Raw genomic sequence first — 56,391 nt, 5'->3', positions numbered from 1 at the left:
CCGGCGAGAATCAACGGGCGCTTGGCACCGGCCAGCCAGTCGGTCATGCGGCTGATCGCGCTTGGCGAAGCACCGGCGCGGTCGATGTTCACCGGCACGCTGGCGAGCAAGTCATCGGCCTCTTCGACCAACACGTCCAACGGGATTTCGATGTGTACCGGACGCGGACGGCCAGCCTGGAACAGCGCGAAGGCACGGGCCAACACGCCCGGCAATTCAGCTGCCGACATCAAGGTGTGGGAGAACGCTGCCACGCCGCCGACCAGTGCGCTCTGGTTTGGTAGTTCATGCAGCTTGCCGCGACCGCCGCCCAATTGGCTGCGCGATTGCACGCTGGAGATCACCAGCATCGGGATCGAGTCGGCGTAAGCCTGGCCCATGGCGGTGGTGATGTTGGTCATGCCAGGGCCGGTGATGATGAAGCACACACCCGGTTTGCCGCTGGTGCGCGCATAACCGTCGGCCATGAAACCGGCGCCCTGTTCGTGACGCGGAGTGACGTGGTTGATGCTCGAACGGGCCAGCCCGCGATACAGCTCCACGGTATGCACCCCGGGAATGCCGAACACCTGCTCGACCCCGTAATCTTCGAGTAACTTGACCAATACTTCGCCGCACGTCGCCATGTCTTTGCCCTTTTTGTTCGTTTGAGACGCCGGGCCTGCGCAGTGTTTATGATGGGTTGGCAGGTCCAGGGATGGCCTCATTGGAACGGGCGACACGTAGCCGCAACAATGGATAAAAAGTCATACTAGCCATGTCCTCACGTCATACCTTGGATCCCAATGAAACGATTGCCTCCCCTGCCGGCGCTGCACACTTTTCTGATCACCGCGCAGTGCTGCAACTTCACCCGGGCCGCCGAACAATTGCACATCACCCAAGGCGCGGTGAGCCGGCAGATCGCCGGGCTGGAAGATCATCTGGGTTATGAGCTGTTCATTCGCCAGGCGCGGGGCTTGAGCCTGACCGCCGAAGGACGGGAATGGCTGCCACGGGTGCAGCAGATTTTCGGCCTGATCGACGAGGCGGTGGAGCAGATCGGCGAGAAGCGCGAAACCCTGCAACTGAAAGCCCCGACCTGCGTGATGCGCTGGCTGTTGCCACGCCTGTTGCAGTGGCAAAAGGAACGCCCGGATGTACCGGTGGAATTGACGACCACGGTGAAACACGGCGTGGATTTTCATCGCGAGCAGTTCGATGCGGCGGTGATGTATGGCGCGCCGCCGAACAGCTCACTGGCCTCCCGGCATCTGTTCGATGAGCAACTGACGCCCGTGTGTTCCCGACCGATGCTTGAAGGGCCGATGGCTTTGCAGACACCGGCCGATCTGCAGCAACACTTGTTGCTGCACCCCACCCGCGATGAACGGGACTGGAATGCCTGGCTGAAGGTTGCGGATATTCGGCTGAGCAATGTCGGCAAAGGTCAGCATTTCGAAACCCTGGACCTGGCGATGTCGATGGCGTCTCAGGGAACGGGGGTTGCGATTGGCGATTGGTCGTTGATCGGCGATGACCTGAGTGCCGGACGGCTGGTCATGCCCTTTGACTTGAAGGTGAAAACAGGGTTGGCGTATTACTTGGTGTTCCCCGAAAAACCGGAGCCTTCGCCGAAGTTGCGCGAATTGATGGGGTGGTTGGTGGAGCAGGCTCAATCGCGTTGAGCCCTTCGCGGGCAAGCCCGCTCCCACAGGAATCCACTGTCCTGTGGGAGCGGGCTTGCCCGCGATAAAGGCCGTACAGTCGACATCAATGTTGAATGTAAGTCCGCCTTCGCGAGCAGGCTCGCTCCCACAAGTGATCAGTGAACTCAATACCCGACAGTAAACCGCTGGCGGGAATGCTTCTGCGTTTCCACTTCATCGATCAGCGCAATCGCAAAGTCAGCAAAGGTAATCCAGCTACGGCCTTCGGCACTCACCAGCAAGTCATCCTTGCCGACCCGAAACGTGCTGGTGCGCTCACCTTCGACAAACTCTGCCGACGGCGACAGGAAGGTCCAGTCCAGGTCCTTTTCCTGACGCAAAGTATTCAGGAACGCGGCACCGGCGCTGGCCTCGGCCTTGTATTCCTCCGGGAAACCTTCGCTGTCGATCACCCGAGAGCCATTCGGCAGCAACAGCGAACCGGCACCGCCGACCACCAGCAGACGCTTGACCCCGGCCTTCTTCACCGGCTCGATAATCGCGCTGGCAGGGATGGTGGAGAAATGCGCGGCGCTGATCACCGCATCATGCCCGGCCACGGCGGCTTGCAATGCAGCAGCGTCGAGCACGTCTACGTTTTTGCTCACCACACCGGCACGCGGCGCGATTTTCGAGGTGTCGCGGGCGATGGCAGTGACGCTGTGACCGCGACGCAGGGCTTCTTCCAACAGTTGGCTACCGGCACGACCGGTGGCACCGATGATTGCGATGTTACTCATGACGTTCTCCAGTTGGTTTGGGTGTAGGCGAAGTTACTTGGTTTGCATTGATCAGTGTGGCGAGGGGGCTTGCCCCCGTTCGGCTGCGAAGCAGTCGTAAAACCTGAGCATGCGGTGCAGCGGGAAGAATGTAGGGGAGCGCTTCGCACTCCAACGGGGGCAAGCCCCCTCGCCACAAAGCTCCTCGCCACAGGTAAGCAGTTTCAGCTGCAGCGGATTACCACTTCATCTCGCCCTTGGCGACTTTGGCGCTCAGCTCCAGCGAGCTTTCTTCGCCCAGGGTCGGGTAGCGTTTTTTCATCGCGGCGATCAGCTCGGCAGCATCTTTCGCCTTGGCGGTTTCTTCGTCGAAAGCCTTGATGTAATCGGCGGTGAATTGCACCGCCGCCAGAGAACGCGCGCTCTCACCGAGGTAGTGACCCGGCACGATGGTTTTCGGCTTCAGCGCTTCAATCGCATGCAGCGTCGTCAGCCAATCGGCATGGGATTGCGGGGTCTGGGTGTCGGCCATCCATACATGAATGTTTTCGGCGACAACCACGCCACCGACCACAGCCTTGATCGACGGGATCCACACAAAGCTGCGATCCGGCTGCTTGCCGTCCAGGCCGATCACCTGCAATTTCTGCCCTTCCAGCATCAGGCTATCGCCCTTGAGCACCTGCGGCACGATGGTTTTGTTCGGTACGTCAGCGCCCATTTTCGGGCCCCAGAACGCCAGTTTGCCGTCGACGGTTTTTTTGATGTGATCAACAGTCGGTTGCGAAGCCAGCACTTTGGCTTTCGGGAACGCTTGGGTGACGGTGTCGAGGCCGAAGTAGTAATCCGGGTCACCGTGGCTGATGTAGATGGTGGTCAGTTGCTTGCCGCTGGCGCGGATTTTTTCCACCACTTGTTCGGCCTGGGCTTTGCCGAATTGCGCGTCCACCAGAATCGCTTCCTTCTCGCCACTGACCAGCACCGAGGTCACCGGGAAGATCGCGTTGGTGCCTGGGTTGTAGACGTCCAGCGTCAGGGTAGACGCCGCAGCTGCATGGGCCGCGAAGCCGAGCGTGGCGGTGGCCAGAAGAATGCGTTTGATTGAAGTGAAGCCGATCATCTGTTGCTCCGTTGTCCGAATGCCATGCTTGGCGATGGGACAGAGCTTAGTTGCCTGGTTCGATACAAAAAATGCGATGCTTGAACATAGTTTGTTTCTGAAAGCGGGCAAATCATGGATCGTCTACAAGCAATGCGGGTGTTCGTCACGGTGGTGGACCTGGGCAGCCAATCGGCCGCCGCCGATCACCTGGACCTGTCACGGCCGGTGGTTTCACGCTATCTGGCGGAGTTGGAGGATTGGGTCGGCGCGCGCCTGATGCATCGCACCACGCGCAAATTGAGTCTGACCGCCGCCGGCAGTGAGATCCTGCCTCGCTGTCGGCAGATGCTCGATTTGTCCACCGACATGCAAGCCGCCGTCAGCGAACCGGACGACGCACCGCGAGGCCTGTTGCGGATCAGCGTCAGCACCTCATTCGGCCAAGCGCAACTGGCGGACGCCATGGCGGCCTACGTCAAACGCTACCCCGGCGTCAGCATCGATATGCAAATGCTCGACCGCACGGTGAACCTGGTGGATGAACGTATTGACCTGGCCATCCGCACCAGCAACGACCTGGACCCGAACCTGATCGCCCGGCGGCTGACGGTCTGCCGCTCGGTGATCTGCGCTTCCCCCGCGTACCTGCGTGAGCACCCGACACCGCAACGGGTCGAGGACCTCAGCCTGCACAACTGCCTGACCCATTCCTACTTCGGCAAGAGCCTCTGGCATTTCGAACAGGACGGCGAGCCCGTCTCGGTGCCGGTGCAGGGCAACATCAGCGCCAACGAAGCCAGCACGCTGTTGCGCGCGACGATGGCCGGGGCTGGCGTGGTGATGCTGCCCAGTTACCTGGCCGGCGTGCATATCCACAGCGGCGAACTGATCCGCCTGTTGCCCCAGGCCAAGCCCCGGCAGCTGAACATCTATGCGGTGTATGCCTCACGCAAACACATGCCGGCAGCGTTGCGCAGCATGCTGGATTTTCTGGTGCTTAGATTTCCGGAAGAACCGGAGTGGGATGTGGGGCTGTAAACACCTCCCCTGTGGGAGCTGGCTTGCCTGCGATGGCGTCGTCACATTGAACAAAGATGCTGACTGACAGTCCGCTATCGCGGGCAAGCTCGCTCCCACAGGGGGATATCAATGTTCTGAATATCGCGTTAACCGCGAAAGCGGCTTTGCTGGCAACTCACCGGCGCTGACCTATGCTCAAAGCAGTACCGAAAGGTATTCGTTCAGAGGTCAACGCCATGAACATCAAAACAAAAAGATACCTCGCCATTTTCATCACTTGCGCGGCGACATTGGCGCTGTATGGCACAGCCGCCTGGCGTGTCGAGCAGTTGCGACAAGTTCCCCGTGAATACGCGAGTTGCAACTTCGAGCGCTGCATTCCCCACAACGCGACCCTCAACGCCCTCCGGTAACGAACACCCTGTGGCGAGGGGGCTTTTGTGGCGAGGGGGCTTGCCCCCGTTGGGCGGCGAAGCGGCCCCAAAACCTGCGATTGGATAACTTCTGAGAAACTGAACTCAACGAAATTTACGACTGCTTCGCAGCCGAACGGGAGCAAGCTCCCTCGCCACAAGGTTCAGGCGTCGTTGTCCTGATCGGCCTTCAAGCGGTCGCGAAAAGCCTTGGGCGAAATCCCCACGCGACGCCTGAACAGGCGTGTGAAGTTGGTTGGATCGGAAAACCCCAACACATCGGACATTTCATAAATGGTCATGCTGGTGTAGGTCAGCAAGCGCTTGGCCTCCAGCAACTGACGCTCATGCATGATCTGCAACGCCGGTTGCCCCGCCAGTTCACGGCATGTGCCGTTGAGGTGGGACACGGAAATCCCCAGCCGATGAGCCAGGTCCTCGACCTTGACGTGCTGGCGATAGGTCTCTTCCACCAGTTGAATAAAGCCGTTGAGGTATTCCCGGGCCCGCTGCGGACGCTGGGTGGCGGTTTGACGCTGAATCACCTGACGGCTGATCCACACCATGATCACGCTGACCAGCGAATGCATGAGCATTTCCCGCGCCGGTTGATGGCCGGTGTACTCGCTTTGCAGCGCTGAAAACAGGCTGTTGAGGTACTCGCTGTCCTTGCCCGCCGGGTAGCTTTCGGCCTGTGCCAGAGCGTTCACCGAATTGCCCAGTTGTGCTTGCAGGTGGGCGATCAGCGGCGCGGCCAGCGTGACGACGAAACCCTCGACGTCCTCGGAAAACCGATAACCATGCACCGATAACGGCGGCAGAATCAGGATTGCCGGCTCGGTCAATTGTGAGCGTTTGCCTTCGATTTCAAGCTCTGCCTGACCTTTGAAAACGAAGAGTAACTGACACAAATCGGCGTGGCGGTGGGGTTTGATTTCCCATTGATGTTCGCGGCTGCGTTTGGAAATGGTTTCACAGTGCAATAAGTCAGGGGTCGGCCAGTCCAGGCTTTCACCGTAGAGTTTGAACACCGGAATCGATGGCAGGTCAGGCTTGTTCATCACTTCAATCCAGGCCTCGAGAGTAACGGGGCGATAATCGCACCGATTGGCAGAATGTACAGGTATCGGCTCAGTTTTCCCCTTCAATTGACAGACTCGCAAGTGAAAAATGCAAGTACTCGATCCATAAAAATCATTCACCGGTCTTGGCCGTGTGGAGCTTGCGAGTCATAAAAACAATGAAAACACTGAAAACCCAAGTCGCGATCATCGGTGCCGGCCCCTCTGGCTTGCTACTCGGCCAATTGCTGCATAACGCCGGCATCGACACCCTGATCCTCGAACGCCAGACCCCGGACTACGTGCTCGGACGCATCCGCGCCGGTGTCCTCGAACAAGGCATGGTAGAGCTGTTGCGTCAGGCTGGGGTGGGTCAGCGCATGGACGCCGAAGGGCTGGTCCATGCAGGCTTCGAACTGGCCCTCGACGGGCGCCGGGTACACATCGACTTGCAGGCGCTGACAGGCGGCAAAACCGTAACGATCTATGGTCAGACCGAGGTCACCCGCGATCTGATGGCCGCTCGTCGGGACGCCGGTGCGCAGACGATCTACGAAGCCAGCAATGTCGTCCCCCACGGCATGAAAACCGCCGAACCCTTTGTCACCTTCGACAAGGACGGCGAAACGTATCGACTCGATTGTGACTACATCGCCGGCTGCGATGGTTTCCATGGCGTGGCGCGGCAGTCGATTCCTACGGATTGCCTGAAAGTGTTCGAGCGGGTTTATCCGTTCGGCTGGCTGGGGATTCTCGCCGACACGCCACCGGTGCACGAGGAGTTGGTCTACGCGCGGCATGAACGGGGTTTTGCGCTGTGCAGCATGCGTTCGCCGACACGTACCCGTTACTACCTTCAGGTTCCGGCCCAGGACAAAGTCGAAGACTGGTCCGATCAGCGCTTCTGGGATGAGCTCAAATCCCGTCTGCCGACCGCCCTCGCCGCCTCTCTGGTGACCGGTCCGTCGATTGAAAAAAGCATCGCGCCACTGCGCAGTTTCGTGGTCGAACCGATGCAGTACGGGCGGATGTTCCTGGTCGGCGACGCCGCGCACATCGTTCCGCCCACCGGCGCCAAGGGGTTGAACCTGGCGGCCAGCGACGTCAGTACGTTGTTCAATATTCTGCTGAAGGTTTACCGCGAAGGCCGTGTGGATTTGCTGGAGAAGTATTCCGAAGTCTGCTTGCGGCGGGTGTGGAAAGCCGAGCGGTTTTCCTGGTGGATGACCTCGATGTTGCATCGCTTCGACGAGCACGACGCGTTCAGCCAGCGCATCAGCGAATCGGAGCTGGCCTATTTCGTGGACTCCGAGGCGGGTCGAAAAACCATTGCCGAAAATTACGTCGGGCTTCCATATGAGGCTATCGAATAGCCTCCTATCGACTTACACTGGCGAGCATCCCGCTCGCCTTGCCTGCTGCGGGTCCATCACTGCCCGCAGGTTTTACCCGTGACCAATCTCAACCAGCCTGAAACGCCCAAACCGGCCATTCGCAGCGTGCTGATCGCCCTGATGCTGGCGATCTTTCTGGGCGCGCTGGACCAGACCATCGTCGCCGTGTCGATGCCGGCCATTTCCGCGCAGTTCAAGGATGTCAGCCTGCTGGCCTGGGTGATTTCCGGGTACATGGTGGCGATGACCGTGGCGGTGCCGATCTACGGCAAACTCGGCGATCTGTATGGCCGCCGCAAGTTGATGCTGTTCGGCATGGGGCTGTTCACCCTGGCGTCGTTGTTCTGCGGCATGGCACAAAGCATGGAACAACTGGTGCTGGCGCGGATCCTTCAGGGTATCGGCGCCGGCGGGATGATTTCGGTGAGCCAGGCGATCATCGGCGACATCGTTCCGCCCCGCGAGCGCGGTCGCTATCAGGGTTACTTCAGCAGCATGTACGCGGTGGCCAGCGTGGCCGGCCCGGTTCTCGGTGGCTACATGACCGAATACCTGTCTTGGCGCTGGGTGTTCCTGATCAATCTTCCATTGGGCCTGGGTGCCTGGCTGGTAGCCCACCGCACGCTGGTGGGACTGCCGGTGCCACAGCGCAAGCCGATCATCGACTACTTCGGCACCTTGCTGATGATCATCGGCCTGACGGCGTTGTTGCTGGGCATCACTCAGGTCGGCCAGGGCCATTCGTGGCGCAGCACCGAAGTGTCGGGTTTGCTCGGTTGTGCGGTGGTGGTGCTGGCCGTGTTCGTCTGGCATGAACGGCGGGCGCGGGAACCGTTGCTGCCGATGCACTTGTTCACCAACCGCAGTGCGATTCTTTGCTGGTGTACGATTTTCTTCACCAGTTTCCAGGCGATTTCCTTGATCGTGCTGATGCCGCTGCGCTTCCAGAGCGTCACCGGCGCCGGGGCCGACAGCGCCGCGCTGCATCTGTTGCCGCTGGCCATGGGCTTGCCGATAGGCGCGTATTTCGCCGGACGCCAGACCTCGGTGAGCGGTCGTTATAAACCGATGATCCTGACTGGCGCCCTGCTGATGCCGTTCTCGATTCTCGGCATGGCGTTCAGTGCGCCTCAGGCGTTTGTGCTGAGCAGCCTGTTCATGTTGCTCAGCGGCATCGCCAGCGGTATGCAGTTCCCGACATCGTTGGTGGGCACGCAAAACTCGGTGGAACAACGGGACATCGGCGTCGCCACCAGCACCACCAATCTATTCCGTTCCCTGGGTGGCGCAGTGGGTGTGGCGTTAATGTCGGCGCTGCTGCTGGCGTTGCTGCAGGATTCGAGTTTCGCTCACCTGGCCGGCTCGTCGCTGATTACCGAGGGCCATTCGGGGAATGTCTTGCTCGATGGTTTGAACGCCGCACCGGGGGATGCACAAAACGCCCTGCGCGCTGAGCTGCTGCTGACCTTCCGGCATTTGCTGATGGTCAGCGCGGCGGTGTCGCTGCTGGGGCTGGCGGCGGCGATTGCCATGCCGAACAGGGTGTTGCGGGGGCGGGAGGACACGGTTCGCTAACCCCTCCGACCGATCGTTCCCGCGCTCTGCGTGGGAACGATCAATGTCTACCCTTCAAGGGCTGTAATACCCCACCGCCACCAGAAAATGCCCGACCTTTTTCAGGTAGGCATGCTTGTCTTCCACTTTGCCAGTCACCGGGTTTTTCCAGCGGTACTCGTATTCGCCGTAGTCCTGCTTTGCCATCAGCGCCAGGATCGGCTCGCCCACCGGTTTGCCTTCCGGGTCCTTGATCTTGCCGAAGTCGGTATTGATCAGTCGCAAATTGGTGCCGTGGGCGACATAACGCTGGGTATCCAGGTCGACGACAAACACGTACAGGTCATCCTGCAAGTAACCGCCCTTGAGGGAGTTGATCGCTATGAGCGTGCCCTTTTCGTTTTTGGCCAGATCGACCGCTGCTTTATCGAGCAACGCTTGCGCCTGTTGCGGCGAGGCCCGTGGCAGGTAGTAACCGACCGCCAGAATCCGCTGGCCGATGCGCTGATAAAACACATGCTTGCGTTCAACCTTACCGTCGGCCCAGTTCTGCCAGCGGTATTCGGCTTGCTGAATGCCGTTGCCCTCCGGCACTTTCAAGGCGTCCTTGAAGGCTTTTTGCACCTCCGGCCCGAGCACCTCGGACACATCACGACCGATCAACGCCGAAGATGGCCCACCGCTGGCGAGCATCACGCCCTTGGTGTCGACCACGAAGACATAGCGATCCTTGTCGACAAACTCGCCCTGACGGCTGAACGCCGCGAAAGCCTTGTCACCCTGCTCGTGGTAATAGGCCAGGGCTTTTTCCAGCAAGGCTTTGGCGGCCTGGCTGTCATCCTTTTCCGTTGTGGCGGCGTGAACTGGCCCCAGGCACAGCAAAAGCAACCCGCCCAGCCAGGCTAGCTTGTGAAGAACCCCCATTGCGCATTCCCCGTTCTTATTGGTGTTTCAAGAGCGTAGACGGCTTGGGGCTATGTATGAATATTCAGGAAACGGTGGGGAGGGTTTGTTTTAAAGAGACTTTGTGTGGCCAGGGAGCTTGCCTGTGGTGAGGTTTTTTTGTGGCGAGGGGGCTTGCCCCCGTTCGGCTGCGCAGCAGTCGTAAAACCTGAGCATGCGGTGCAGCTGGAAGAATGTAGGGGAGCGCTTCGCACTCCAACGGGGGCAAGCCCCCTCGCCACAAAAAACCTGGCCACAGCCAGCCCCTAGCCACAAAAGTCCCACTCCACAGGCCCCACTCCACACAGGCCCCGTCACTGCATCGGGCTATTGAGGCCGGGCGCGCAGCTGCTGTTGCAGATTCTGAATCTGCGCCTGCAGGGTGTTGATGTTGCGGGTGACCTGCCCGCGGAAGGCGTCGAACTCGGCGGTGTTGGTGCCACCTGCTGCGGCGGCCGGGCGATTGTCCTGTTGGCTTTTGAGCACGATCATGTCTTGCTCCAGGCGCTCGATGGCGGCGCTTGGATTGCCTTGTTTCTTCAACGCGACGATGTCAGCGCCCAGGCTTTTGAGTTGGGCGTCGAACTTATCGTCCGGCGCGTTCTTCAACGCGGCCAGTTCGCCGCTCAAGGCTTTGACCTGGGCCTGCAACTGAGCATTGGCGGTTTGTTGTTCGGTGGCTTGCGCGGTCATTTGCGCCAGGCGCTTGTCCAGATCGGAGGTCTGGCCGAGTACGCCCAACTGCTGTTTGCTCTGATCCTGAAGCTTGCTTTCCAGCTGCTTGCTCTGGTCCTGGAGTTTGCTTTCGAGCTGTTTGATTTGCAGCTTCAACGCTTCACTGCCAGTGCTGACGTTGGACTGGCTGGCCACGACCTTGCCGGAAATGTCCTGCAAGCGCCCCGCCGCTTCTTCACTGATGCGCGCAAAACTTTCCTGGGTCGCCACCAGTTGCTGTTCCATCAGCGAGATCTGCTGAAAACTCCACCAGGCAAGGCCGGCGAAGGCAAAGAACAACGCGCCGACCAATGCCCACAGAGGGCCAGTGCTCGGGCCTTTGACCTTGACCACCGGTGTGGTGCGCGAATGCACGGCAGTGCGAGCGGTAGTCGGAAAATCATCGTCATCGAGGCTGTCGGCGCGCAGGCTCGGGACATCGTCGAAGTCGTCGTTGGCATCGTTACGCATGGGCATTAGGGTCAACCTTTGTGGAACGCGGTGATGGCTTGATGCGGCGAAGTATAACCCCCGCTGCCGCACCGGTTGACCCTGAACCCCGAACTCGGTTCAGTAAGGGGTCCCCCTTGTGTGTCAGCGAATGTCCTGAGCCTTCCACCAGCCGCAGAATTCATCGAGGGCGGTCCAGAGGCTCACTTTCGGATCGTAGTCCAGATAATGCCGTGCGCGACTGATGTCCAGGGTGAAGTTTTTGTTCATGACCTGCATGCCCAGCCGCGACAGTGTCGGCTCGGGACGACCTGGCCACAGCTTGCACACACCCTCGTTGAGCGCGGCAAGGCTGTAGGCCAGACCGTAGGAACGGTAGCGGGTAACCTGTGGGACATCCATTTGGCGCATCACGTAATTGACCACATCCCACAACGGAACCGGCGCTCCGTTGCTGATGTTGTAGGCCTTGCCCAGGGCCGAACCGCTGGCCAGCAAGCTGCTGAGCAACGCTTCATTGAGGTTTTGCACGCTGGTGAAATCGACCTTGTTCAGGCCATTGCCGATAATCGCCAAGCGCCCTTTGCGCTGCATCTTCAGCAGTCTGGGGAAAATGCTCATGTCGCCGGCGCCCGTCACGAAACGCGGGCGCAGGGCCAGGGCTTCTAGACCGAATTCCTGCGCACCGAAGACTTTTTGCTCGGCCAGGTATTTGGTCGCGGCGTAGGGATGTTTGAAGCGCTTGGGCACCTGCTCTTCGGTCAACCCCAGATGATCGCGGCCATCGAAGTAAATCGAAGGCGACGACAAGTGCACCAGACGCCGAACCCGCTGTTTCAGACAGGCTTCGACCACGTTCTCGGTGACTTCGACGTTGCCTTGATGAAAGTCCTGATACCGCCCCCACAAACCGACAGCGCCGGCGCAATGCACCACGGCTTCAACGTCTGAACACAGGTCGCGCGCCAGTTGCGGGTCGCTCAAGTCGCCCTGAATGAACTCGGCGCCACGGCGCACCAGATGCTCGACGCTTTCGGCCCGGCGACCGTTGACCCGCACGTCCAGGCCCTGCTCCAGGGCGAAACGCGCAAAGCGTCCGCCAATGAAGCCGCTTGCGCCGGTGACCAGAATCTTCATGAATTGCTCCGAATATTTCGTTTTGCGTTTTGCGCTTTGCATATTGCGTAGGGCGTAGGGCGTGAGGTCTTGACGCTGCCCGTCAGTCCAACGGCACCAGCCATTGCTTCGACGAGCGCACCAATTGATCGGTGAGTAACCCCAACAGCTGACCGCCATTGCGCCAATGATGCCAGTACAGCGGCACATCGATCGGCTTATCTGGCAAAAGCTCCTGCAATTGGCCGCGTTCCAGTTGCTCGCGCACCTGCAATTCAGGCACCAGGCCCCAGCCAAGCCCTGCTTCGGTGAGACGAAGAAAGCCTTCGGAGGATGGGCATAAATGATGTTCGAAACCGCCATCCACACCGAGGGATGCGAGGTAGCGATGCTGTAGGAAATCATCCGGGCCAAACACCAGGGCCGGGGTTTTGGCTAACTGATCGGCGCGCACACCATCGGGAAAATGCCGGGCAATGAACGCCGGGCTCGCCATCGCACGGTAGCGCATCGCCCCCAACAGAACGCTGCGCGCACCGGCCACCGGCCGTTCACTGGCGCAGACACACCCCGCCACTTCGCCTGCGCGCATGCGTTTGAGGCCGACGGTCTGGTCTTCTACCACCAAGTCGAGCAACAGATGTTGTTCCGCGCAAAAATCCCCCACCGCCTCGGCCCACCAAGTGGCAAGGCTGTCGGCATTCAGCGCGATACGCAGGCGTTCCGGCAGGCCTTCTTCGTCCAGCGCCGGGACCAACGTTTGTAGATCGCGTTCAAGCAATCGCACCTGCTGCACATGGTTAAGCAATCGCCGGCCAATCTCCGTCGGCGCCGGGGGTGTGACCCGCACCAGCACCGGTTGGCCGACCCGTGCCTCCAGCAGTTTGATCCGTTGGGAGATGGCCGATTGGGACAAACCCAACACCTGCGCGGCGCGCTCGAATCCGGCCTGTTCGATTACGGCGGCGAGCGCGGAAAGTAATTTGTAGTCGAACATCAGTTTTCCTAATGGGCGATCAGGACTATTGGTTTTTCTTATACAGCGTTCAGCCGGAGAATGGCCAGCAAGAACTCTTGAACAAGGATCACCGACATGGCTGGCGAAACGTCATTGGCAACCCTGCTGCGTAGCATGAGCCCGCAACTCAACGACGGCGAATACGTGTTTTGCACGTTACGCGACGGCAAGTTGCCCGCCGGCCTTGAGATTGTCGGCAGCTTTCGTGAACGGGAAGGCCTGACGGTGATTCTGGAACGTTCCCACGCTGAAAAGGCCGGTTTCAGCTTCGACTACGTCGCCGCCTGGATCACCTTGAACGTGCATTCGGCCCTCGAAGCCGTCGGCCTGACCGCCGCGTTCGCCACGGCACTGGGCAAGGCCGGCATCAGTTGCAACGTGATCGCCGGGTATTACCACGACCATTTGTTCGTCGGCCAGGCCGATGCCGAACGCGCCCTGCAGGTACTGCGGGATCTGGCGTCCAACGCGGAGTAATACATATGTGGCAAAGCTATGTGAACGGCCTGTTGGTGGCCGCGGGGTTGATCATGGCGATCGGCACCCAGAATGCGTTTGTGTTGGCGCAGAGCCTTCGGCGCGAACATCACCTGCCGGTGGCGGCGCTTTGCGTGACCTGCGATGCGTTGCTGGTGGCCGCCGGAGTGTTCGGCCTGGCGACGGTGCTGGCGCAAAATCCGACCCTGCTGGCCATCGCCCGTTGGGGTGGCGCGGCGTTTTTGCTGTGGTACGGCAGCCTGGCGTTGCGTCGGGCCTGCTCGAAACAAAGCCTGCAACAGGGTGAAAATCAGACGGTACGTTCACTGCGGGCGGTGCTGCTCAGTGCGTTGGCGGTGACGCTGCTCAACCCGCATGTGTATCTGGACACCGTGTTGCTGATCGGTTCTCTCGGCGCACAACAAACAGAACCCGGGGCTTATGTGGTCGGCGCGGCCAGTGCGTCATTGTTGTGGTTTTTCACTTTAGCCCTTGGCGCGGCATGGCTCGCACCATGGCTGGCACGGCCAAGCACCTGGCGAATCCTCGACCTGCTGGTCGCCGTCATGATGTTCACGGTAGCGCTCCAGTTAATCATCGCTTCATGATTTATTCCAAAAGGCTCTGGAACCTCTATTCCACACAGTTGTTGCGTGGTTATGCCGCACCCCCGGTGCTATGATCCGATCCCTGCGCCGCAAAGAGTACAAACTCCCCGGCGCATGTCTGGCCGCCCGTGATCGGCCTTGCGCTCACCGCAACTGACCTGATTAGGAGAATCATCATGGCTTTCGAATTGCCGCCGCTGCCTTACGCACACGATGCCCTGCAGCCGCACATTTCAGAGGAAACTCTGCAGTACCACCACGACAAGCACCACAACACCTATGTCGTGAACCTGAACAACCTGGTGCCAGGCACCGAGTTCGAAGGCAAGACCCTGGAAGAAATCGTCAAGACTTCCTCGGGCGGTATCTTCAACAACGCCGCTCAGGTCTGGAACCACACTTTCTACTGGAACTGCCTGGCGCCAAACGCCGGCGGTCAACCAACCGGCGCGCTGGCTGATGCCATCAACGCAGCTTTCGGTTCGTTCGACAAGTTCAAGGAAGAGTTCAGCAAAACCTCCATCGGCACCTTCGGTTCCGGTTGGGGCTGGCTGGTGAAAAAGGCTGACGGTTCCCTGGCCCTGGCCAGCACCATCGGCGCCGGCAACCCGCTGACCAGCGGCGACACCCCGCTGCTGACCTGCGACGTCTGGGAACACGCTTACTACATCGACTACCGCAACCTTCGTCCGAAGTACGTCGAAGCGTTCTGGAACCTGGTCAACTGGAAATTCGTAGCTGAGCAGTTCGAAGGCAAAACCTTCACCGCTTAAGCTTCGCGCCAGTCAAGAAACCCGGCTTTGGCCGGGTTTTTTTATGGGCAGGGGAAATGGGTACATTCCTACAGCGAAGAACGATAACGCGATCCATACCATTTCATAGTTGGATTGGGGGCTCCCATCCCGGAACATTCCCACAACGCGAGTGGCATTCGCCCTCTTGCCCTCACATCACAGCGGTCTAACATCAACTACGAGGAAAAATTGTCCCGTTCCCCTCAAGTTGAGGGCCTCAACAACCGACACAGTGCTAATAGGGCAAATACTCCAAACAACAGCATATCGGCCAAGCTACCGGCAAAATCCCCTGGGTTGGATTGTCCCTTTGACTGAGATCACGGGATTGCCAATACTCATGGCAACTTGACGCTACCCGCACGGAACAAGGAATAACCCTTTGAAGCTGGAACTCAAGAACAGCTTGTCGGTGAAGTTGCTCCGGGTCGTGCTCCTGTCGGCATTGATCGTCGGCGTGGTCTTGAGCTGCGCGCAGATCGTTTTCGATGCCTATAAAACACGCCAGGCCGTGGCCAACGATGCTCAGCGCATCCTCGATATGTTCCGTGACCCCTCGACCCAGGCCGTCTACAGCCTGGACCGGGAAATGGGTATGCAGGTGATCGAAGGCCTGTTTCAGGACGACGCCGTGCGCATGGCCTCCATCGGCCATCCTAATGAAGCCATGCTTGCGCAAAAAACCCGTGAACTGCAGCACTCCAACAGCCGCTGGCTGACTGACCTGATCCTCGGCAACGAACGCACCTTCACCACCCAACTGGTGGGCCGCGGGCCCTACAGCGAGTACTACGGCGACCTGAGCATTACCCTCGACACGGCCACCTACGGCAAGGGCTTCATTGTCAGCTCGGTGATCATCTTCATCTCTGGCGTATTGCGCGCCCTGGCCATGGCTCTGGTGCTGTATCTGGTCTATCACTGGCTGCTGACCAAACCGCTGTCGCGGATTATCGAGCACCTGACCGAAATCAACCCGGACCGGCCCAGTGCCCACAAGATTCCGCAGCTCAAGGGTCATGAGAGAAACGAGTTGGGGGTCTGGATCAACACCGCCAACCAGTTGCTCGAATCCATCGAGCGCAACACTCACCTGCGCCACGAAGCGGAAAACAGCCTGCTGCGCATGGCCCAGTACGACTTTCTCACCGGTTTGCCGAACCGCCAGCAATTGCAGCAACAACTGGACAAAATCCTCGTCGACGCCGGCAAATTGCAGCGCCGGGTAGCGGTGCTGTGTGTCGGGCTCGATGATTTCAAAGGCATCAACGAACAGTTCAGCTATCAGACCGGCGACCAATTGCTGCTGGCCCTGGCCGATCGTCTGCGGGCTCACAGCGGTCGACTCGGCGCCCTCGCCCGTTTGGGTGGCGACCAGTTCGCACTGGTCCAGGCCGACATCGAACACCCCTATGAAGCGGCCGAACTGGCCCAAAGCATTCTCGATGATCTGGAAGCGGCGTTCGCCCTCGATCATCAGGAAATCCGCCTGCGCGCCACCATCGGTATCACCCTGTTCCCCGAGGACGGTGACAGCACCGAGAAGTTGCTGCAAAAAGCCGAGCAGACCATGACCCTGGCCAAGACTCGCTCGCGCAACCGTTATCAGTTCTATATCGCCAGCGTCGACACGGAAATGCGGCGGCGCCGCGAGTTGGAAAAAGACTTGCGCGATGCCTTGATCCGCGACCAGTTCTACCTCGTTTATCAACCGCAGATCAGCTACCGCGATCATCGCGTGGTGGGCGTCGAGGCGTTGATTCGCTGGCAGCATCCCGAACACGGGCTGGTGCCGCCGGACCTGTTTATCCCGCTGGCCGAACAGAACGGCACCATCATCGCCATCGGCGAATGGGTGCTGGATCAGGCCTGCAAACAATTGCGCGAATGGCACGATCAGGGTTTCGACCTGCGCATGGCGGTGAACCTGTCCACCGTGCAATTGCACCACGCCGAGTTGCCGCGGGTGGTCAACAACCTGCTGCAAATGTACCGCCTGCCACCGCGCAGCCTGGAGCTGGAAGTCACCGAAACCGGCCTGATGGAAGACATCAGCACCGCCGCCCAGCATCTGCTGAGCCTGCGTCGCTCCGGCGCGCTGATCGCCATCGACGACTTCGGCACCGGTTATTCATCACTGAGTTATCTGAAAAGCCTGCCGCTGGACAAGATCAAGATCGACAAGAGCTTCGTTCAGGACCTGCTTGATGATGACGACGATGCGACCATCGTTCGCGCCATCATCCAGCTGGGCAAGAGCCTGGGCATGCAGGTGATTGCCGAAGGCGTGGAAACCGCCGAGCAAGAGGCCTACATCATCTCCGAAGGCTGCCACGAAGGTCAGGGCTATCACTACAGCAAACCGCTGCCGGCACGGGAATTGAGCGCCTACCTCAAGCAAGCCCAACGCAGTAACGCAGCTATTTTGTAGAAGATCAAAAGATCGCAGCCTCGTTTCACTCGACAGCTCCTACATGAACCGCGTGCTTGTGTAGGAGCTGTCGAGTGAAACGAGGCTGCGATCTCTTGATCTATGACACAACTTCCGCGCGAATAAGAAATATTTACAAGCACAACCCTTTACACATAATGCGAAAGATTTGCATTATGTCGCAGTTTTGCGCGCCCTCCACGCGCGTCCATTAATCACCGAAGCAGGATGTTCGCCATGATTCGTATGCCTCTGGCCACCGCCAGTCTGCTGGCCATCGCTATTTCCCTCGCCGGTTGCGGCGAAGGCAAAGACAAGGCTGCCGCTCCACAAGCGCCGACCCCGGCCGCCAGCACCGCTGCCCCGGCTGCACCTGCTGCTACCGGTAAAGTCGATGAAGCCGCCGCCAAGGCTGTGGTCGCGCACTACGCCGACATCGTCTTCGCCGTTTACAGCGATGCCGAATCCACTGCGAAAACCCTGCAAACCGCCGTCGACGCATTCCTCGCCAAGCCGAACGCCGACACCCTGAAAGCCGCCAAGGCTGCCTGGGTCGCGGCCCGCGTGCCTTACCTGCAGAGCGAAGTGTTCCGCTTCGGCAACACCATCATCGACGACTGGGAAGGTCAGGTTAACGCCTGGCCACTGGACGAAGGCCTGATCGACTACGTCGACAAATCCTACGAACACGCACTGGGTAACCCGGGCGCCACCGCCAACATCATCGCCAACACTAAAGTTCAGGTCGGCGAAGACAAGGTCGACGTGAAAGACATCACCCCGGAAAAACTCGCCAGCCTGAACGAGCTGGGCGGTTCCGAGGCCAACGTCGCCACCGGCTACCACGCCATCGAATTCCTGCTCTGGGGCCAGGACCTGAACGGCACCGGCCCTGGCGCCGGCAACCGTCCAGCTTCCGACTACCTGGAAGGCAAAGGCGCTACCGGCGGTCACAACGATCGTCGTCGCGCTTACCTGAAATCCGTGACCCAACTGCTGGTCAACGACCTGCAGGAAATGGTCGGTAACTGGAAGCCGAACGTGGCCGACAACTACCGCGCCACCCTGGAAGCGGAACCGGCTGAAACCGGTCTGCGCAAAATGCTGTTCGGCATGGGCAGCCTGTCCTTGGGCGAACTGGCGGGCGAGCGCATGAAGGTTTCCCTGGAAGCCAACTCCCCGGAAGACGAACAGGATTGCTTCAGCGACAACACCCACAACTCGCACTTCTACGACGCCAAAGGCGTGCGTAACGTGTACCTGGGCGAATACACCCGCGTCGATGGCAGCAAAATGACTGGCGCCAGCCTGTCGTCGCTGGTCGCCAAAGCCGACCCGGCAGCCGATACCGCGCTGAAAGCCGACCTGGCCGCCACCGAAGCCAAGCTTCAGGTCATGGTCGATCACGCCAACAAGGGTGAGCACTACGACCAACTGATCGCTGCGGGCAACACTGCTGGCAACCAGATCGTGCGCGACGCCATCGCCTCGCTGGTCAAGCAGACCGGTTCGATCGAAGCGGCCGCCGGCAAACTGGGCATCAGCGACCTGAACCCGGACAACGCTGATCACGAGTTCTGATCAACGCTGGCCGAGTGAAAAAGGCGATCTTCGGGTCGCCTTTTTCATGCCCCCGCGCTGATCGTTCCCACGCTCTGCGTGGGAACGATCAGTTGCCTCAGATCAACCAAACGATAATTCCTCTTATTCAAACTCCCCTGCCCTGTTAGACTTTGCGCCCTTGTTTTGCTCGCCTTGCAGGATGTCCGATGCCCTCGCTGCCTCTTCGCTTGTCCGCACTGTTGCTGGCCCTGGGCCTGAGTGCGTGCGATGACGCCCCGCGTTTTACCCAGGCCGAACCCGGTGAAGCCCGCTCCGGCGGCAGTGCGACGGTGCGCAAGACCGATCAGAACGCGTTCTCCCTGCCGTCCGCCAATCTGCCGCCGTCACGGCGCGTCGATTTCAGCGTCGGCAACAGTTTCTTTCGCAGCCCTTGGGTGATTGCCCCATCGACCACCACCGCCCGCGATGGCCTCGGCCCGTTGTTCAATACCAACGCCTGCCAGAACTGCCACATCAAGGACGGGCGTGGTCACCCGACTGCGCCCGATGCGCCGAATGCGGTGTCGATGCTGGTGCGTCTGTCGATCCCTGATGCGCCGGCCTACACCAAAGTCATCGAACAACTGGGTGTGGTGCCGGAGCCGGTTTACGGCGGGCAGTTCCAGGACATGTCGGTGCCCGGCGTCGTCCCGGAAGGCAAGGTGCGCGTCGATTACACGCCGGTCCCGGTGCGTTTCAAGGATGGCAGCGAAATCGAGTTGCGTAAGCCGACCCTGCAGATCACCCAACTCGGCTACGGCCCGATGCACCCCGACACGCGTTTTTCGGCGCGCATCGCACCGCCGATGATTGGCCTGGGCTTGCTTGAAGCGATCCCCGACGAGGCCATCCTGGCCAACGCTGAGGCTCAGGCGCGCGAGAAGAACGGCATCGCCGGACGACCGAACCGGGTCTGGGACGACGCGCAGCAGAAAACCGTCCTCGGGCGATTTGGCTGGAAGGCCGGGCAACCGAACCTCAATCAACAAAACGTTCACGCGTTCTCTGGTGATATGGGCCTCACGACCAGCCTGAGAACCGTTGATGACTGCACCGACGCGCAAACCGCTTGCAAGCAGGCGCCCAACGGCAATGGCCCGGATGGTGAGCCAGAAGTCAGCGACAACATCCTGCGTCTGGTGCTGTTCTACAGCCGTAACCTCGCGGTACCGGCCCGTCGCGATGTCGGCGCGCCGCAAGTGCTGGCCGGCAAGAATCTGTTTTTCCAGGCGGGATGCCAGTCCTGCCACACCCCGAAATACACCACCGCCGCCAACGCCGCGGAACCTGAATTGGCCAATCAAGTGATTCGCCCTTACAGCGACCTGCTGCTGCATGACATGGGCGACGGTTTAGCCGACAACCGCACCGAGTTTCAAGCCAGCGGCCGCGACTGGCGCACCCCGCCATTGTGGGGCATCGGCCTGACCCAGGCAGTCAGCGGCCACACCCAGTTTTTGCATGACGGCCGCGCCCGTAACGTGCTCGAAGCCGTGCTCTGGCATGGCGGCGAGGCAAAGGCGGCGCAGCAACAGGTTTTGTCTTTCAATGCCGAGCAGCGCGCGGCGTTGCTGGCGTTTTTGAATTCTCTTTAATACGTTTTCCTTCAGCGGGAGCCCGACATGTTCCGTCCCAAATTGTTGTTCACTAGCCTTGCCGCCCTCGCCCTGGGCGCCTGTTCGCCCCAGGACCCGCAAGCGGTCACGTCGGCGGCTATCGCCAAGCAAGTAATCCTGCCGACCTACAGCCGCTGGGTTGAAGCCGACCGTCAATTGGCGGTCAGCGCCCTGGCGTTCTGCCAAGGCAAGGAAACCCTGGACACCGCCCGCGCCGACTTCCTGCACGCGCAGAAAGCCTGGGCCGAGTTGCAACCGCTGCTGATCGGGCCGTTGGCCGAAGGCAACCGTTCGTGGCAGGTGCAGTTCTGGCCGGACAAGAAAAACCTCGTGGGCCGTCAGGTCGAGCAACTGGTGACCGCGCAACCGCAGATCGATGCCGCCGCCCTGACCAAGTCCAGCGTTGTGGTTCAGGGGCTCTCGGCCTATGAATACATCCTGTTCGACAGCAAGATCGACATGGCCGACAGCGCGCAGAAAGCCAAATACTGCCCACTGCTGACCGCCATTGGCGAACGTCAGAAGCAACTGGCCGAAGAGATCCTGTCGCGCTGGAACACCAACGACGGCATGCTCGCGCAGATGAGCAAATTCCCGAACCAGCGCTACGCCGACTCCCACGAAGCGATCGCCGATCTGCTGCGCGTGCAAGTGACGGCGCTGGACACCCTGAAGAAAAAACTCGGCACGCCGATGGGCCGTCAGAGCAAGGGTACTCCACAGCCGTTCCAGGCCGATGCGTGGCGCAGCCAATCGTCGCTGCAAGGCCTGCAATCGAGCCTGAGCGCGGCGCAAACCGTTTGGGTCGGTGTCGACAACAAAGGCTTGCGCGGTCTGTTGCCGAGCGAGCAGAAACCCTTGGCCGACAAGATCGACGCGGCCTATGCAACGTCCCTGAAATTGTTCGCCAGCAACCAGCGCTCGCTGACCGACATGCTCACCGACGATGCCGGGCGCCAGCAGCTCAACGCGATCTACGACAGCCTCAACGTTGTCCATCGCCTGCACGAAGGCGAACTGGCCAAGGCACTGGGCATCCAACTGGGCTTCAACGCCAACGACGGTGACTGATGAGGGCAAGTGCCATGCTGCGACGCCAGGCTCTGACGTTAGGGAGTTTGCTGCTGGGTGCGGTGACACTGGGCGGCTGGACGCTGTTCAAGCAAAAGGACAAAAGCCCGCTGCTGCTCTCGGCGCGGGACGATGGTGACGGCAAGCATTACGCCGTCGGTTATCGGCTGGACGGTACCCGGGTGTTTGCCACCCAGGTCGGCCAGCGTTGCCACGACATCATCAACCATCCGACGCTGCCGATAGCGCTGTTCGTTGCCCGACGTCCCGGCACCGAGAGTTACCTGATCGACCTGCGCGACGGCACGCTGCTGCAAACCGTGGTCTCGCAGCCGAACCGGCACTTCTACGGTCATGCAGTGATTCACCAGAGCGGCGACTGGTTGTACGCCACCGAGAACGACACCTCCGATCCGGGCCGTGGCCTGCTCGGTGTGTATAAGTTCGAAGGTGAGCGACTGGTGCACAGCGGTGAGCTTTCCACCCACGGTGTCGGCCCGCATCAGGTGTCGTGGATGCCCGATGGCGAGACGCTGATTGTGGCCAACGGCGGCATTCGCACCGAGGCCGAAAGCCGGGTCGAGATGAACCTCAACGCGATGGAACCGAGCCTGGTGTTGATGCAGCGCGATGGCACTTTGTTGAGCAAGGAAACACTGGCCCAGCAGATGAACAGCGTGCGGCATTTGGGAGTCGCCAGCGACGGCACCATCGTCGCCGGCCAGCAGTTCATGGGCGCTGCCCACGAGTCATCGGAGCTGCTGGCGATCAAGCGGCCCGGCCAACCGTTCGTGGCGTTCCCGGTGCCCGAGCATCAGTTGCAGGCCATGGGGCATTACACCGCCAGCGTCGCCGTACACAGCGAACTGCGTCTGGTCGCCCTGACCGCGCCGCGGGGCAACCGCTTTTTTATCTGGGACCTGGACAGCGGTGAAGTACGCCTGGATGCGCCACTTCCCGACTGCGCTGGTGTCGGCGCCGTGGCCGATGGTTTTGTCGTGACCTCGGGCCAAGGCCGTTGCCGGTACTACGATTGCCGCCAGACAACCCTTGTTGCAAAACCTCTGGAATTGCCTGCGGGGCTCTGGGACAACCATCTTCATCTGATCTGACTTCATCCCCTTGTAGGAGCGAAGCTTGCTCGCGAAAGCGGTGTATCAGTCAATGCATTAGTTGGCTGATACACCGCTTTCGCGAGCAAGCTTCGCTCCTACAGGGTTTGCGTCATTCTGTAATAACTGCCAGTTGGAATCCCCCTTACACTCGGAGTAATGTTCCCGCCTGTCTCACCTGATTTTCTCCAAGGAACTGGAAATATGCTGCGTCGCCGCATGCTGATCATGTTGGGTGTTGTTCTGCTAATCGTGCTGGTCCTGGCCGGTTACAAAGCCTTCTCCATCTATACGATGATGCAGGGCTTCTCCGCGCCGAAACCGCCGATAAGTGTCGCCGTGGCCACTGCCACCGAACGTCCGTGGCAAAGCCGTTTGCCAACGGTCGGCACCCTCACGGCGCTGCAAGGGGTCGACCTGAGCCTGGAGATCGCCGGTACCGTCAAGGAGGTGCAGTTCGAGTCGGGGCAGAAGGTCAAGGCCGGTCAGCCGATCCTGCAACTCGATACCGCCGTTGAAACTGCCCTGCTGGCAACCGCTCAAGCCGACCTGGGACTGGCGCAACTGGATTACGGACGCGGCAGCCAATTGGTGGGTAGCCAGGCTATTTCCAAAGGCGAGTTCGACCGACTCTCGGCGGTGTTGCAAAAGAGCCGGGCCACGGTCAATCAACTCAAGGCGGCACTGGAAAGAAAACGCATCCTCGCCCCGTTCAGCGGGACCATCGGCATTCGTCAGGTAGACGTCGGCGACTACGTGGCCAGCGGCACGATGATCGCCACCCTGCAAGACATCAGCAGCCTCTACGTCGACTTCTTTGTGCCCGAACAATCGGTGCCGAAAATCGCCCTCGGCCAACCGGTACAAGTCATTGTCTCGGCCTACCCGACAGAGAGTTTCCCCGGCACTATCAGTGCGATCAACCCGAAGGTCGAGAGCAGCACCCGCAACGTGCTGGTGCGCGCAACCCTGGCCAACCCCGATGACAAACTGCTACCGGGGATGTTCGCCAGCCTGCAGGTGATATTGCCTGATCCGCAGCCACGCATCGTCGTGCCGGAAAGCGCGATCACCTACACCCTGTATGGCAACTCGCTGTACGTCGTCGCGCAGAAAAAGGCCGAAGACGGCAGCCTCGAAAAAGACGACAAGGGTCAGCCGATCCTGATCGCCGAGCGGCGCTTCATCGAAACCGGTGAGCGCCGCGACGGAATGGTCATGATCACCAAAGGCGTGCAGAACGGCGAAAAAGTGGTCACGGGGGGTCAGATCAAACTGGACCACGGCGCGCACATTGCCATCAGCGACGACAAGACCCTAGCCGAGAAGAGCAGTCAGCCGCGCGCTGACTGATCAAGGAATCCCCATGGCTTTTACCGACCCGTTCATCCGCCGCCCGGTGCTCGCCACCGTGGTCAGCCTGTTGATTGTGCTGCTGGGCTTCCAGGCCTGGAGCAAGTTGCCGCTGCGCCAATACCCGCAAATGGAAAACGCCCTGATCACGGTGACCACCGCTTACCCCGGGGCCAACGCCGAAACCATCCAGGGTTACATCACCCAACCGATGCAGCAGAGCCTGGCCAGCGCCGAAGGCATCGACTACATGACCTCGGTCAGCCGCCAGAACTTCTCGGTGATCTCGATCTACGCGCGCATCGGTTCCAACAGCGACCGCTTGTTCACCGAACTGCTGGCCAAGGCCAACGAGGTCAAGAACCAGCTGCCCCAGGACGCCGAAGACCCGGTACTGAGCAAGGAAGCCGCCGACGCCTCGGCGCTGATGTACATCAGCTTCTTCAGCGACGAGCTAAGCAATCCGCAGATCACCGATTACCTGTCACGGGTCATCCAGCCGAAACTGGCGACCTTGCCGGGCATGGCCGAAGCCGAGATTCTCGGCAACCAGGTGTTCGCCATGCGCCTGTGGCTGGACCCGGTGAAACTCGCCGGTTTCGGCCTGAGCGCCAGCGACGTGACCAACGCCGTACGCCAATACAACTTCCTCTCCGCCGCCGGCGAAGTGAAAGGCGAGTATGTGGTCACCAGCATCAACGCCAACACCGAACTCAAATCCGCCGAGGCCTTTGGCGCGATCCCGCTCAAGGTCGAGGGCGACAGTCGCGTACTGCTGCGGGACGTGGCGCGGGTCGAGATGGGCGCAGAGAACTACAACACCATCAGTTCCTTCGGCGGCACGCCCTCGGTGTACATCGGCATCAAGGCCACGCCCGGCGCCAACCCGCTGGACGTGATCAGGGAAGTGCGCAAGATCATGCCGGAGCTGGAAGCCCAGCTGCCGCCGAACCTGAAAGGTGAAATCGCCTACGACGCCACGCTGTTTATCCAGGCCTCCATCGACGAAGTGGTGAAAACCCTGTTCGAAGCGGTGCTGATCGTGATCGTGGTGGTGTTCCTGTTCCTCGGCGCCCTGCGTTCGGTGGTGATCCCGGTGGTCACCATTCCGCTGTCGATGATCGGCGTGATGTTCTTCATGCAGATGATGGGCTACTCGATCAATCTGCTGACTTTGCTGGCGATGGTATTGGCCATCGGGCTGGTGGTGGACGACGCCATTGTGGTGGTGGAAAACATCCATCGGCACATTGAAGAAGGCAAGACACCGCTGGATGCCGCGCTTGAAGGCGCTGCGGAAATCGCCATGCCGGTGGTGTCGATGACCATTACCCTGGCGGCGGTCTATGCGCCGATCGGCTTCCTGACCGGCCTGACGGGAGCGCTATTCAAGGAGTTCGCCCTGACCCTGGCCGGGGCGGTGGTGATTTCCGGCGTCGTAGCCCTGACGCTGTCGCCGATGATGTGCGCCCTGCTGCTGCGCCACGATGAAAACCCTACCGGCCTTGCCCATCGCCTGGACATGATCTTCGAAGGCCTCAAGCGTCGTTACCAGAGTGTGCTTCATGGCACCCTCAACACCCGGCCGGTGGTACTGGTGTTCGCAGTGATCGTGCTCTGCCTGATTCCGGTGCTGCTCAAATTCACCCAGTCGGAACTGGCGCCGGACGAGGACCAGGGCGTCATCTTCATGATGGCCAGTGCTCCGCAACCAGCCAACCTCGACTACCTGAACACCTACACCGACGAGTTCCTCGCGATTTTCAAGGAGTTCCCCGAGTACTACTCCTCGTTCCAGATCAACGGCTTCAATGGCGTGCAATCGGGGATCGGTGGCTTCCTGCTCAAACCCTGGAACGAACGCGACCGGACCCAGATGCAGATCCTGCCCGAGGTCCAGGGCAAACTGGCAAGCATTCCGGGCTTACAGATCTTCGGCTTCAACCTGCCTTCCCTGCCGGGCACGGGTGAAGGCTTGCCGTTTCAGTTCGTGATCAACTCGGCCAACAGCTATGAGTCATTGTTGGAAGTGACGGACCGGGTGAAAAAAAGAGCGACGGAATCCGGCAAGTTTGCCTTTGTCGACGTCGACCTGGCCTTCGACAAACCCGAAGTCGTGGTGGATATCGATCGCGCCAAGGCCGCACAGATGGGTGTATCGATGCAGGACTTGGGGGGCACCCTCGCAACATTGCTGGGTGAAGCGGAGATCAACCGTTTCACCATCGAAGGTCGCAGCTATAAAGTCATTGCACAGGTTGAACGGCCTTTCCGGGATAATCCCGACTGGCTGAACCATTATTACGTCAAGAACACCAAGGGCGAATTGCTGCCCCTATCGACCCTGATCACCGTGACCGACCGGGCGCGACCGCGTCAGTTGAACCAGTTCCAGCAACTCAACTCGGCAATTCTTTCCGGGGTCCCGCTGGTCAGCATGGGTGAAGCCATCGACACCGTGCGCCAGATCGCCCGGGAAGAAGCGCCGGCGGGTTATGCCGTCGACTATGCCGGTGCATCACGGCAATACGTTCAGGAAGGCAGCGCGCTGTGGGTCACCTTTGCCCTGGCGCTGGCGATCATCTTCCTGGTGCTGGCGGCCCAGTTCGAAAGCTTCCGCGACCCACTGGTGATTCTGGTGACCGTGCCGCTGTCGATCTGCGGCGCATTGATCCCGCTGTTCCTTGGCTGGTCGAGCATGAACATCTATACCCAGGTGGGACTGGTGACGTTGATCGGGCTGATCAGCAAGCACGGGATTCTGATCGTTCAGTTCGCCAACCAGTTACGCAACGAGAAGGGGCTGTCGCCTCGCGAAGCGGTGGAGGAAGCGGCGGCCATTCGCCTGCGTCCGGTGTTGATGACCACGGCGGCGATGGTGTTCGGCATGGTGCCGTTGATCATCGCCACGGGCGCGGGGGCGGTCAGTCGGTTCGACATCGGCACGGTGATCGCGACGGGGATGTCGATCGGGACGCTGTTCACCTTGTTCGTGTTGCCGTGCATCTACACGTTGCTGGCCAAGCCCGATAAACCTGAAAAACACCCATAATCCTGTGGGAGCGAGCCTGTGTGGCGAGGAGGCTTGCCCCGTTCGGCTGCGTAGCAGTCGCAAAACATTGCATGCGGTGTACCTGATACACCGCGATTGCAGGTTTTGGGGCCGCTTTGCGACCCAACGGGGGCAAGCCCCCTCGCCCACACAGGCTCGCTCCCACAAGGGATCGCGCAAGACTTGAGTCAACGGATACAAAAAAGGCCTCGCATCTGCGAGGCCTTTTATTTGGGCTTCAATTTGTTCAACTCTGTGGCCTCAGTCCCTGAGAAAGTCCGAACATGAACAGTAACAAGTCATGATCGGGTTGAGTGGCCACGGGTGCCTTGGCAACCCGGGGCAACGGACAATGCGCGTCACCGTGCACGGAGCTCAGGACTTGAGTGCGGGGCTGCTCCCAAGCCGCCACCGCCAATGAAGCAACTGCCAAGGCTCCGGCTAAAAACAAACCTCGTGCAATTTCGAGTTTCATTGTTATAAGCCTTTGATAGCGCTGCCAAACGCCGTCTCATAAAAATAGACGAGTTTTTTCCAGTCCGTATCGCTGAACGACGAGTGGCGACGCAGCTGTTTCATGTCATGGGCCGCCGCTTGACGGGCGGTCAAACGCTGCCGACATTTCTCCAGATCGATCAATGCCACCTCGACCTTTGCGGACTCGCTTTCGCCGGTGACCCGCACGAATACATGCTTGATGTAGATGCAGCTGTGCTGCCAACGGCCCTTGTGCATACGGGCCAGGTTGTCAGCCAGATCCTTCAACACGCGGTCATGCACCTCCTCACCGTAACGCTCGCGACCACCACCCGCGTACCAGTGTTTGATTTCCTCAAAGCCATCCAGGGATTTGGTAACCAGCAATGCCCGCCATTCATTATTCTCGGGATCGCGCTGTGCCCCGCAAAAAACGATTTCCGGAACACGAACATCAAGCAGGCGCAAACCGATGAGCGCATCACGCTCGCGCAACACCGTCGGCCGACCGAACGGGTGTAACCCGCTGCGATAGATATGCCCGGTTTGACGCTTGGTGTAGAGCTGCTGTCCATCACTGCCCATAACGCGCTGCACGCCACTTTCGCCACCGCGACGGACGTTGGGTTCTTCGACCCATTCACCGCGCAGGTTCCAGAAGTAGTCGAAGCGGTCCTGAGAAGCCACTTCCGTTGGTGCTGCACATTTCACTGCCATCTTGTTACCTTTTGCGTAATACGTATACCCGCCACATGGCGTAGAGCGGTAAAAAATCCAGTCGTTCCTGGATCCGAAAACCCGCCTGCTCGAATTCTTTTTCAACCGTGGCAGCCGGTAACACAAATCGATTTTGGTAACCCTCCTGCCCACGCTTTTTCTCGGCGCGCTTGCGTTTCCAGGCCTTGAAATTGCCGTCCACCCACAACGAAACAATCACGCTGTCGCGGGTGACGCGCTCGAATTCGCGCAGGATGGCCAGTCGATGCTCGGCTTCACCGATGTGATGGAGCAAGCGCATGCAGAAGATGCTGTCGACGGCGTTATCGGGTAAGGCAATGTCGAATGCAGAAGTGTGCAAGGGTTGTACCCGTTTTACCACGTCGGCGGGTTGCGCCTGCATGGCAGTCTTCAACATGGACTCCGAGTTGTCGGCCCCGATGATGACGCGGTTGTGTTTTTCCGCCAGCAGCGGCCAGAAACGCCCCGCGCCGCACGGTAAATCGAGGACCAACCCAGGCTCACCGGCCAGCGTCAGCGCTTTTCGCGCCAATTGTTCGTCACGCCAGTGGGACAGTCGGCGGCTGAGCCCCTCCTGATGCTTGCGCAAATATTTCTGGGCGTGTTGATCGTCGTACTTTTCGGAAAAATCGAGTTTGATCGGGCCGGCCATCACTGCAGTCTCCTGAACTTCTGATGACCACCACCTTAGGTAGCGCGCTGTCAGCGTCAGGTCATGCGTTTGTGAAAAATTTGTCATGTAAAACCCGGAATTATTTCAGGGTTTTACAGGGCCAATTCAGGATCTTTTCGTTTTTCCTTCAGATCAAAGACGGAGTCAAATCCACCTGGAAACGGCAACCATTGGGCTCCATGTTAGTCAGGCTGACGTTCCAGCCCTGGTTCTCGCAAATCCGCTGCACCAGCGATAGTCCCAACCCCAGGCCCTCGCCGCGTTTCTCGTTGCCGCGTACGAAAGGCTCGAACATCGCCTCGCGTTTTTCCTCGGGAATGCCGACACCACTGTCCTCGACCACGAACCCTGTATCCGTCAAGGCGAGGCGAATGTAACCGTGCTCGGTGTAATGCAGCGCATTACGCAACAGGTTGCCCATTACTGCATGCAAAAGGGTCGCGTTATAGCGGGTGTCCGGCGGATTGCCCGGCTCAAAGTTCAGCGTCAGGCCCTTGGCTTCGATCGGCTCGCGCCATTGAGAGAGCAGCCCGTCGGCTACCTGGCTCAGGGTCTGCTGGGGGGCCATGCTGGCGTCTTCATGTTGAGCACGAGCCAGCATGAGGAAGGTTTGCACCAGCTCGCGCATCTCGGCACACGCACGGGCGATTCGCTCGACCTGGGCACGGCCGCGCTGATCGATACCGGGGTTTTCCAGCAACAGCTCACAGGAACTGGCCAACACCATTAATGGCGTGCGCAGTTCGTGGCTGACGTCACTGGTGAACAATCGCTCACGGGTCAACGCCTGACGCAAGCGCCCCAGGGTAGCGTCGAAGGCCACGGCCAGTTCGCCCACTTCATCGGCGGCATAGTCCGGCGCCAGTGGCGGCGCCAGGCCCAGCAACTGATCGCGATGACGCACCTGACGGGCCAGTCGCACCACCGGCGCCATGACCTTGCGCGCCAGCACCCAGCCAAGAAATACCGCCAATGCCAGGCTCAGGACGAAACCCACCAGCACCACGGCAAACAGCACCCGCTCACGCTCTTCGAAATCGCTCTGGTCCTGCAACAGCACGTAACGCCGACCGTCGACGATTTCGACCATCGCGTGATACGACAGCTGCTCGCGAAAGACTTCATGAAAGCCTGAGTCCAGGTGCCGCAAATCCTTGGGCAATTCGAAGTCGCCCGGCCCGCCGCTGAAATAGAACAGCTGGTCCGGCTCGGGGCGGTGGCTCCAGTCCGACACGCTGTCCATCAGCAACAGGCGTTGCAAATCGCCGCCCAGACCTGCCGAAATCAGCTTTTCTTCCACCAGGTGCACGGTCGCCACAATGCCCATGGCGAAGGCTCCCGCCACCAGTGCGCTCATCAACGCAAAGGCGATGATGATCCGTTGAGCAAGGCTCTGTTTAAACTCCATCACGGCCCTCGGCCAAGCGATAACCGACGCCATGCACCGTGTGCAACAAGGGCTTGTCGAACGGCTTGTCGATCACCTGACGCAGTTGATGGACGTGGCTGCGCAGGCTGTCGCTGTCCGGGCAGTCATCGCCCCACAGGGCCTCTTCGAGAACCTCGCGGCGTAACACATGGGGGCTTTTCTGCATCAACACGGCCAGCAACTTCAGGCCCACCGGGTTGAGTTTCAGCAGACGGCCTTCGCGCGTCACTTCCAGGGTATCGAGGTCGTAGCTCAGATCACCGACCTGCAAGGCACGGCGACCGCCTCCTTGGGCACGGCGCATGACCGCCTCGATCCGCGCGGCCAGTTCAGACAGGGCAAAGGGTTTGATCAGGTAATCGTCGGCACCAGACTTGAAGCCTTGCAAACGGTCATCCAGTTGATCGCGCGCAGTGAGCATGATCACCGGAGTGTCGCGGCGGGCGTCTTCGCGCAGGCGTTTGCACAGGGTGTAGCCGTCAATGCCGGGCAGCATGATGTCGAGCACGATCAAATCGTAATGCTCGGTGGCGGCCAGGTGCAGGCCCGACAAACCGTCCTGCGCGCAATCCACGGTGTAACCCTTGAGCCCAAGATAATCGGCCAGATTGGCCAGGATATCGCGGTTGTCTTCAACCAATAGAATTCGCATCGGCACCTCCTCCGTACACAGTAACGGCTGTCTTGGCGCGCAGCTTAAGGCCAAGTGTGGCTCAGGGATAGGGTGGCGTGCAGGGGTAAATCCGACAAAAAAAACCTGAAACGGCCTTAACAACTTTTTCACCATCGATTCACAGGCTGACGACAGAGGCGTGTTCAGACTCCCGCGGTTGTGCTCTTCAGAACATTTCACTCACCAAGGAATTGCCATGGCTTCGACCGCTGCCCGCCCCGCTTCCAGGCCACTGAATGCCTGGCTATGCCTGGGAGTGCCCGCCATTGCGGCGATCACCCTGCTGTTGCTCGAACTGACGTCCCTGGACATGGATCTTGCCAAGCTGTTCTATGACCCGGTTGCCGGGGCGTTCATCGGGCGGCACAGTTACTTCCTGGAAAACATCCTGCATGACCGGGCCAAGCAAGTGGTCATCGCCTTTTCGGTGTTCGCCATCCTGGGCTTCATCGGCTCCTTTTTCATGGAAAGGCTCAAACCGTTCAAGCGTGAACTGGGTTGCCTGGTGCTGTCTCTGGCACTGGCAACCTCGTTTGTCACCCCGGTCAAAGCGGTGACGGCGGTGCAATGCCCATGGAGCCTGGAGCAATTCGGCGGGCACGAAACCTACAGCGAACTGCTCAGCCCTCGCCCGCACACCGACAAGCCTGGCCGCTGCTGGCCTGGCGGTCATGCGGCGACTGGCTTCACGTTGTTTGCGCTGTTCTTCGTGTTGCGCGACCGTCGTCCGCGTCTGGCACGCAAGGCGTTTGTCCTGGCCTTCACGTTGGGCTCAGTATTTTCCATCAGCCGGATGATGCAGGGAGCGCACTTCTTTTCGCACAATGTGTGGACGGCGATTTTCTGCTGGTTGATTTGTCTGGGGGCGTATTACTACATCCTTTATCGACCGGCTTCCAAGGCTGAACGGGTGAGTGAGGCAGAACCGGTCAACGCCTGAGCTGACGCCTTCGCGAGCAAGCCCGCTCCCACAGGTTTAACGCAATCCACTGTGGGAGCGTGGCTTGCCCGCGATGGGCGCGACTCGGTCTCCAGACCTACCAAAATGAGGACAATAAAAAACCCCGCCTGCTTAACGCAGGCGGGGTTTTTATGTACGGGGTGAGGCTGGCTTACATCATGCCGCCCATGCCGCCCATACCGCCCATGTCTGGCATGCCGCCGCCAGCTGGTGCGTCGTCCTTGATCTCGGCGATCATGGCTTCGGTGGTGATCATCAGGCTGGCAATCGACGAAGCCGCTTGCAGAGCCGAACGAGTCACTTTAGCCGGGTCCAGGATACCCATTTCGATCATGTCGCCGTATTCGCCGGTAGCAGCGTTGTAACCGTAGTTACCCGAACCCTGCTTGACCTTGTCGACTACTACGCTTGGCTCGTCGCCGGAGTTGGCAACGATCTGACGCAGTGGCGCTTCGACAGCGCGACGCAGCAACTGGATGCCAACGTTCTGGTCATCGTTGTCGCCTTTCAGCTCGGAGATAGCCTGCAGAGCGCGAACCAGTGCCACGCCGCCGCCAGGTACCACGCCTTCTTCAACGGCTGCACGGGTAGCGTGCAGGGCGTCTTCAACGCGGGCTTTCTTCTCTTTCATTTCAACTTCGGAACCAGCGCCAACCTTGATCACTGCAACGCCGCCGGACAGTTTGGCCAGACGCTCTTGCAGTTTTTCACGGTCGTAGTCGGACGAAGTATCAGCCACTTGCTGACGGATCTGCAGAACGCGAGCCTGGATGTCAGCCTCAACGCCGGCACCGTCGATCACGGTGGTGTTTTCTTTGGACAGGATCACGCGCTTGGCATTACCCAGGTGTTCCAGGGTAGTGCTTTCCAGGCTCAGACCGATCTCTTCGGAGATAACGGTACCGCCAGTCAGAACAGCGATGTCCTGCAGCATGGCCTTGCGACGGTCGCCGAAGCCTGGAGCCTTGACGGCTGCGACTTTAACGATGCCACGCATGTTGTTCACAACCAGAGTCGCCAGGGCTTCGCCTTCAACGTCTTCGGCAACGATCAGCAGTGGACGGCCGGCTTTGGCAACGGCTTCCAGTACTGGCAGCATTTCGCGGATGTTCGAGATTTTTTTGTCGACCAGCAGGATCAGCGGACCGTCCAGCTCGGCAGTCATGGTCTCTGGCTTGTTGACGAAGTACGGGGACAGGTAGCCACGGTCGAACTGCATGCCTTCAACAACCGACAGTTCGTTTTCCAGGCCCGAGCCTTCTTCAACGGTGATCACGCCTTCTTTACCGACTTTTTCCATGGCTTCGGCAATGATGTCGCCGATGGAGCTGTCGGAGTTGGCCGAGATGGTGCCGACCTGAGCGATGGCCTTGGTGTCAGCGCAAGGCTTGGACAGGGCTTTCAGCTCTTTGACGATCGCGATGGTCGCTTTGTCGATACCGCGCTTCAGGTCCATCGGGTTCATGCCGGCAGCGACGGCTTTCAGGCCTTCGTTGACGATCGATTGAGCCAGAACGGTAGCGGTGGTGGTGCCGTCGCCTGCGTCATCGTTGGCACGGGAGGCAACGTCTTTGACCAGCTGCGCGCCCATGTTTTCGAAGCGATCTTTCAGCTCGATTTCTTTGGCAACGGAAACGCCGTCCTTGGTGATGGTCGGAGCGCCGAAGCTCTTCTCGATGATCACGTTACGGCCTTTAGGGCCCAGGGTCGCTTTTACTGCGTCAGCCAGGACGTTGACACCGGCGAGCATTTTCTTGCGGGCGGAATCGCCGAATTTAACTTCTTTAGCAGCCATGATCGATATTCCTTAAATACTTTGTAGTAGCGGGAAAATGAGCGGGGAATCAGCCTTCGATAACGGCGAGGATTTCGCTCTCGCCAATTACCAGCAGGTCTTCGCCGTCAACTTTCACAGTGTTGCTGCCGGAGTAAGGGCCGAACACAACCTTGTCACCCACTTTCACGGCCAGCGCACGCACTTCACCGTTGTCCAGTGCTTTGCCTGGGCCTACAGCGAGGACTTCGCCCTGGTTTGGCTTTTCAGCAGCCGAACCTGGCAGGACGATACCGCCAGCGGTTTTCTTTTCTTCTTCGCTGCGACGGACGACGACGCGGTCATGCAGAGGACGAAGCTTCATTGTCGATCTCTCCTAATTGTGGTTTTCATCGGCCGGTGTAGTCCCGGCGGGTTTAACAAATCCGGCGGCGCCGGGTGCGGTTCGTCAAGCGAACCGCGGAAGTCTGTCTGGCGCAATTGCCAGAAACCTTGCGGTGACCGTTACATAAGGGCGCACAAGCTTATTTCAAGGGCTGGGAGCGAAAATTTTTTACGTCGATGCCCTGAAAACGAACACGGCACCCGAGGGTGCCGTGTCGATGGAAGTGTTACTTGGAATCGCGGTGTTCAAACTCGCCTTCAATCACATTGGGCTCACGGCCCAGTGGCTGCTGCGGAGCAGGACCGCCCCGTGGCTGAAGGTCATCGGCGAACGCACGCTGACGTATCGCTTGTTCCTCGGCGCGCAGACGCATTTTATTGGCCAGCAGTCGACGAGAGATCGGCAGCAACATGATCAGACCCAGCACGTCGGTGACGAAGCCCGGCAGAATCAACAGACCGCCAGCCAGGGCCAGCATCAGGCCTTCGAGCATGGTCTGAGCCGGCAGTTCGCCGCGATTCAGGCTTTCACGGGCGCGCAGCGCAGTAGCCAGACCGGCGATACGCAGCACGAACACGCCGAGCATCGAGCCGAGAATGATCAGCAGCAGGGCCGGGAAAAACCCGATCGCCCCACTAACCTTGACGAATACGAACAGCTCCAACACCGGGAACAGTACAAAGAGCAATAAAAAAGGGCGCATCAAATGGTTCCTCAACGCAAGAATACCTTGCCAGTTTTCCTTAGATGACGTCGCCGTTTCGTGAATTCAAGCGTCGGCCACTTCATTTTTCGGCCAATGCTCGGCGTGAGCCAGGAAAACCAAGGCTTCCCGGACTTGTGTCGGCGTATTACAGGGCGTTTGAAACGGCAGCCAGTAGAGCCCCTGCCCGATACGCAAGTGCATGCCTTCGGTGTCGATACCGGCCAATTGCGCCGGTGCAGTTTTCGGCAGCCCCGCCAGCTCGACGTAGTGCGCAATGGCTTTAGCGTGATCGGCATTCATGTGCTCGACCATGCTCACTTCGGCCTTGCCGGAGAACGGGTTGGCGAGGGTCAACTGATCGATCCAGTGGATCGCGCCGAAGCCACCGATGTAGCGGTGACGTACCTCGTTGAGCACCCAGAAATCGAAATCATGGGCCTTGTGATAGTTCTGCGAATCGGGGAAATAGCGGTAGTAACGCTCGGCGGCCGCTTCGATGGCAGCGGGGTCTTGAAGCTTTTCTGCCTCGGCGAGGTAAGTCAGGCGACCAACGGCTTGTACGTCTTCGGCTTCACGCTCACCCACCAGCAGCGAGCATTTCGGATCTTTCTGCAGGTTGTGAGTGTGCTGGGCGATGCGGCTGATAAGGATCAGCGGCCGGCCCCGCTCGTCCAGACAGTAAGGAACCACGGAGCCAAACGGAAAACCGGGCATCGATTTGGAGTGCGTCGAGAGCACTCCACGGTATTCCTTGAGAAGCAATTCTCGGGCATGCTTAGCCACTACAACGCTCAATTTATGACTCCTTATATAGAATCCGTCAAAAAAACGGACAGGCGCCTGGGTAAAGTTCCAGCACGCCATAGGGGCAGTTCTCATGTGCAGCCAGGCCACATCAGGCTCAGATCGAGAGGCCCTCTAGAAGGAAAACCACTCCGATCTGCTATGGGGCTATGCGAATGCAACTCACTGACAAAGTAATCATTATCACCGGCGGTTGCCAGGGTTTAGGCCGTTCCATGGCCGAGTATCTCGCAGGCAAAGGCGCGAAGCTGGCGCTGGTAGATCTGAATCAGGAAAAACTCGACGCCGCCGTCGCGGCGTGCAAAGCCAAGGGTGTCGAGGCCCGCGCCTATCTGTGCAACGTCGCCGATGAAGAGCAAGTGACTCACATGGCCGCCCAGGTGGCTGACGATTTCGGTGCGATCCATGGCTTGATCAACAACGCCGGCATTCTGCGCGACGGCCTGCTGTTGAAGGTCAAGGACGGCGAAATGACCAAGATGAGCCTGGCTCAATGGCAGGCAGTCATCGACGTCAACCTGACCGGCGTGTTCCTGTGCACCCGTGAAGTCGCGGCAAAAATGGTCGAGCTGAATAACAGCGGCGCGATCATCAATATCTCGTCGATTTCGCGCGCCGGCAACGTTGGCCAGACCAACTACTCCGCCGCCAAGGCCGGTGTCGCTGCGGCGACCGTGACCTGGGCCAAGGAACTGGCACGTTACGGCATTCGCGTGGCGGGCATTGCACCGGGCTTCATTGAGACCGAGATGACCCTGAGCATGAAGCCGGAAGCGCTGGAGAAAATGACTTCGGGGATTCCGCTCAAGCGCATGGGTAAACCTGAAGAGATCGCCCAGTCGGCGGCCTACATTTTCGAGAACGACTACTACACCGGTCGGATTCTGGAATTGGATGGCGGGTTGCGGATCTAGAGCAAGATCAAAAGATCGCAGCCTCGCTTCGCTCGACAGCTCCTACAGGTGTAAGCCTATCCATGCAGGAGCTGTCGAGCGAAGCGAGGCTGCGATCTTTTCAGCGAATCAATCGTCGCTGACGGTAATGTTCGGCATCGCCGGCGTTACCGCTTCCTGCAACACAATCCGCGCGCCGACATGGCGGGCCAGTTCCTGGTAAACCATCGCAATCTGACTGTCCGGCTCGGCGATCACCGTTGGCTTGCCGCCATCGGCCTGTTCGCGGATCAGCATCGACAGTGGCAACGAAGCCAACAGTTCGACACCGTACTGGTTGGCCAGCTTCACACCGCCACCCTCACCGAACAGATGCTCGGCATGTCCGCAGTTGGAGCAGATGTGCACGGCCATGTTTTCCACCACGCCCAGCACCGGGATGTTGACCTTGCGGAACATCTCCACGCCCTTGCGCGCGTCCAGCAATGCCAGATCCTGTGGAGTGGTCACGATTACCGCACCGGCCACCGGGACTTTCTGCGCCAGGGTCAGCTGGATATCGCCGGTGCCTGGCGGCATGTCGATAACCAGGTAATCCAGGTCGCCCCAGGCCGTTTGCGTGACCAGTTGCAACAGGGCGCCGGACACCATCGGACCGCGCCAGACCATCGGCGTGTTGTCGTCGGTCAGGAAGGCCATGGACATCACTTCAACGCCATGGGATTCAATCGGAATGAACCACTTCTGATCCTTGACCTTTGGTCGGGTACCTTCAGGGATGCCGAACATGATGCCTTGGCTCGGACCATAGATATCCGCGTCGAGAATCCCGACTTTGGCGCCTTCACGGGCCAGCGCGAGGGCCAGGTTGGCAGCGGTGGTGGATTTGCCCACGCCACCCTTGCCGGACGCCACGGCCACGACGTTCTTGACGTTGGCCAGCCCCGGAATCTGTGCCTGGGCCTTGTGCGCGGCGATCACACTGGTGATCTCGACGCGCGCGGTGACGACGCCGTCCAGGCCTTCGATGGCCAGTTGCAGCAACTGCGCCCAGCCGCTCTTGAACAGACCGGCGGCGTAACCCAGCTCCAGCTGGACGCTGACGCGATCACCCTGGATGTCGATGCTGCGCACGCACCCGGCGCTGACCGGGTCCTGGTTCAGGTAAGGGTCGGTGTATTGGCGAAGGACGGCTTCCACCGCTGCGCGATTGACGGCGCTCATGGGCAACTCCGATAGCAAGACTGGAAAATCAGGCGGGTATCCTAACCGTTCTACATCATAGACGGCATGCCCCACGATGATTTGTGGCAAACACATCCCTGTGCCTGGAGAGCATCCCTGTGGCGAGGGGGCTTGCCCCCGTTGGGTCGCGCAGCGGCCCCCTGCAATCTGTCAGACCGACCGAGTTGTCTGGATTCACGACTGCTTCGCAGCCGAACGGGGCGATGCGGCGTTCCGACAAGCCCCCTCGCCACAGGGGTGAAAAATATGCGCCGGCGCTTTATAGTGGCCGACCTCCGTTTCATCAAGTAGCCGAGCCCCATGTCCGAGCCACGCAAGATCCTCGTCACCAGCGCCCTGCCCTATGCCAATGGTTCGATCCACCTCGGCCATATGCTGGAGTACATCCAGACCGATATGTGGGTGCGCTTCCAGAAGCATCGCGGTAATCAATGCATTTATGTCTGCGCCGACGACGCCCACGGTTCGGCCATCATGCTGCGCGCGGAAAAGGAAGGCATCACCCCGGAACAACTGATCGCCAATGTCCAGGCTGAACACAGCGCCGACTTTGCCGAGTTCCTGGTGGACTTCGACAACTTCCACTCCACTCACTCTGAAGAAAACCGTGAGCTGTCGAGCCAGATCTACCTGAAGCTGCGCGACGCCGGGCACATCGCCACGCGCTCGATCACTCAGTACTTCGACCCGGAAAAGAAAATGTTCCTGGCCGACCGCTTCATCAAGGGCACCTGCCCGAAATGCGGCACCGAGGACCAATACGGCGACAACTGCGAAAAATGCGGTGCGACCTACGCGCCGACCGACCTCAAAGATCCGAAGTCGGCAATCTCCGGCGCCACCCCGGTGCTCAAGGACTCCCAGCACTTCTTCTTCAAGCTGCCGGACTTCCAGGAAATGCTGCAAGCCTGGACTCGCAGCGGCACGTTGCAAGAGGCCGTCGCCAACAAGATCGCCGAATGGCTGGATGCCGGCCTGCAACAGTGGGACATTTCCCGCGATGCGCCGTACTTCGGCTTCGAGATTCCCGACGAGCCGGGCAAGTATTTCTACGTGTGGCTGGACGCGCCAATCGGCTACATGGCCAGCTTCAAGAACCTCTGCGCCCGCCGTCCGGACCTGGACTTCGACGCGTTCTGGAGCAAGGATTCCACCGCCGAGCTGTACCATTTCATCGGCAAGGACATCGTTAACTTCCACGCGCTGTTCTGGCCAGCCATGCTTGAAGGCGCCGGTTTCCGCAAACCGACCGGCATCAACGTACACGGCTACCTGACCGTCAACGGCCAGAAGATGTCCAAGTCTCGCGGCACGTTCGTCAAGGCACGGACTTACCTGGATCACCTGTCGCCGGAATACCTGCGCTACTACTACGCCGCCAAGCTGAGCCGTGGCGTCGACGACCTGGACCTGAACCTCGAAGACTTCGTGCAGAAGGTCAACTCCGACCTGGTCGGCAAAGTCGTCAACATCGCCAGCCGTTGCGCCGGTTTCATCCATAAAGGCAACGCCGGTGTACTGGTAGCCGGCAACGCCGCGCCGGAACTGACCGACGCCTTCCTGGCGGCAGCGCCAAGCATTGCCGAAGCCTATGAAGCTCGCGACTTCGCACGTGCCATGCGCGAAATCATGGGCCTGGCCGACCGCGCCAACGCCTGGATCGCCGACAAGGCGCCGTGGTCGCTGAACAAACAGGAAGGCAAGCAAGATGAAGTCCAGGCCATTTGCGCCTTGGGCATCAACCTGTTCCGCCAGCTGGTGATTTTCCTCAAACCGGTACTGCCGCTGCTGGCCGCCGATGCCGAGGCATTCCTGAATGTCGCCCCGCTGACCTGGAACGACCACGCCACCTTGCTCAGCAATCATCAGCTGAACGAGTTCAAACCGTTGATGACCCGCATCGACCCGGTAAAAGTACAAGCCATGACCGACGCCTCGAAAGAAGACCTGACCGCCAGCGCAACCGACACCGGCGAAGCTGCACCCGCCGGCAACGGTGAACTGGCCAAGGATCCGCTGTCGCCAGAGATCGAGTTCGACGCCTTTGCCGCCGTAGACCTGCGCGTGGCGCTGATCGTCAAGGCCGAAGCCGTGGAAGGTGCCGACAAGCTGCTGCGCCTGACCCTGGACATCGGTGACGAGCAACGCAACGTGTTCTCCGGGATCAAGAGCGCTTACCCGGACCCGTCCAAGCTCAATGGTCGCCTGACCATGATGATCGCCAACCTCAAGCCCCGCAAAATGAAATTCGGGATCTCCGAAGGCATGGTGATGGCAGCCGGCCCTGGCGGTGAAGAAATCTACCTGCTGAGCCCCGACAGCGGCGCCAAGCCGGGTCAGCGCATCAAGTAAAGTTCTGCGGTAAATCGATCCCACAGTCGTGCCCGGCGCGACTGTGGGATTTTCATGTCTGGCCCACCCTCCTTCCTTGCCGGATAATGCCTAACCTTGTTAGACAGGCCTCCTTTTGCCGGCACGATCATGACCGAACTGCTTTTAACGCTTATCAGCGCTGCCCTGATCAACAACCTCGTGTTGCACTGGCCGCTGGGCGTCGATTCGGTGCTGGGCAGCGAGCGGCCGCAGGTCCACGCGCTGGGCATCGCGACAACGTGTCTGATGCTGATCGTCGGCACATTCGGCTATGCGCTCTATCATTGGCTACTGGTGCCGTTAGGGCTGACGTCGCTGCGTTTATTCGTGTTCCTGCCGTTGAGCGTTCTGCTGATCGGCCCGCTGCTGAAACTGCTTTCCCGGTTATTGGCGAAGCTGTCATTCGATGGCCTCTGGCCCCTGCTGCTGGGGAATGCCGGCGTGCTTGGGCTGACATTGCTCAACGCTCAAGACGACAAGGGAATTTTCCACGCCATAGCCCTGAGCCTTGGCGCCGGGCTGGGTTTCTGGCTGGTGCTGAGTCTGTTCAGCGACTTGCGCCAGCGCACACTCGATAACGATATCCCCCTGCCCTTTCGCGGCCTGCCGATCGAGTTGATCGGCGCCGGATTGATCGCGGTGGTTTTTCTCGGATTCAGCGGGCTGATCAAAACATGAGTCTGATTCAACGCATCGACGCCCTCTTGCCGCAGACCCAATGCGGCAAGTGTGGCCACCCCGGATGCAAACCCTACGCCGAAGGCATCGCCAGCGGCGAGCCGATCAACAAGTGCCCACCGGGCGGCAGCGAAACCATCGCGGCCCTGGCCGACTTGCTGAAAGTGCCAGTGCTGGAACTGGACGTCAGTCGCGGTTCGGCACCCGCGCAGATCGCTTACATCCGCGAAGCCGAATGCATCGGCTGCACCAAGTGCATTCAGGCCTGCCCGGTCGACGCCATTGTCGGCGCGGCGAAATTCATGCACACGGTCATCGTCGACGAATGCACCGGTTGCGACCTCTGCGTGGCGCCCTGCCCAGTGGACTGCATCGAGATGCATCCGTTACCGCTGGCCACGGTGCTGCCGATTGTTGGCGGGCTGGCGTTCAGCCTGGAGGAACAACAGGCTCGGGCCGCCAAGCGCAATCATGCGCGACGCCGTTTTGAACAGCGCAATGCCCGTTTGCATCGCGAAGAAGAACAGAAACTCGCCGAACGCCAGGCCCGCGCCCAGCGCGCCGTGCAGCACAGCGAAGTGACGCTCGACCCGGTTCAGGCTGCACTCGAGCGCGTCCGCGCACAGAAAGCCGACAATGCCGATGCGGCACTGAAAAAGGCCAAGGTCGATCTGGCGATGAGTCGGGCGCAGCTGAACAAATCGCTCAAGGCTTTCGGGCATCCGCCAACCTTCGAACAGCAATCGCAACTGATCGTGCTGCAACAGCAGTTCGAAGTCGCCGAACGGGCGCTGGCGCAACTGGAGAGCAGCGCACCGCCGGTTTCTACGCCACCTGCCCCGGCAAAAGATGCCGAGCTGAAACGGGCGAAGATCCAGCTGGCCATGCGCCGCGCCGAACTCAAGAAAGCTCAAACAAGCGAGGCGCCGGCCGAACAGATCGAAGCGTTGCAACATGCACTCAGCGAAGCCGAGCGTCAGGTGGATGCCTATGTCACCCCTTGAATCGGTGGACGAACGCCTTCAGCAAGCCATGAAGCTGGTATTGCTGGCCACCGTGCCGGGGATGCTGATGTTGTTCTGGCTGTACGGCTGGGGTGTATTGATCAACCTGATTCTGGCGGCGGCTACTGCATTGGCCGTGGAAGCGGCGGTATTGCAGCTGCGCAAGCAACCGGTAAAACCGACGCTGAGCGATGGCAGTGCACTGGTCAGTGCGACGCTGTTGGCGCTGGCCTTGCCGCCTTATTGTCCGTGGTGGCTGACAGTCAGTGCTGCGGCGTTCGGACTGTTTTTCGGCAAGCACTTGTATGGCGGCGTCGGCAAGAATCCGTTCAATCCGGCGATGCTCGGTTTCGCGCTGGTTCTGGTGATGTTTCCCCAGCAAATGACCCATTGGCCGGCGTCCCATGGCATGGATTTGTTCGGGGGGTTGCAACAGGTGTTCGGCTTCAGCTTCGGTCAGGCGCCCGATGCGTGGGCCCAGGCCACGGCGCTGGACAGTCTGCGAATCAACAAAAGCCTGACCATGGAAGAACTGTTCGCCGACAATCCGGCATTCGGCCGTTTTGGCGGCCGAGGCATGGAATGGGTCAACCTGGCGTTTCTGGCGGGCGGTGCGTTTCTGCTGCAACGGCGGGTATTCAGCTGGCATGCGCCGGTCGGCATGCTCGCCAGCCTGTTCATCATCAGCCTGTTGTGTTGGAACGGTACGGGCTCCGACTCTCATGGCTCACCACTGTTTCATCTGCTCACCGGAGCGAGCATGCTCGGTGCCTTCTTCATCGTGACAGAACCGATATCCGGCGCGAAAAACCCCACTGCCCGATTACTGTTTGGCGCAGGCGTGGGGTTACTGACTTACCTGATTCGGACGTGGGGCGGATATCCGGATGGCGTGGCCTTTGCGGTCCTGTTGATGAACCTCTGTGTACCGGCGCTGGAGCGGTTTGCCGCGTCCAGACAGGAGCAGGTTGCCCGATGAACCGAGCGACGAGCGTTGTGATCCTGGTAGTGCTGGCAGGCCTGGGGATGGGTGCGACTTACCTCGTGCAGCACACCAGCGCCGCGCGCATTGCCGCCGAACAACACTTGATCGACAGCCGCCAGTTACTGGATCTACTACCGCCCGACAGCTACGACAATCAGCCGCTGGAACACCCCCTCAGTCTCGAAAGCACTCGCCTGGCCAACAGCACGCTGTTGGGTGGCTACCTGGCGTCCAAGGCCGGCCAACCGAGCGCTGTGTTGCTGCGCAGCCAGACACTGGGCTACGCCGGCGCCATCGACTTGCTGATCGCCATCGACCCCCAAGGCACATTAGTGGGGGTCAAAACCCTCAAGCAATCGGAAACCCCGGGGCTGGGCGGCAAGCTCGCCGACTGGCCCAATGCCTGGCTTCAGGTGTTTACCGGCAAGTCGCTAACCGACCCCGATGACAATGGCTGGGCCTTGAAAAAGGACCAAGGGCAATTCGATCAGATCGCGGGCGCGACCATCACCTCAAGAGCGGTGATCAATGCTACCCATGACGCGTTGCGCTACTTCGACGAAAACCGGCAACCGCTGATCGGGAGCAGCGCTCATGAATAAGTCATCGACCCTGCAGAACTCGCTGATGCTGACGCCGCTGATCGGTGTTACTGATTCATTGGTAACAGCCCTGGGCCTGTGGCTGATGTTTGCTCTGGTACTCAGTGCTTACGGTGCGAGCATGGGCATCTTGCGCTCGCGACTGATTCCGGCAACACATTTGCTGGCATGCCTGCTGCTGGCTGCCACGCTGACCAGTTGCGCAGAACTTGCCACGCAAGCCTGGTCGCTCCAATGGCACCAGCATCTGGGTTTCTACGCAGGATTGATCGCTTTGCAATGCGTCGTACTGGAACACAACGGTTTTTTCCAGAGCCCACAGCGTGATCGACTGCGTCTGTGTGGCCTGTTCGGCGCCTTGATGGTGGGCCTTGGCCTGCTGCGCGAGTTCATCGGCAACGGGACACTCGCTAGCCATTTGTCCTGGATGGCCGGCGTCACGCAACCGGACTGGCAAGGCTGGACGCTGATCGCCGACGGTGGCCTGCATCTGGCCACGCTGGCCCCTGGCGGGTTTATTCTGCTGGGACTGTTGATCGCCGCACATCAAGCCTGGACCCGCCGCCCGGCGGCCCCCCATTGACCGCCTTCGAGGAAACGCATCGCCCATGAATGCCGCAAAACGTCTTGAAATTTTCCGCAGGTTTCACGAAGACAATCCTGAACCGAAGACCGAACTGGCCTACTCCTCACCGTTCGAATTGCTGATTGCCGTGATCCTCTCGGCGCAGTCGACCGATGTCGGCGTGAACAAGGCCACCGCCAAACTGTTCCCGGTGGCCAACACGCCAGCGGCGATCCATGCCTTGGGCGTCGAAGGGCTGTCTGAGTACATCAAGACCATCGGCCTGTTCAACAGCAAAGCGAAAAACGTGATCGAAACCTGTCGCATGTTGGTGGAGCTCCATGGAGGTGAAGTGCCACAGACCCGCGAGGCACTGGAGGCATTGCCCGGCGTCGGTCGCAAGACCGCCAACGTGGTGCTCAATACCGCCTTTCGTCAGCTGACCATGGCCGTGGACACCCATATTTTCCGGGTCAGTAACCGTACCGGCATTGCTCCGGGCAAGAACGTGGTCGAGGTGGAGCAAAAACTGATGAAATTCGTGCCGAAGGAATATCTGCTCGACGCTCATCACTGGCTGATTCTTCATGGGCGCTACGTTTGCCTGGCCCGCAAGCCCCGTTGTGGCAGTTGCCGGATCGAGGATTTGTGCGAATACAAGCAAAAGACCTCGGACGATTGAGGCTCTATTAGTTTTTTTGATTGAACGATTGAAAAAATCTTTTTTACCCGCCGGGAAATTGTCGATATAAGGAGCGCCAAAGGGCAGCCTTAGCCTGGAGTTAACCTTATGAGCACTGGCAAAGAGCAATTGGACGTAGAAGACGACTTCACCCCCGTTGAGGCCGATGACGCAGAGCCGGTAGTGGAAGTGGCAAAGACCAACCTGAGCAAACGCCGCACCATCGACAATCTGCTGGAGGAGCGCCGACTGCAGAAGCAATTGGCCGATTACGATTTTGACTTATGACACTTAAAAGCCTCCCGAAACGGAGGCTTTTTACTAAGTGCCGACCCCTGATAAACGCCCGTTCATCGCGCTTCGTCAAACGCTGGCAGCTTCATACCAGGCCATTGCGCTGAGCCAATTCGATCAGGTCGACCAGTGAGCGAGCATTAAGCTTTAACAGCAAACGGGTTTTGTAAGTACTGACAGTTTTATTGCTGAGGAACATTCCATCGGCGATCTCCTTGTTTGTCTTTCCTCGGGCCAACTGTTGCAGGACCATCATTTCCCGCCCGGACAAACGATCCACCATATCGGCTTCACTGGCGTTCCCAAGACTGGAACGCACGGTATGCAGAGCCTGATTAGGAAAGTAGCTGTAGCCTGATAACACGGCCTTTATTGCACTGAGCAATTCAGTGAGATCCTGTTGCTTGCAGACATATCCCGCGGCACCCGATTGCATGCAACGCATGGAAAAGTGCCCTGGCGCCTGGGACGTCAATATCAGTACTTTAAGAGGCATCGCCGTCGACGTCAGGCGCGCGATAACTTCTAACCCATCCAGCTTCGGTATCCCAATATCCAATATGACAATATCCGGCATAAGATCACGGGCAAGTTGCAATGCGTCCACACCATTATCTGTTTCTGCAATGACTTCGTAGCCATGACGTTCCATTAGCATACGTACCGCAAGACGAATGACGGGGTGATCATCCACGATCAGCACTTTATTCATGGGCAAGTCCAATTTTCGCTGTTCGAATTTTTAGAGCCCGCACCATAGCCTAGTCGTTTCACCCATGGCATGCCGTCACCCCCGACCACTCGCAGCGAGAGACATGGCCTACAAACAACACGGATTATTCCTACAAAAAATCATTGCACATCATGAGTCATGAGATTGCTACTAGCCGAACGCTGCTCAGCACTTCGACAATTTTTTTGTATCGACTTACAACCAGAAAAACACAAGAACAGGGTTTGATACTAGTAATCCGACAGACTTCGACTATTGAGCCACCCTCAAAAGTAACGAGCATTTGCCAGCCCCTGTGCAAGTCGCACTCGAACGACTTATGAAAGCTCACATACAGCAACATTTAACCGGCGGAATAAACCTATATAACTTTAAAACAAATAAACAGCCATACCTGAACCAAGAACAATACAGCTACTATAACAACCAATATCACTCAGCAAGAAAGGAGCACAACATAACAACAGAGAAAATCTCATTCACTCATTATCACCCTGAGATCCACACCCACAAACAAATCGAGAAGAAATAATATCTCATGAGCAGAAGACATGATAAAACTCAAAAAAAGAATCACCAACCCCATGACAATCATTGCAATATTTGCAGTACTGTCTGAAACATCGGCTGCTGTATCCCTCCCCTTCCTCGACAACAAGGAGAAAGAACTCTATGTCTGGTTTCTGATTAGTTTTCCCTTTTATTTGCTTTTTCTTTTTTTCGTCACACTAAACTTCAACTATCGATCACTTTACGCGCCCTCCGACTTCAATAAAGGGAAGCACTTCATGAAAGTCATGGACAACGCCAACCAGTCAGGGAACGACCCTTCCTGGGTACCACCAGAAAGCTCGACCCAACACCACGTACGTTTGCCCGAGCACTTAAAAGACCTGCATATCATTGATACACGCTGGATGAACAACAAAATGGCCTTCAGCGCCCTGGTGGAGAGAATTCAGCGAGCACAGGAAAATCCTGCGCAAGTGATCGTATTTCTCACCTGTGCCGAGTCGGAGACGCTGCTGAAGGAAAGTGTGCTCCGGCTTACAAAGCACACCAGGAAACGTAACGGCGCAACGTTCTGCATTGCTTACAATTTGAATTCACACGGCCTGACGATGATTGGTCAAAATCTTTACAGGCATACAGCAGCCAGCTCTTGAAGAGCCATAGGGGAAGGAAGCGAGGAAAGGAACAAGAAGAAAAGCTGAATACGCAGTGTACGACAGGGTATCCCTCTTTCAGATATGTGGCCTCAACGAGGCCACACATCCATTACCGACTCAAAGGTCTCAGAAAAGCTTCCGGCCTTTGTTAGCAGCAATGCGCATGCGCAAGGCGTTGAGCTTGATGAAGCCCGCCGCATCGGCCTGGTTGTAGGCGCCGCCATCTTCCTCGAAGGTCGCGATGTTGGCGTCGAACAACGACTCGTCGGACTTGCGGCCGGTGACGATCACGTTGCCCTTGTACAGCTTCAGGCGCACTACGCCGTTCACGTGGACCTGGGAAGCGTCGATCATCTGTTGCAGCATCAGACGCTCAGGGCTCCACCAGTAACCGGTGTAGATCAGGCTGGCGTATTTCGGCATCAGCTCGTCTTTGAGGTGAGCCACTTCGCGGTCCAGGGTGATCGATTCGATCGCACGGTGAGCGCGCAGCATGATGGTGCCGCCCGGGGTCTCGTAGCAGCCACGGGACTTCATGCCCACGTAACGGTTCTCGACGATATCGAGACGGCCGATACCGTGTTCGCCACCGATACGGTTCAAGGTCGCCAGCACGGTGGCCGGGGTCATTTCGACGCCGTCCAGTGCGACGATATCGCCGTTACGGTAGGTCAGTTCCAGGTATTGCGGCTTGTCTGGAGCGTTCTCCGGGGAGACAGTCCATTTCCACATGTCTTCTTCGTGCTCGGTCCAGGTGTCTTCCAGCACGCCGCCTTCATAGGAGATGTGCAGCAGGTTGGCATCCATCGAGTACGGGGATTTCTTCTTGCCGTGACGCTCGATCGGGATGTTGTGCTTTTCAGCATAATCCATCAGCTTTTCACGGGAGAGCAGGTCCCATTCGCGCCACGGAGCGATCACTTTCACGCCTGGCTTCAAGGCGTAGGCGCCCAGTTCGAAACGAACCTGGTCGTTGCCCTTGCCGGTCGCGCCGTGGGAAATGGCGTCAGCGCCGGTTTCGTTGGCGATTTCGATCAAGCGCTTGGCGATCAACGGACGAGCGATGGAAGTACCCAGCAGGTACTCACCTTCGTAAACGGTGTTGGCGCGGAACATCGGGAACACGAAATCGCGCACGAATTCTTCGCGCAGATCGTCGATGTAGATTTCTTTTACGCCCATGGCCTGTGCCTTGGCGCGGGCCGGTTCGACCTCTTCGCCCTGACCCAGGTCAGCGGTGAAGGTCACTACTTCACAGTTATAAGTATCCTGCAGCCACTTGAGGATCACCGAAGTGTCCAGGCCGCCGGAATACGCCAGAACGACCTTGTTTACGTCCGCCATGCCATCACTCCACGGGGTTCTACGGAAAGCCGTCAAGTCTAACGCTCATGCAGAATAATTTACAGAGGCGCGACAGCTTATGACGACGAAGCGACAGATTATGTCGAGCGAGCGACGATTTCAGCAGGTTCAGGAGGCCTTCGCGGTGCCCGCGGAAGCGGTGGCTTGCGACGCCGGTTGCTCGGTCGGCGCTACCCGTTCGAGGCGCACGGCAACCCGGCGGTTCTTCGCCCGATTGGCGGCATTGTTGTTCGGCGCCAGAGGATAGCGCTCACCGTGAAAACGCAGGGTGATCTGCGATTCCTGAATACCATTGGCTTTGAAGAAATCCATCACGGCCAGCGCCCTGCGTCGCGACAGTTCGCGGTTGGTCAGGCGGTTGCCGCTGTTGTCGGAATGGCCGTCGAGCTCAATGTGATTGACCGTCGGATCGGCTTTCATGAATTCCAGCATGACCTGCAAATGGGCCTTGGCTTGGGCATCGAGATCGATGCCCTCCCCCGGAAAGCCGACTTCGGATTGCTTCACCTGCTCGAAATTCTGCGGCAGCAACTTGGCCACGCAACCCTGATAGTCACTGTAGGCCTTGCTGAATTTGACCGGCAGCAGACGGACTTCAGATACCCGACCGTCGCCCGAGGAGTGTCGAACGACCGGGCTGCGACCGTCCATCAACCCACTGATCAGGCGCCCGGCCTGAACTTGCGAGCTGTTGAACAGCACGTTGCCACTGCCGATCCGCACCGAGCCCAGGTTGATGTCGCCACGCCCCGGCTGCCATGGTGCAGCGGCCGCCAGCAAGGTCGCGGAACCGCCACCGATCACCGAGTTGTAGGCCTTCAAGCGAAATGTCGCCTGCTCGCCGGCACGACGCACGAACTCCCCGGAGCCGAAATCGGTAATGGGTTGAGTCAGGCGGCATTCGAACTTGTCACCCTCGACCGTCCACTCAATGCTCTCCAGACGGGTCTGGAAAGTGAGCGCCATCGCAGGAAGGCTGGCAAACACACTGAGCAAGGCTAAATAACGCTGGCGCACGGGAGGCTCCACTGGCTTCTGCAACAAAAAGACCGACACACATATTTACGGCGTACCTGTTGGATATCGGAAGCTTGCTGCAAAACTTGATAGCGAGTGCCTGGAAGAGTCTTTTCCGGTAGCATTCCCCTGAGTTTGACCCGCCTGGAATCCCCTCATGTCCGACCGCCTGACCCTGCTGCGTCCCGACGACTGGCATATTCATCTTCGCGATGGTGCTGTATTGACCAATACCGTCGCGGATGTCGCGCGCACCTTTGGTCGCGCCATTATCATGCCCAACCTGGTACCGCCGGTGCGCAACGCTGCTGAAGCCAATGGCTATCGCCAGCGGATTCTCGCCGCACGCCCGGCCGGCAGCCGTTTCGAACCGCTGATGGTTCTGTACCTGACCGACCGCACTCAACCCGAAGAGATTCGTGAAGCCAAGGCCAGCGGTTTCGTCTACGCCGCCAAGCTATACCCGGCTGGCGCGACCACCAACTCGGATTCTGGCGTCACCAGCATCGACAAGATTTTCCCCGCACTCGAGGCCATGGCCGAAGTCGGGATGCCCTTGTTGGTTCACGGTGAAGTCACCCGTGGCGATGTCGACGTTTTCGATCGCGAAAAAATCTTCATCGATGAGCACATGCGCCGGGTGGTCGAGCGTTTCCCGACCCTCAAAGTGGTGTTCGAACACATCACCACCGCTGACGCCGTGCAGTTCGTCAACGAGGCTTCGGCCAACGTTGGCGCAACCATCACCGCGCATCACCTGCTGTACAACCGCAACCACATGCTGGTGGGCGGGATTCGGCCGCACTTCTATTGCCTGCCGATCCTCAAGCGTAATACCCACCAGGAAGCCCTGCTCGACGCCGCCACCAGCGGCAGCGACAAGTTCTTCCTCGGCACCGACTCCGCGCCCCATGCCCAGCACGCCAAAGAAGCGGCTTGCGGCTGTGCCGGTTGCTACACCGCTTATGCCGCGATCGAGATGTATGCCGAAGCCTTTGAACAGCGCAACGCGCTGGACAAGCTCGAAGCCTTCGCCAGCCTCAATGGCCCGCGTTTCTACGGCCTGCCAGCGAACACCGATCGCATCACCCTGGTCCGCGATGAGTGGACCGCCCCAACCAGCCTGCCGTTTGGCGAGCTGACCGTAATCCCGCTGCGCGCCGGTGAAAAACTGCGCTGGCGCCTGCTGGAGGAACACGCGTGAGTGAAGACCATTTCGACGACGAACAGGACGGTAATGGCGGCGGAGGCGGTTCCCGCCATCCAATGGCAGCCAGGTTCCGTGGTTACCTGCCGGTCGTTGTCGACGTAGAAACCGGTGGCTTCAACTCGGCCACCGATGCCCTGCTGGAAATCGCCGCCACCGTGATCGGCATGGATGAAAAAGGCTTTGTGTACCCTGAGCACACCTATTTCTTCCGGGTCGAACCGTTCGAAGGCGCGAACATCGAAGCGGCAGCCCTGGAGTTCACCGGGATCAAGCTCGATCACCCGTTGCGCATGGCGGTGAGTGAAGAAGCGGCCCTGACCGATATCTTCCGCGGTGTGCGCAAGGCTCTGAAGGCCAACGGTTGCAAACGGGCGATTCTGGTCGGGCACAACAGCAGCTTCGACCTGGGCTTCCTCAACGCCGCTGTCGCGCGCCTGGACATGAAACGTAACCCGTTTCACCCGTTCTCCAGCTTCGACACGGCGACCCTCGCCGGTCTGGCTTACGGTCAAACCGTATTGGCCAAGGCCTGCCAGGCAGCGGATATCGACTTCGACGGTCGCGAGGCCCACTCGGCCCGCTACGACACCGAGAAGACGGCTGACCTGTTCTGCGGCATCGTCAATCGCTGGAAACAAATGGGCGGCTGGGAAGACTACAACGACTGATCCGTCACTGATCTGTGGTGAGGGAGCTGCTCCCTCACCACAAGTGAACAGCATGGGTTTATCCCGCCCATAAAAAAACCGGCCTTATCAGCCGGTTTTTTTATGCCTCGAACGTGCCTTACAGCGCAGCAGCGTTCTCGGTCAGGTAAGCCGCAACACCTTCGGTGGAAGCGGTCATGCCTTTGTCGCCTTTTTTCCAGTTGGCAGGGCAAACTTCGCCGTGCTCTTCGTGGAATTGCAGAGCGTCGACCAGACGGATCAGCTCTTCGATGTTACGGCCCAGCGGCAGGTCGTTGATGATCTGCGAGCGGACAACGCCTTTGTCGTCGATCAGGAACGCGCCACGGAAAGCCACGCCGCCTTCGGACTCAACGTCGTAGGCCTTGGCGATTTCGTGCTTCAGGTCGGCCGCCATGGTGTAGCGAACTTCGCCGATGCCACCATTGTTGACCGGGGTGTTGCGCCAGGCGTTGTGGGTGAAGTGCGAGTCGATCGAAACGGCTACCACTTCCACGTTGCGTGCCTTGAAGTCAGACATGCGGTTGTCCAGAGCGATCAGCTCGGACGGGCAAACGAAGGTGAAGTCCAGTGGGTAGAAGAACACCAGGCCGTATTTGCCTTTGATGGCCGAGGACAGGGTGAAGCTGTCTACGATTTCGCCATTGCCGAGTACGGCCGGTACGGTGAAGTCAGGGGCTTGTTTGCCTACGAGTACGCTCATTGGATATCTCCTGGTGTAATAACGGTGAAGTGCAGGGTTCGTATCAGCCTGTCACCCTCAGGCGACAGCCCTGTGACACGATCCCCCTTCGCAAAAGGCCGACCATCATACACCGCGTTTTTGGCCTGTCCTCAACGGTTTTTTCTGGAAGGTAAAAAGGCCGCGGCTATATTTTCCTCATGGAAGGCTGAGAAGAAGCCGTTCGTCAGTCACACGCCCTTATGACGAAAACCTTCAGAAACCACTTTGACAATCATTCTCGTTAACATTAAGATCCATCGCAATTGAGTCACAACCAGCGACGGTTCTCACTTATGTATGTCTGCCTCTGCACTGGCGTCACCGACGGTCAAATCCGCGATGCAATCTATGAAGGTTGCTGCAGCTATCGGGAAGTACGTCAGGCCACCGGCGTTGCCAGCCAATGCGGTAAATGCGCCTGCCTTGCCAAGGAAGTGGTCCGTGACACCCTGGGTAAAGTGCAATCGGCCCAGGCGGCGATCCCCTACCCTGCAGAATTTACCGCCGCATAACTACCGTATTTCAAAGAACCGGACTTGATGTCCGGTTTTTTTATGTCTGGAAATCAATCGCTTAGGCACTAGACGCGGAACACAAACATTCTTATTCCGATTAATTTTCATTTAAGTTTCAATAACTTAGGTTTGACACTCTTAATTACGCGGCTCAAACTCTGCCTTTATAGACAGCTAATACAGGGCAGGACCCCATCATGAAAGGCGACATTACAGTCATCCAGCATCTCAACAAGATCCTTGCCAATGAGCTGGTCGCGATCAATCAATACTTTTTGCATGCACGCATGTATGAAGATTGGGGCCTGAACAAGCTCGGCAAGCACGAGTACCACGAATCCATCGACGAGATGAAGCACGCGGACAAGCTGATCAAGCGCATCCTGTTCCTTGAAGGCCTGCCGAACGTCCAGGACCTGGGCAAGCTGCACATCGGCGAACACACCAAGGAAATGCTTGAGTGCGACCTGAAGATCGAACGCGACGGCCATGCTGACCTGAAAGTCGCTATCGCTCACTGCGAAACTGTCGGCGACTTCGGTAGCCGTGAACTGCTCGAAGACATTCTGGAATCCGAAGAAGAACATATCGACTGGCTGGAAACCCAACTGGGCCTGATCGATAAAGTCGGTCTTGAGAACTATCTGCAATCGCAGATGGGCGAAGAGTAAATGCTACGCCGCTAATCGCGATGCAATAAAAAGCCCCGCTCTCTTTTAAAGAGGCGGGGCTTTTTAATGACCGAATTTCAGGCTCACCCTAAAACAAATGTGGGAGCGGGCTTGCTCGTGAAAGCGGTAGGTCAGTCAACTTATCTGTTGAATGTTATACCGCCTTCGCGAGCAAGCCCGCTCCCACACACAGCGAATCAGGCGTCGGTCTTGTTGGCAGCAGCAGCTTCAACAGCGGCTTTGATCGTCGCTTGCAACGAACCGTCGGCAGCCATTTCAGTCATGATGTCGCTACCGCCGACCAGTTCGCCGCCGACCCACAGTTGCGGGAAGGTTGGCCAGTTGGCGTACTTTGGCAGGTTGGCGCGGATTTCCGGGTTCTGCAGGATGTCCACATAGGCAAACTTTTCGCCACAGGCCATAACAGCCTGAGCGGCTTTCGCGGAGAACCCACACTGTGGGGCATTCGGCGAGCCTTTCATGTAAAGCAGAATGGTGTTGTTGGCAATCTGCTCTTTAATCGTTTCGATGATATCCATGGAGCACCTCGGCTGAACTTTCCGACTCAGTGGTCGGCACGGTGGCGCATTGTAACGGAAACCCGAGCGCCATGCTCGGCCTCCCCGACAGTCATGTTCACGCCGCCGCCACGGTCACCGGTACGCCATTCAACGCCGCATTGCCCGACAACTCATCGAGCTGACATTCGTCAGTCAGGTCATTGGCGCTGGAGCCGGGTTGACCGCTGGCAATCGTCATCTGCACACCCGGTCGCGCATGCCCCCAACCGTGAGGAAGGCTGACCACACCTTTCATCATATCCAGGCTGGCGACCACTTCAACCTCGATCACGCCGACCCGCGAACTGACGCGCACCCGCTGCCCATCGCTGAGCCCCCGGCTGGCCAAGTCGTCCGGGTTCATCAGCAGTTGATGGCGCGGTTTGCCCTTCACCAGACGGTGATAGTTGTGCATCCATGAGTTGTTACTACGCACATGACGGCGGCCGATCATCAGCAGCTCATCGGCGGCCGGTGCTTGCAATGCCGCGAAGCGCGCCAGGTCGGCGAGGATCTCGACAGGCGCTGCCTGGACTCGCTGATTGGCCGTTTTCAGGCGTGGCGCCAGGTTGGGTTTAAGCGCGCCCAGATCGATACCGTGAGGATGATCGAACAAGGTCGCCAGCGACAACTTGTGTTCCGAAGCGTCGCCATACAGGCCCATCCGCAGCCCTCGGTCGATCATCTGCGCCGGCGCGATGGTCGGTTTCAGTTCCTTGCCGGTCTTGGTCGCAAAGGCTTTGGCCAGCCCCACGAAGATCTCCCAGTCATGCAGCGCACCTTCCGGCTTGGCGAGGATCGCCCGGTTGAAGCGGGTGACGTTGCGCACCGCGAACATGTTGAACGTGGTGTCGTAATGATCGTTTTCCAGCGCCGAAGTCGACGGCAGGATCAGGTCGGCATAACGCGTGGTTTCATTGATGTACAGGTCGACACTGACCATGAACTCCAACCCGTCCAGTGCCTGCTCCAATTGCCGGCCATTAGGCGTGGACAGCACCGGATTACCCGCCACGGTGATCAGCGCGCGGACCTGCCCTTCCCCTTCGGTGAGCATCTCTTCGGCCAGCGCCGATACTGGCAGTTCTCCAGCGTATTCCGGACGTCCGGACACGCGACTCTGCCACCGGTTGAAATGCCCGCCCGAGGTCGATGCCACCAGATCCACCGCAGGCTCGGTGCACAGCGCACCGCCCACCCGATCGAGGTTGCCGGTGACCAAATTGATCAATTGCACCAGCCAATGGCACAGGGTGCCGAAAGCCTGAGTCGAAACGCCCATGCGGCCGTAGCAGACCGCTGTCGGCGCTGCCGCGAAGTCCCGTGCCAGTTGACGGATCTGCTCGGCGGGCACCGCGCACAGCGGGCTCATGGCTTCGGTGGTGAAACCTGCGATCGCCTCACGCACTTCGTCCAGGCCGTCGACCGGTAAGTGACTGTCGCGGGTCAAGCCTTCGGCGAACAAGGTATTGAGCAGCCCGAACAACAGCGCCGCATCGCCACCGGGGCGCACGAACAGATGCTGATCGGCAATCGCCGCCGTTTCGCTGCGACGCGGATCGACCACCACTACTTTGCCGCCCCGGGCCTGAATCGCCTTGAGGCGCTTCTCTACATCCGGCACGGTCATGATGCTGCCGTTGGAGGCCAGTGGATTACCGCCCAGGATCAGCATGAAATCGGTGTGATCGATGTCCGGAATCGGCAACAGCAAGCCGTGGCCGTACATCAAGTGACTGGTCAGGTGATGGGGCAATTGATCGACCGACGTCGCGGAAAACCGGTTGCGGGTTTTCAACAGACCGAGGAAGTAATTGCTATGGGTCATCAACCCGTAGTTGTGCACGCTGGGGTTGCCCTGATAGACCGCCACCGCGTTCTGCCCGTGACGCTCCTGAATCGCCGCCAGGCGTTCGGCCACAAGACTGAAGGCATCTTCCCACTCGATAGGCTGCCACTCGCTGCCCACTCGCAGCATCGGCTGACGCAGGCGATCCGGATCGTTCTGGATGTCTTGCAGGGCAACCGCTTTGGGGCAGATATGCCCGCGGCTGAAGGTGTCTTGGGGGTCACCCTTGATCGAGGTGATCTGTACGCCGCTGCCTTCGACCTCGGTGGTTTCGATGGTCAGGCCGCAGATGGCTTCACACAGGTGGCACGCACGGTGATGGAGAGTCTTGGTCATGGCCAGTCTCTGTTTTGTTCTGGGCGGGCAATATCGGCCGCGGGAACAAAACTATGGCGCGCGACTCGCCCCTTTGCCAGCGACGTTCGTCTTGTGAATCGGCAACCATCAGGCCAGCCGATGACAGCAAGGGATCAGTTCGGCGGCAGACTCGGCGGCGCCTGCAACTGGATCTCCTCGATGGTTTCGATCTGCTCGTGGGCAACATGCACGCCGGTGAGCTCGCCAATCAGTCGCCAATGCTCGTCGAGCCCGGCGCTGATGGTGGCCATGCGGTCGATCATGCGCCGGCCGGCCACCTTCGTGAC

General features: G+C 59.1%; 55 protein-coding genes (2 of these 55 running past the window's edge). 30 read left to right on the top strand and 25 right to left on the bottom strand.

What is annotated here, in order from left to right:
* Positions 1–626 carry the beginning of a 5-guanidino-2-oxopentanoate decarboxylase gene (locus tag KGB18_RS16700; protein WP_123719320.1) on the bottom strand. It extends 1,012 nt beyond the left edge of the window, so 626 of the gene's 1,638 nt are visible here — the first part of the coding sequence; the start codon lies at positions 624–626; the stop codon falls past the left edge of the window.
* Positions 627–785: 159 nt separating this feature from the next.
* On the opposite strand from KGB18_RS16700, the gene KGB18_RS16695 reads away from it, so the two are divergent.
* A complete protein-coding gene (locus tag KGB18_RS16695) occupies positions 786–1,667 on the top strand; it encodes a LysR substrate-binding domain-containing protein (protein ID WP_223570253.1) in 882 nt (293 codons plus the stop codon).
* A gap of 146 nt (positions 1,668–1,813) precedes the next feature.
* Here the strand turns inward: KGB18_RS16695 and KGB18_RS16690 are convergent, their stop codons facing one another.
* Positions 1,814–2,428 (bottom strand): NAD(P)-dependent oxidoreductase, encoded by a 615-nt coding sequence (locus KGB18_RS16690; RefSeq protein WP_223570252.1) that lies wholly within the window; start codon positions 2,426–2,428, stop codon positions 1,814–1,816.
* Positions 2,429–2,645: 217 nt separating this feature from the next.
* Positions 2,646–3,527, bottom strand: a complete 882-nt coding sequence (locus KGB18_RS16685) for an MBL fold metallo-hydrolase (RefSeq protein WP_223570251.1) — start codon at positions 3,525–3,527, stop codon at positions 2,646–2,648.
* A gap of 114 nt (positions 3,528–3,641) precedes the next feature.
* Between KGB18_RS16685 and KGB18_RS16680 the strand changes: the two genes are divergently transcribed.
* Entirely contained in the window at positions 3,642–4,547 is a 906-nt protein-coding gene (locus KGB18_RS16680; protein ID WP_222839662.1) for a LysR family transcriptional regulator, read from the top strand.
* A gap of 218 nt (positions 4,548–4,765) precedes the next feature.
* Positions 4,766–4,942 (top strand): hypothetical protein, encoded by a 177-nt coding sequence (locus KGB18_RS16675; RefSeq protein ID WP_167344819.1) that lies wholly within the window; start codon positions 4,766–4,768, stop codon positions 4,940–4,942.
* A gap of 164 nt (positions 4,943–5,106) precedes the next feature.
* Here KGB18_RS16675 and KGB18_RS16670 read toward each other — a convergent pair whose 3' ends face one another.
* Positions 5,107–6,003 carry a helix-turn-helix domain-containing protein gene (locus KGB18_RS16670; protein ID WP_123719327.1) on the bottom strand — a complete coding sequence of 299 codons (897 nt, stop codon included), beginning with the start codon at positions 6,001–6,003 and terminating at the stop codon, positions 5,107–5,109.
* Positions 6,004–6,191: 188 nt separating this feature from the next.
* On the opposite strand from KGB18_RS16670, the gene pobA reads away from it, so the two are divergent.
* On the top strand, positions 6,192–7,376 hold the full coding sequence (gene pobA, locus KGB18_RS16665; RefSeq protein ID WP_411736822.1) for a 4-hydroxybenzoate 3-monooxygenase: 1,185 nt from the start codon (positions 6,192–6,194) through the stop codon (positions 7,374–7,376).
* Positions 7,377–7,454: 78 nt separating this feature from the next.
* Entirely contained in the window at positions 7,455–8,972 is a 1,518-nt protein-coding gene (locus KGB18_RS16660; RefSeq protein ID WP_223570249.1) for an MDR family MFS transporter, read from the top strand.
* A 54-nt stretch (positions 8,973–9,026) separates the two neighbouring features.
* Here the strand turns inward: KGB18_RS16660 and KGB18_RS16655 are convergent, their stop codons facing one another.
* From KGB18_RS16655 to KGB18_RS16640, 4 genes are all read right to left on the bottom strand, one after another.
* The gene (locus tag KGB18_RS16655; protein ID WP_223570248.1) at positions 9,027–9,875 is read right to left on the bottom strand and encodes a cache domain-containing protein; all 849 of its coding nucleotides are present in this window, start codon (positions 9,873–9,875) and stop codon (positions 9,027–9,029) included.
* A 345-nt stretch (positions 9,876–10,220) separates the two neighbouring features.
* Positions 10,221–11,084: an ATPase gene (locus KGB18_RS16650; protein WP_223570247.1), complete on the bottom strand. Its 864-nt coding sequence runs from the start codon at positions 11,082–11,084 to the stop codon at positions 10,221–10,223.
* 117 nt (positions 11,085–11,201) lie between these two features.
* Complete coding sequence (locus tag KGB18_RS16645; RefSeq protein ID WP_223570246.1) at positions 11,202–12,194, bottom strand: NAD-dependent epimerase/dehydratase family protein; 993 nt, start codon at positions 12,192–12,194, stop codon at positions 11,202–11,204.
* 82 nt (positions 12,195–12,276) lie between these two features.
* On the bottom strand, positions 12,277–13,170 hold the full coding sequence (locus tag KGB18_RS16640) for a LysR family transcriptional regulator ArgP (RefSeq protein WP_048395587.1): 894 nt from the start codon (positions 13,168–13,170) through the stop codon (positions 12,277–12,279).
* A gap of 96 nt (positions 13,171–13,266) precedes the next feature.
* Between KGB18_RS16640 and KGB18_RS16635 the strand changes: the two genes are divergently transcribed.
* The 10 genes from KGB18_RS16635 to KGB18_RS16590 all read left to right on the top strand — a co-directional run bounded on the left by KGB18_RS16635 (position 13,267) and on the right by KGB18_RS16590 (position 27,307).
* The gene (locus KGB18_RS16635) at positions 13,267–13,668 is read left to right on the top strand and encodes an ACT domain-containing protein (protein WP_123358009.1); all 402 of its coding nucleotides are present in this window, start codon (positions 13,267–13,269) and stop codon (positions 13,666–13,668) included.
* 5 nt (positions 13,669–13,673) lie between these two features.
* Positions 13,674–14,276, top strand: a complete 603-nt coding sequence (locus KGB18_RS16630) for a LysE/ArgO family amino acid transporter (RefSeq protein WP_123719332.1) — start codon at positions 13,674–13,676, stop codon at positions 14,274–14,276.
* A 176-nt stretch (positions 14,277–14,452) separates the two neighbouring features.
* Positions 14,453–15,049: a superoxide dismutase gene (locus tag KGB18_RS16625; RefSeq protein ID WP_007898423.1), complete on the top strand. Its 597-nt coding sequence runs from the start codon at positions 14,453–14,455 to the stop codon at positions 15,047–15,049.
* A gap of 403 nt (positions 15,050–15,452) precedes the next feature.
* Positions 15,453–17,501: a putative bifunctional diguanylate cyclase/phosphodiesterase gene (locus tag KGB18_RS16620; protein ID WP_223570245.1), complete on the top strand. Its 2,049-nt coding sequence runs from the start codon at positions 15,453–15,455 to the stop codon at positions 17,499–17,501.
* A 237-nt stretch (positions 17,502–17,738) separates the two neighbouring features.
* Positions 17,739–19,082, top strand: coding sequence for an imelysin family protein (locus KGB18_RS16615; protein WP_123719334.1), 1,344 nt, complete (start codon positions 17,739–17,741; stop codon positions 19,080–19,082).
* Positions 19,083–19,270: 188 nt separating this feature from the next.
* Positions 19,271–20,698 carry a di-heme oxidoredictase family protein gene (locus KGB18_RS16610; RefSeq protein ID WP_123719335.1) on the top strand — a complete coding sequence of 476 codons (1,428 nt, stop codon included), beginning with the start codon at positions 19,271–19,273 and terminating at the stop codon, positions 20,696–20,698.
* 27 nt (positions 20,699–20,725) lie between these two features.
* Positions 20,726–21,790, top strand: a complete 1,065-nt coding sequence (locus KGB18_RS16605; RefSeq protein WP_123719336.1) for an imelysin family protein — start codon at positions 20,726–20,728, stop codon at positions 21,788–21,790.
* Positions 21,791–21,804: 14 nt separating this feature from the next.
* Complete coding sequence (locus tag KGB18_RS16600) at positions 21,805–22,902, top strand: DUF1513 domain-containing protein (RefSeq protein WP_123719337.1); 1,098 nt, start codon at positions 21,805–21,807, stop codon at positions 22,900–22,902.
* A 204-nt stretch (positions 22,903–23,106) separates the two neighbouring features.
* Positions 23,107–24,255, top strand: a complete 1,149-nt coding sequence (locus tag KGB18_RS16595) for an efflux RND transporter periplasmic adaptor subunit (RefSeq protein WP_123719338.1) — start codon at positions 23,107–23,109, stop codon at positions 24,253–24,255.
* A gap of 13 nt (positions 24,256–24,268) precedes the next feature.
* A complete protein-coding gene (locus KGB18_RS16590; protein WP_123719339.1) occupies positions 24,269–27,307 on the top strand; it encodes a multidrug efflux RND transporter permease subunit in 3,039 nt (1,012 codons plus the stop codon).
* A 247-nt stretch (positions 27,308–27,554) separates the two neighbouring features.
* On the opposite strand, the gene KGB18_RS16585 is transcribed toward KGB18_RS16590, so the two are convergent.
* The 5 genes from KGB18_RS16585 to colR form a co-directional block, all read right to left on the bottom strand.
* Entirely contained in the window at positions 27,555–27,782 is a 228-nt protein-coding gene (locus tag KGB18_RS16585; protein ID WP_026331876.1) for a hypothetical protein, read from the bottom strand.
* Positions 27,783–27,784: 2 nt separating this feature from the next.
* Positions 27,785–28,501, bottom strand: coding sequence for a lipopolysaccharide kinase InaA family protein (locus tag KGB18_RS16580; RefSeq protein ID WP_123719340.1), 717 nt, complete (start codon positions 28,499–28,501; stop codon positions 27,785–27,787).
* A gap of 4 nt (positions 28,502–28,505) precedes the next feature.
* Positions 28,506–29,174 carry a class I SAM-dependent methyltransferase gene (locus tag KGB18_RS16575; protein WP_123719341.1) on the bottom strand — a complete coding sequence of 223 codons (669 nt, stop codon included), beginning with the start codon at positions 29,172–29,174 and terminating at the stop codon, positions 28,506–28,508.
* A gap of 148 nt (positions 29,175–29,322) precedes the next feature.
* Positions 29,323–30,603, bottom strand: a complete 1,281-nt coding sequence (locus tag KGB18_RS16570; RefSeq protein ID WP_123719342.1) for a sensor histidine kinase — start codon at positions 30,601–30,603, stop codon at positions 29,323–29,325.
* The gene (gene colR, locus KGB18_RS16565; protein ID WP_008069526.1) at positions 30,593–31,276 is read right to left on the bottom strand and encodes a two-component system response regulator ColR; all 684 of its coding nucleotides are present in this window, start codon (positions 31,274–31,276) and stop codon (positions 30,593–30,595) included. The genes KGB18_RS16570 and colR overlap by 11 nt, the downstream gene beginning before the upstream one ends.
* A 217-nt stretch (positions 31,277–31,493) precedes the next feature.
* Here colR and KGB18_RS16560 point away from each other — a divergent pair, with 217 nt between their 5' ends.
* Positions 31,494–32,237 (top strand): phosphatase PAP2 family protein, encoded by a 744-nt coding sequence (locus KGB18_RS16560; RefSeq protein WP_123719343.1) that lies wholly within the window; start codon positions 31,494–31,496, stop codon positions 32,235–32,237.
* Positions 32,238–32,409: 172 nt separating this feature from the next.
* Here the strand turns inward: KGB18_RS16560 and groL are convergent, their stop codons facing one another.
* The 4 genes from groL to KGB18_RS16540 all read right to left on the bottom strand — a co-directional run bounded on the left by groL (position 32,410) and on the right by KGB18_RS16540 (position 35,918).
* The gene (gene groL / locus KGB18_RS16555) at positions 32,410–34,053 is read right to left on the bottom strand and encodes a chaperonin GroEL (RefSeq protein WP_074874047.1); all 1,644 of its coding nucleotides are present in this window, start codon (positions 34,051–34,053) and stop codon (positions 32,410–32,412) included.
* A 49-nt stretch (positions 34,054–34,102) separates the two neighbouring features.
* On the bottom strand, positions 34,103–34,396 hold the full coding sequence (locus tag KGB18_RS16550; RefSeq protein ID WP_007898444.1) for a co-chaperone GroES: 294 nt from the start codon (positions 34,394–34,396) through the stop codon (positions 34,103–34,105).
* Between the two features lie 247 nt (positions 34,397–34,643).
* Positions 34,644–35,120 (bottom strand): FxsA family protein, encoded by a 477-nt coding sequence (locus KGB18_RS16545; RefSeq protein WP_052966136.1) that lies wholly within the window; start codon positions 35,118–35,120, stop codon positions 34,644–34,646.
* A gap of 66 nt (positions 35,121–35,186) precedes the next feature.
* The gene (locus KGB18_RS16540; protein WP_123719344.1) at positions 35,187–35,918 is read right to left on the bottom strand and encodes a HugZ family protein; all 732 of its coding nucleotides are present in this window, start codon (positions 35,916–35,918) and stop codon (positions 35,187–35,189) included.
* Positions 35,919–36,082: 164 nt separating this feature from the next.
* Between KGB18_RS16540 and KGB18_RS16535 the strand changes: the two genes are divergently transcribed.
* Entirely contained in the window at positions 36,083–36,841 is a 759-nt protein-coding gene (locus KGB18_RS16535; RefSeq protein ID WP_038981884.1) for an SDR family oxidoreductase, read from the top strand.
* Between the two features lie 108 nt (positions 36,842–36,949).
* On the opposite strand, the gene apbC is transcribed toward KGB18_RS16535, so the two are convergent.
* Entirely contained in the window at positions 36,950–38,044 is a 1,095-nt protein-coding gene (gene apbC, locus KGB18_RS16530) for an iron-sulfur cluster carrier protein ApbC (RefSeq protein WP_123719345.1), read from the bottom strand.
* A gap of 321 nt (positions 38,045–38,365) precedes the next feature.
* Between apbC and metG the strand changes: the two genes are divergently transcribed.
* The 8 genes from metG (at position 38,366) to KGB18_RS16490 (ending at position 45,242) form a co-directional block, all read left to right on the top strand.
* Positions 38,366–40,417, top strand: coding sequence for a methionine--tRNA ligase (gene metG, locus KGB18_RS16525; RefSeq protein WP_123719346.1), 2,052 nt, complete (start codon positions 38,366–38,368; stop codon positions 40,415–40,417).
* A 129-nt stretch (positions 40,418–40,546) separates the two neighbouring features.
* Complete coding sequence (locus KGB18_RS16520; protein WP_123719347.1) at positions 40,547–41,116, top strand: Rnf-Nqr domain containing protein; 570 nt, start codon at positions 40,547–40,549, stop codon at positions 41,114–41,116.
* Positions 41,113–42,120: an electron transport complex subunit RsxB gene (rsxB, locus tag KGB18_RS16515; protein ID WP_223570244.1), complete on the top strand. Its 1,008-nt coding sequence runs from the start codon at positions 41,113–41,115 to the stop codon at positions 42,118–42,120. Before KGB18_RS16520 ends, rsxB begins: the two co-directional genes overlap by 4 nt.
* Positions 42,107–43,099 carry an RnfABCDGE type electron transport complex subunit D gene (locus tag KGB18_RS16510; RefSeq protein ID WP_223570243.1) on the top strand — a complete coding sequence of 331 codons (993 nt, stop codon included), beginning with the start codon at positions 42,107–42,109 and terminating at the stop codon, positions 43,097–43,099. The genes rsxB and KGB18_RS16510 overlap by 14 nt, the downstream gene beginning before the upstream one ends.
* The gene (locus KGB18_RS16505; protein WP_223570242.1) at positions 43,096–43,707 is read left to right on the top strand and encodes an RnfABCDGE type electron transport complex subunit G; all 612 of its coding nucleotides are present in this window, start codon (positions 43,096–43,098) and stop codon (positions 43,705–43,707) included. The genes KGB18_RS16510 and KGB18_RS16505 overlap by 4 nt, the downstream gene beginning before the upstream one ends.
* A complete protein-coding gene (locus KGB18_RS16500) occupies positions 43,700–44,290 on the top strand; it encodes an Rnf-Nqr domain containing protein (protein WP_123719351.1) in 591 nt (196 codons plus the stop codon). Before KGB18_RS16505 ends, KGB18_RS16500 begins: the two co-directional genes overlap by 8 nt.
* Positions 44,291–44,315: 25 nt before the next feature.
* A complete protein-coding gene (gene nth, locus KGB18_RS16495; RefSeq protein WP_052966146.1) occupies positions 44,316–44,954 on the top strand; it encodes an endonuclease III in 639 nt (212 codons plus the stop codon).
* Between the two features lie 108 nt (positions 44,955–45,062).
* Positions 45,063–45,242, top strand: a complete 180-nt coding sequence (locus KGB18_RS16490) for a PA3496 family putative envelope integrity protein (RefSeq protein ID WP_007898493.1) — start codon at positions 45,063–45,065, stop codon at positions 45,240–45,242.
* 91 nt (positions 45,243–45,333) lie between these two features.
* On the opposite strand, the gene KGB18_RS16485 is transcribed toward KGB18_RS16490, so the two are convergent.
* On the bottom strand, positions 45,334–45,960 hold the full coding sequence (locus KGB18_RS16485; RefSeq protein WP_008069501.1) for a response regulator transcription factor: 627 nt from the start codon (positions 45,958–45,960) through the stop codon (positions 45,334–45,336).
* Between the two features lie 572 nt (positions 45,961–46,532).
* Here KGB18_RS16485 and KGB18_RS16480 point away from each other — a divergent pair.
* On the top strand, positions 46,533–47,147 hold the full coding sequence (locus tag KGB18_RS16480; protein WP_223570241.1) for a hypothetical protein: 615 nt from the start codon (positions 46,533–46,535) through the stop codon (positions 47,145–47,147).
* Between the two features lie 129 nt (positions 47,148–47,276).
* Here the strand turns inward: KGB18_RS16480 and KGB18_RS16475 are convergent, their stop codons facing one another.
* Together KGB18_RS16475 and KGB18_RS16470 are read right to left on the bottom strand one after the other, a co-directional pair.
* Positions 47,277–48,494: an argininosuccinate synthase gene (locus KGB18_RS16475; RefSeq protein WP_123719354.1), complete on the bottom strand. Its 1,218-nt coding sequence runs from the start codon at positions 48,492–48,494 to the stop codon at positions 47,277–47,279.
* A 129-nt stretch (positions 48,495–48,623) separates the two neighbouring features.
* Positions 48,624–49,532 carry a flagellar protein MotY gene (locus KGB18_RS16470; RefSeq protein WP_123719355.1) on the bottom strand — a complete coding sequence of 303 codons (909 nt, stop codon included), beginning with the start codon at positions 49,530–49,532 and terminating at the stop codon, positions 48,624–48,626.
* 157 nt (positions 49,533–49,689) lie between these two features.
* Between KGB18_RS16470 and pyrC the strand changes: the two genes are divergently transcribed.
* A complete protein-coding gene (gene pyrC, locus KGB18_RS16465; RefSeq protein WP_123719356.1) occupies positions 49,690–50,736 on the top strand; it encodes a dihydroorotase in 1,047 nt (348 codons plus the stop codon).
* Entirely contained in the window at positions 50,733–51,410 is a 678-nt protein-coding gene (gene rnt / locus KGB18_RS16460) for a ribonuclease T (protein ID WP_007898509.1), read from the top strand. The genes pyrC and rnt overlap by 4 nt, the downstream gene beginning before the upstream one ends.
* Before the next feature lie 118 nt (positions 51,411–51,528).
* Here the strand turns inward: rnt and KGB18_RS16455 are convergent, their stop codons facing one another.
* Entirely contained in the window at positions 51,529–52,131 is a 603-nt protein-coding gene (locus tag KGB18_RS16455) for a peroxiredoxin (protein WP_007898510.1), read from the bottom strand.
* Between the two features lie 314 nt (positions 52,132–52,445).
* On the opposite strand from KGB18_RS16455, the gene KGB18_RS16450 reads away from it, so the two are divergent.
* Together KGB18_RS16450 and bfr are read left to right on the top strand one after the other, a co-directional pair.
* Positions 52,446–52,664: a bacterioferritin-associated ferredoxin gene (locus KGB18_RS16450; RefSeq protein WP_123358041.1), complete on the top strand. Its 219-nt coding sequence runs from the start codon at positions 52,446–52,448 to the stop codon at positions 52,662–52,664.
* 200 nt (positions 52,665–52,864) lie between these two features.
* Complete coding sequence (gene bfr / locus KGB18_RS16445) at positions 52,865–53,338, top strand: bacterioferritin (protein WP_019651359.1); 474 nt, start codon at positions 52,865–52,867, stop codon at positions 53,336–53,338.
* A gap of 197 nt (positions 53,339–53,535) precedes the next feature.
* On the opposite strand, the gene grxD is transcribed toward bfr, so the two are convergent.
* The 3 genes from grxD to KGB18_RS16430 form a co-directional block, all read right to left on the bottom strand.
* Positions 53,536–53,877: a Grx4 family monothiol glutaredoxin gene (gene grxD / locus KGB18_RS16440; protein ID WP_007898513.1), complete on the bottom strand. Its 342-nt coding sequence runs from the start codon at positions 53,875–53,877 to the stop codon at positions 53,536–53,538.
* Positions 53,878–53,974: 97 nt separating this feature from the next.
* Positions 53,975–56,083 carry a molybdopterin oxidoreductase family protein gene (locus KGB18_RS16435; protein ID WP_123719357.1) on the bottom strand — a complete coding sequence of 703 codons (2,109 nt, stop codon included), beginning with the start codon at positions 56,081–56,083 and terminating at the stop codon, positions 53,975–53,977.
* A gap of 134 nt (positions 56,084–56,217) precedes the next feature.
* On the bottom strand, positions 56,218–56,391 hold the 3' portion of the coding sequence (locus KGB18_RS16430) for a hypothetical protein (RefSeq protein WP_038981868.1). 117 nt of this gene lie beyond the right edge of the window; the window shows 174 of its 291 coding nt (coding positions 118–291); the start codon falls outside the window, past its right edge; it ends in the stop codon at positions 56,218–56,220.

Origin of the sequence: Pseudomonas sp. BF-R-26 (assembly GCF_019947395.1) — a bacterium.
Taxonomy (GTDB): domain Bacteria; phylum Pseudomonadota; class Gammaproteobacteria; order Pseudomonadales; family Pseudomonadaceae; genus Aquipseudomonas; species Aquipseudomonas farris.
Note: the sequence above shows the minus strand (reverse complement) of the source record. Positions and strands in the feature narration are given on the sequence as shown.

Excerpts from the sequence above, each read along its gene's own strand:
- pyrC (WP_123719356.1), top strand. The coding sequence starts at position 49,690 with ATGTCCGACCGCCTGACCCTGCTGCGTCCCGACGACTGGCATATTCAT.
- KGB18_RS16610 (WP_123719335.1), top strand. The coding sequence starts at position 19,271 with ATGCCCTCGCTGCCTCTTCGCTTGTCCGCACTGTTGCTGGCCCTGGGC.
- KGB18_RS16435 (WP_123719357.1), bottom strand. The coding sequence starts at position 56,083 with ATGACCAAGACTCTCCATCACCGTGCGTGCCACCTGTGTGAAGCCATC.
- KGB18_RS16670 (WP_123719327.1), bottom strand. The coding sequence starts at position 6,003 with ATGAACAAGCCTGACCTGCCATCGATTCCGGTGTTCAAACTCTACGGT.
- KGB18_RS16640 (WP_048395587.1), bottom strand. The coding sequence starts at position 13,170 with ATGTTCGACTACAAATTACTTTCCGCGCTCGCCGCCGTAATCGAACAG.
- KGB18_RS16560 (WP_123719343.1), top strand. The coding sequence starts at position 31,494 with ATGGCTTCGACCGCTGCCCGCCCCGCTTCCAGGCCACTGAATGCCTGG.
- KGB18_RS16695 (WP_223570253.1), top strand. The coding sequence starts at position 786 with ATGAAACGATTGCCTCCCCTGCCGGCGCTGCACACTTTTCTGATCACC.
- KGB18_RS16520 (WP_123719347.1), top strand. The coding sequence starts at position 40,547 with ATGACCGAACTGCTTTTAACGCTTATCAGCGCTGCCCTGATCAACAAC.
- KGB18_RS16535 (WP_038981884.1), top strand. The coding sequence starts at position 36,083 with ATGCAACTCACTGACAAAGTAATCATTATCACCGGCGGTTGCCAGGGT.
- KGB18_RS16490 (WP_007898493.1), top strand. The coding sequence starts at position 45,063 with ATGAGCACTGGCAAAGAGCAATTGGACGTAGAAGACGACTTCACCCCC.
- KGB18_RS16570 (WP_123719342.1), bottom strand. The coding sequence starts at position 30,603 with ATGGAGTTTAAACAGAGCCTTGCTCAACGGATCATCATCGCCTTTGCG.
- bfr (WP_019651359.1), top strand. The coding sequence starts at position 52,865 with ATGAAAGGCGACATTACAGTCATCCAGCATCTCAACAAGATCCTTGCC.
- KGB18_RS16580 (WP_123719340.1), bottom strand. The coding sequence starts at position 28,501 with ATGGCAGTGAAATGTGCAGCACCAACGGAAGTGGCTTCTCAGGACCGC.
- KGB18_RS16475 (WP_123719354.1), bottom strand. The coding sequence starts at position 48,494 with ATGGCGGACGTAAACAAGGTCGTTCTGGCGTATTCCGGCGGCCTGGAC.
- KGB18_RS16645 (WP_223570246.1), bottom strand. The coding sequence starts at position 12,194 with ATGAAGATTCTGGTCACCGGCGCAAGCGGCTTCATTGGCGGACGCTTT.
- colR (WP_008069526.1), bottom strand. The coding sequence starts at position 31,276 with ATGCGAATTCTATTGGTTGAAGACAACCGCGATATCCTGGCCAATCTG.
- KGB18_RS16480 (WP_223570241.1), top strand. The coding sequence starts at position 46,533 with ATGATAAAACTCAAAAAAAGAATCACCAACCCCATGACAATCATTGCA.
- KGB18_RS16450 (WP_123358041.1), top strand. The coding sequence starts at position 52,446 with ATGTATGTCTGCCTCTGCACTGGCGTCACCGACGGTCAAATCCGCGAT.
- KGB18_RS16675 (WP_167344819.1), top strand. The coding sequence starts at position 4,766 with ATGAACATCAAAACAAAAAGATACCTCGCCATTTTCATCACTTGCGCG.
- KGB18_RS16545 (WP_052966136.1), bottom strand. The coding sequence starts at position 35,120 with ATGCGCCCTTTTTTATTGCTCTTTGTACTGTTCCCGGTGTTGGAGCTG.
- KGB18_RS16680 (WP_222839662.1), top strand. The coding sequence starts at position 3,642 with ATGGATCGTCTACAAGCAATGCGGGTGTTCGTCACGGTGGTGGACCTG.
- KGB18_RS16630 (WP_123719332.1), top strand. The coding sequence starts at position 13,674 with ATGTGGCAAAGCTATGTGAACGGCCTGTTGGTGGCCGCGGGGTTGATC.
- KGB18_RS16575 (WP_123719341.1), bottom strand. The coding sequence starts at position 29,174 with ATGGCCGGCCCGATCAAACTCGATTTTTCCGAAAAGTACGACGATCAA.
- KGB18_RS16605 (WP_123719336.1), top strand. The coding sequence starts at position 20,726 with ATGTTCCGTCCCAAATTGTTGTTCACTAGCCTTGCCGCCCTCGCCCTG.
- KGB18_RS16505 (WP_223570242.1), top strand. The coding sequence starts at position 43,096 with ATGAACCGAGCGACGAGCGTTGTGATCCTGGTAGTGCTGGCAGGCCTG.
- grxD (WP_007898513.1), bottom strand. The coding sequence starts at position 53,877 with ATGGATATCATCGAAACGATTAAAGAGCAGATTGCCAACAACACCATT.
- KGB18_RS16635 (WP_123358009.1), top strand. The coding sequence starts at position 13,267 with ATGGCTGGCGAAACGTCATTGGCAACCCTGCTGCGTAGCATGAGCCCG.
- rsxB (WP_223570244.1), top strand. The coding sequence starts at position 41,113 with ATGAGTCTGATTCAACGCATCGACGCCCTCTTGCCGCAGACCCAATGC.
- metG (WP_123719346.1), top strand. The coding sequence starts at position 38,366 with ATGTCCGAGCCACGCAAGATCCTCGTCACCAGCGCCCTGCCCTATGCC.
- KGB18_RS16650 (WP_223570247.1), bottom strand. The coding sequence starts at position 11,084 with ATGCCCATGCGTAACGATGCCAACGACGACTTCGACGATGTCCCGAGC.
- KGB18_RS16455 (WP_007898510.1), bottom strand. The coding sequence starts at position 52,131 with ATGAGCGTACTCGTAGGCAAACAAGCCCCTGACTTCACCGTACCGGCC.
- KGB18_RS16510 (WP_223570243.1), top strand. The coding sequence starts at position 42,107 with ATGTCACCCCTTGAATCGGTGGACGAACGCCTTCAGCAAGCCATGAAG.
- groL (WP_074874047.1), bottom strand. The coding sequence starts at position 34,053 with ATGGCTGCTAAAGAAGTTAAATTCGGCGATTCCGCCCGCAAGAAAATG.
- KGB18_RS16500 (WP_123719351.1), top strand. The coding sequence starts at position 43,700 with ATGAATAAGTCATCGACCCTGCAGAACTCGCTGATGCTGACGCCGCTG.
- KGB18_RS16595 (WP_123719338.1), top strand. The coding sequence starts at position 23,107 with ATGCTGCGTCGCCGCATGCTGATCATGTTGGGTGTTGTTCTGCTAATC.
- KGB18_RS16685 (WP_223570251.1), bottom strand. The coding sequence starts at position 3,527 with ATGATCGGCTTCACTTCAATCAAACGCATTCTTCTGGCCACCGCCACG.
- KGB18_RS16600 (WP_123719337.1), top strand. The coding sequence starts at position 21,805 with ATGCTGCGACGCCAGGCTCTGACGTTAGGGAGTTTGCTGCTGGGTGCG.
- apbC (WP_123719345.1), bottom strand. The coding sequence starts at position 38,044 with ATGAGCGCCGTCAATCGCGCAGCGGTGGAAGCCGTCCTTCGCCAATAC.
- KGB18_RS16550 (WP_007898444.1), bottom strand. The coding sequence starts at position 34,396 with ATGAAGCTTCGTCCTCTGCATGACCGCGTCGTCGTCCGTCGCAGCGAA.
- KGB18_RS16690 (WP_223570252.1), bottom strand. The coding sequence starts at position 2,428 with ATGAGTAACATCGCAATCATCGGTGCCACCGGTCGTGCCGGTAGCCAA.
- KGB18_RS16585 (WP_026331876.1), bottom strand. The coding sequence starts at position 27,782 with ATGAAACTCGAAATTGCACGAGGTTTGTTTTTAGCCGGAGCCTTGGCA.
- KGB18_RS16485 (WP_008069501.1), bottom strand. The coding sequence starts at position 45,960 with ATGAATAAAGTGCTGATCGTGGATGATCACCCCGTCATTCGTCTTGCG.
- KGB18_RS16615 (WP_123719334.1), top strand. The coding sequence starts at position 17,739 with ATGATTCGTATGCCTCTGGCCACCGCCAGTCTGCTGGCCATCGCTATT.
- KGB18_RS16655 (WP_223570248.1), bottom strand. The coding sequence starts at position 9,875 with ATGGGGGTTCTTCACAAGCTAGCCTGGCTGGGCGGGTTGCTTTTGCTG.
- KGB18_RS16590 (WP_123719339.1), top strand. The coding sequence starts at position 24,269 with ATGGCTTTTACCGACCCGTTCATCCGCCGCCCGGTGCTCGCCACCGTG.
- nth (WP_052966146.1), top strand. The coding sequence starts at position 44,316 with ATGAATGCCGCAAAACGTCTTGAAATTTTCCGCAGGTTTCACGAAGAC.
- KGB18_RS16625 (WP_007898423.1), top strand. The coding sequence starts at position 14,453 with ATGGCTTTCGAATTGCCGCCGCTGCCTTACGCACACGATGCCCTGCAG.